This window comes from Vibrio sp. 10N.247.311.14, from assembly GCF_041467715.1.
Lineage (GTDB): Bacteria > Pseudomonadota > Gammaproteobacteria > Enterobacterales > Vibrionaceae > Vibrio > Vibrio crassostreae_C.
Map to the genome: position 1 here is coordinate 1 of NZ_JBFSVE010000040.1, position 50,399 is coordinate 50,399.

Annotated in this window: 38 protein-coding genes; 21 read left to right on the forward strand and 17 right to left on the reverse strand. The window is 44.5% G+C overall.

The genetic code is table 11. The annotated features are described in order from the left end of the window. Window positions 1-131 precede the first annotated feature (131 nt). The 3 genes from AB6F11_RS14895 to AB6F11_RS14905 all read right to left on the reverse strand — a co-directional run bounded on the left by AB6F11_RS14895 (window position 132) and on the right by AB6F11_RS14905 (window position 3,394). Complete coding sequence (locus AB6F11_RS14895; RefSeq protein ID WP_017065409.1) at window positions 132-674, reverse strand: hypothetical protein; 543 nt, start codon at window positions 672-674, stop codon at window positions 132-134. Between the two features lie 286 nt (window positions 675-960). Then, window positions 961-1,458: a response regulator gene (locus tag AB6F11_RS14900; RefSeq protein ID WP_017065410.1), complete on the reverse strand. Its 498-nt coding sequence runs from the start codon at window positions 1,456-1,458 to the stop codon at window positions 961-963. Beyond that, window positions 1,451-3,394, reverse strand: a complete 1,944-nt coding sequence (locus AB6F11_RS14905) for an ATP-binding protein (RefSeq protein ID WP_102320461.1) — start codon at window positions 3,392-3,394, stop codon at window positions 1,451-1,453. Before AB6F11_RS14905 ends, AB6F11_RS14900 begins: the two co-directional genes overlap by 8 nt. A 183-nt stretch (window positions 3,395-3,577) precedes the next feature. Between AB6F11_RS14905 and AB6F11_RS14910 the strand changes: the two genes are divergently transcribed. The 4 genes from AB6F11_RS14910 to AB6F11_RS14925 all read left to right on the forward strand — a co-directional run bounded on the left by AB6F11_RS14910 (window position 3,578) and on the right by AB6F11_RS14925 (window position 9,508). Beyond that, a complete protein-coding gene (locus AB6F11_RS14910) occupies window positions 3,578-4,840 on the forward strand; it encodes a DUF945 family protein (RefSeq protein WP_017068763.1) in 1,263 nt (420 codons plus the stop codon). 163 nt (window positions 4,841-5,003) lie between these two features. Next, a complete protein-coding gene (gene serC / locus AB6F11_RS14915; protein ID WP_017065411.1) occupies window positions 5,004-6,098 on the forward strand; it encodes a 3-phosphoserine/phosphohydroxythreonine transaminase in 1,095 nt (364 codons plus the stop codon). Window positions 6,099-6,449: 351 nt separating this feature from the next. Then, a complete protein-coding gene (locus AB6F11_RS14920; RefSeq protein WP_372055821.1) occupies window positions 6,450-7,598 on the forward strand; it encodes an extracellular solute-binding protein in 1,149 nt (382 codons plus the stop codon). A 20-nt stretch (window positions 7,599-7,618) separates the two neighbouring features. Continuing rightward, window positions 7,619-9,508, forward strand: coding sequence for a GGDEF domain-containing protein (locus tag AB6F11_RS14925; protein ID WP_102320459.1), 1,890 nt, complete (start codon window positions 7,619-7,621; stop codon window positions 9,506-9,508). Window positions 9,509-9,718: 210 nt separating this feature from the next. Here AB6F11_RS14925 and AB6F11_RS14930 read toward each other — a convergent pair whose 3' ends face one another. Both AB6F11_RS14930 and AB6F11_RS14935 read right to left on the reverse strand, forming a co-directional pair. Beyond that, entirely contained in the window at window positions 9,719-10,435 is a 717-nt protein-coding gene (locus AB6F11_RS14930; RefSeq protein ID WP_102320458.1) for a 3'-5' exonuclease, read from the reverse strand. Window positions 10,436-10,440: 5 nt separating this feature from the next. Then, window positions 10,441-12,330 (reverse strand): DUF294 nucleotidyltransferase-like domain-containing protein, encoded by a 1,890-nt coding sequence (locus AB6F11_RS14935; RefSeq protein ID WP_017060410.1) that lies wholly within the window; start codon window positions 12,328-12,330, stop codon window positions 10,441-10,443. Between the two features lie 150 nt (window positions 12,331-12,480). Between AB6F11_RS14935 and AB6F11_RS14940 the strand changes: the two genes are divergently transcribed. Beyond that, the gene (locus AB6F11_RS14940) at window positions 12,481-13,122 is read left to right on the forward strand and encodes an outer membrane beta-barrel protein (protein ID WP_102394297.1); all 642 of its coding nucleotides are present in this window, start codon (window positions 12,481-12,483) and stop codon (window positions 13,120-13,122) included. A gap of 124 nt (window positions 13,123-13,246) precedes the next feature. Here the strand turns inward: AB6F11_RS14940 and AB6F11_RS14945 are convergent, their stop codons facing one another. From AB6F11_RS14945 to AB6F11_RS14955, 3 genes are all read right to left on the reverse strand, one after another. Then, the gene (locus tag AB6F11_RS14945) at window positions 13,247-14,437 is read right to left on the reverse strand and encodes an amino acid aminotransferase (protein WP_019822582.1); all 1,191 of its coding nucleotides are present in this window, start codon (window positions 14,435-14,437) and stop codon (window positions 13,247-13,249) included. A 202-nt stretch (window positions 14,438-14,639) separates the two neighbouring features. Then, the gene (locus AB6F11_RS14950; RefSeq protein WP_102394298.1) at window positions 14,640-16,181 is read right to left on the reverse strand and encodes an HD-GYP domain-containing protein; all 1,542 of its coding nucleotides are present in this window, start codon (window positions 16,179-16,181) and stop codon (window positions 14,640-14,642) included. A gap of 250 nt (window positions 16,182-16,431) precedes the next feature. Continuing rightward, on the reverse strand, window positions 16,432-16,731 hold the full coding sequence (locus tag AB6F11_RS14955; RefSeq protein ID WP_017060414.1) for a hypothetical protein: 300 nt from the start codon (window positions 16,729-16,731) through the stop codon (window positions 16,432-16,434). A 218-nt stretch (window positions 16,732-16,949) separates the two neighbouring features. Between AB6F11_RS14955 and AB6F11_RS14960 the strand changes: the two genes are divergently transcribed. Beyond that, a complete protein-coding gene (locus tag AB6F11_RS14960; RefSeq protein ID WP_017065418.1) occupies window positions 16,950-18,353 on the forward strand; it encodes a PLP-dependent aminotransferase family protein in 1,404 nt (467 codons plus the stop codon). Window positions 18,354-18,480: 127 nt separating this feature from the next. Beyond that, window positions 18,481-18,687 (forward strand): hypothetical protein, encoded by a 207-nt coding sequence (locus tag AB6F11_RS14965; RefSeq protein ID WP_102394299.1) that lies wholly within the window; start codon window positions 18,481-18,483, stop codon window positions 18,685-18,687. A 133-nt stretch (window positions 18,688-18,820) separates the two neighbouring features. Here AB6F11_RS14965 and asnS read toward each other — a convergent pair whose 3' ends face one another. Continuing rightward, window positions 18,821-20,221 carry an asparagine--tRNA ligase gene (gene asnS, locus AB6F11_RS14970; protein WP_017060416.1) on the reverse strand — a complete coding sequence of 467 codons (1,401 nt, stop codon included), beginning with the start codon at window positions 20,219-20,221 and terminating at the stop codon, window positions 18,821-18,823. A 557-nt stretch (window positions 20,222-20,778) separates the two neighbouring features. On the opposite strand from asnS, the gene AB6F11_RS14975 reads away from it, so the two are divergent. Beyond that, window positions 20,779-22,269 (forward strand): SulP family inorganic anion transporter, encoded by a 1,491-nt coding sequence (locus tag AB6F11_RS14975; RefSeq protein ID WP_004734711.1) that lies wholly within the window; start codon window positions 20,779-20,781, stop codon window positions 22,267-22,269. Window positions 22,270-22,423: 154 nt separating this feature from the next. On the opposite strand, the gene AB6F11_RS14980 is transcribed toward AB6F11_RS14975, so the two are convergent. Continuing rightward, on the reverse strand, window positions 22,424-24,058 hold the full coding sequence (locus AB6F11_RS14980) for a methyl-accepting chemotaxis protein (protein WP_102394300.1): 1,635 nt from the start codon (window positions 24,056-24,058) through the stop codon (window positions 22,424-22,426). 780 nt (window positions 24,059-24,838) lie between these two features. Between AB6F11_RS14980 and AB6F11_RS14985 the strand changes: the two genes are divergently transcribed. Further along, entirely contained in the window at window positions 24,839-25,981 is a 1,143-nt protein-coding gene (locus AB6F11_RS14985; protein ID WP_102394301.1) for an amino acid permease, read from the forward strand. A 133-nt stretch (window positions 25,982-26,114) separates the two neighbouring features. On the opposite strand, the gene AB6F11_RS14990 is transcribed toward AB6F11_RS14985, so the two are convergent. The 3 genes from AB6F11_RS14990 to AB6F11_RS15000 form a co-directional block, all read right to left on the reverse strand. Further along, the gene (locus AB6F11_RS14990; protein ID WP_017060420.1) at window positions 26,115-27,476 is read right to left on the reverse strand and encodes an L-serine ammonia-lyase; all 1,362 of its coding nucleotides are present in this window, start codon (window positions 27,474-27,476) and stop codon (window positions 26,115-26,117) included. A gap of 120 nt (window positions 27,477-27,596) precedes the next feature. Continuing rightward, a complete protein-coding gene (locus AB6F11_RS14995) occupies window positions 27,597-28,850 on the reverse strand; it encodes an aromatic amino acid transport family protein (protein WP_102394302.1) in 1,254 nt (417 codons plus the stop codon). A gap of 309 nt (window positions 28,851-29,159) precedes the next feature. Continuing rightward, window positions 29,160-29,759 carry a CoA pyrophosphatase gene (locus AB6F11_RS15000; protein ID WP_102320451.1) on the reverse strand — a complete coding sequence of 200 codons (600 nt, stop codon included), beginning with the start codon at window positions 29,757-29,759 and terminating at the stop codon, window positions 29,160-29,162. Between the two features lie 303 nt (window positions 29,760-30,062). Between AB6F11_RS15000 and AB6F11_RS15005 the strand changes: the two genes are divergently transcribed. After that, complete coding sequence (locus AB6F11_RS15005; RefSeq protein WP_065584176.1) at window positions 30,063-30,605, forward strand: heme NO-binding domain-containing protein; 543 nt, start codon at window positions 30,063-30,065, stop codon at window positions 30,603-30,605. A 1-nt stretch (window position 30,606) separates the two neighbouring features. Then, window positions 30,607-32,325, forward strand: coding sequence for an ATP-binding protein (locus AB6F11_RS15010; RefSeq protein ID WP_102394303.1), 1,719 nt, complete (start codon window positions 30,607-30,609; stop codon window positions 32,323-32,325). Between the two features lie 162 nt (window positions 32,326-32,487). On the opposite strand, the gene pabB is transcribed toward AB6F11_RS15010, so the two are convergent. Next, window positions 32,488-33,867 carry an aminodeoxychorismate synthase component I gene (gene pabB, locus AB6F11_RS15015; RefSeq protein ID WP_017065426.1) on the reverse strand — a complete coding sequence of 460 codons (1,380 nt, stop codon included), beginning with the start codon at window positions 33,865-33,867 and terminating at the stop codon, window positions 32,488-32,490. Window positions 33,868-34,121: 254 nt separating this feature from the next. Between pabB and AB6F11_RS15020 the strand changes: the two genes are divergently transcribed. From AB6F11_RS15020 to AB6F11_RS15055, 8 genes are all read left to right on the forward strand, one after another. Then, window positions 34,122-35,639, forward strand: coding sequence for a fumarate hydratase (locus AB6F11_RS15020; RefSeq protein ID WP_102320448.1), 1,518 nt, complete (start codon window positions 34,122-34,124; stop codon window positions 35,637-35,639). Window positions 35,640-35,803: 164 nt separating this feature from the next. Next, the gene (locus AB6F11_RS15025) at window positions 35,804-35,989 is read left to right on the forward strand and encodes a hypothetical protein (protein ID WP_004734731.1); all 186 of its coding nucleotides are present in this window, start codon (window positions 35,804-35,806) and stop codon (window positions 35,987-35,989) included. A 199-nt stretch (window positions 35,990-36,188) separates the two neighbouring features. Then, window positions 36,189-37,562 (forward strand): YcjX family protein, encoded by a 1,374-nt coding sequence (locus tag AB6F11_RS15030; RefSeq protein WP_017067718.1) that lies wholly within the window; start codon window positions 36,189-36,191, stop codon window positions 37,560-37,562. Window positions 37,563-37,576: 14 nt separating this feature from the next. Next, window positions 37,577-38,629: a YcjF family protein gene (locus AB6F11_RS15035; protein ID WP_102333205.1), complete on the forward strand. Its 1,053-nt coding sequence runs from the start codon at window positions 37,577-37,579 to the stop codon at window positions 38,627-38,629. Window positions 38,630-38,752: 123 nt separating this feature from the next. Next, window positions 38,753-40,297 carry a transcriptional regulator TyrR gene (tyrR, locus tag AB6F11_RS15040; RefSeq protein ID WP_102394304.1) on the forward strand — a complete coding sequence of 515 codons (1,545 nt, stop codon included), beginning with the start codon at window positions 38,753-38,755 and terminating at the stop codon, window positions 40,295-40,297. Window positions 40,298-40,315: 18 nt separating this feature from the next. Next, complete coding sequence (gene rimJ / locus AB6F11_RS15045) at window positions 40,316-40,903, forward strand: ribosomal protein S5-alanine N-acetyltransferase (protein ID WP_102394305.1); 588 nt, start codon at window positions 40,316-40,318, stop codon at window positions 40,901-40,903. A gap of 164 nt (window positions 40,904-41,067) precedes the next feature. Continuing rightward, entirely contained in the window at window positions 41,068-41,541 is a 474-nt protein-coding gene (locus AB6F11_RS15050; protein WP_017060433.1) for a DUF2947 domain-containing protein, read from the forward strand. Window positions 41,542-41,809: 268 nt separating this feature from the next. Further along, the gene (locus AB6F11_RS15055; protein WP_102394306.1) at window positions 41,810-42,025 is read left to right on the forward strand and encodes a hypothetical protein; all 216 of its coding nucleotides are present in this window, start codon (window positions 41,810-41,812) and stop codon (window positions 42,023-42,025) included. A 171-nt stretch (window positions 42,026-42,196) separates the two neighbouring features. On the opposite strand, the gene AB6F11_RS15060 is transcribed toward AB6F11_RS15055, so the two are convergent. The 3 genes from AB6F11_RS15060 to AB6F11_RS15070 all read right to left on the reverse strand — a co-directional run bounded on the left by AB6F11_RS15060 (window position 42,197) and on the right by AB6F11_RS15070 (window position 47,787). Further along, entirely contained in the window at window positions 42,197-45,037 is a 2,841-nt protein-coding gene (locus AB6F11_RS15060; protein WP_102394307.1) for an Hsp70 family protein, read from the reverse strand. Window positions 45,038-45,190: 153 nt separating this feature from the next. Beyond that, on the reverse strand, window positions 45,191-47,155 hold the full coding sequence (locus AB6F11_RS15065; RefSeq protein ID WP_102394308.1) for an Hsp70 family protein: 1,965 nt from the start codon (window positions 47,153-47,155) through the stop codon (window positions 45,191-45,193). Continuing rightward, window positions 47,155-47,787, reverse strand: a complete 633-nt coding sequence (locus AB6F11_RS15070) for a DUF2760 domain-containing protein (protein ID WP_017060436.1) — start codon at window positions 47,785-47,787, stop codon at window positions 47,155-47,157. The genes AB6F11_RS15065 and AB6F11_RS15070 overlap by 1 nt, the downstream gene beginning before the upstream one ends. 348 nt (window positions 47,788-48,135) lie before the next feature. Between AB6F11_RS15070 and AB6F11_RS15075 the strand changes: the two genes are divergently transcribed. Both AB6F11_RS15075 and AB6F11_RS15080 read left to right on the forward strand, forming a co-directional pair. Next, complete coding sequence (locus tag AB6F11_RS15075; RefSeq protein WP_017068783.1) at window positions 48,136-49,674, forward strand: sensor domain-containing diguanylate cyclase; 1,539 nt, start codon at window positions 48,136-48,138, stop codon at window positions 49,672-49,674. Window positions 49,675-49,761: 87 nt separating this feature from the next. Then, window positions 49,762-50,292: a 3'-5' exonuclease gene (locus AB6F11_RS15080; protein WP_102394309.1), complete on the forward strand. Its 531-nt coding sequence runs from the start codon at window positions 49,762-49,764 to the stop codon at window positions 50,290-50,292. The last annotated feature ends 107 nt before the right edge of the window (window positions 50,293-50,399 follow it).

Sequence of the window (50,399 nt, forward strand, 5' to 3'; positions counted from 1 at the left end):
GCTTGTACGGTGGTGTGAGAGGACGGAGGCCGTGAGGCCTCCTCCTACTCGATTCTGTCTTAGCCGGATTTCTTAAAAGACTAAGTATCAAAAGGCTAAGTGCTCGTTAAGAGCTAGCTTGGCTTTAAGTATTAGTACTTGAAGCGAGCAGTGAACATAAGTTGGTCACCGTAGAAGTCGTTAATACGAGCTTCAGCACCTAAAGAGAAAAGCTCTGTAGAGTGGAAACGCGCGTAAACAGAACCTGTCCAATCATCGTTGTCATCGATAGAAACGTAACCACCTTTACCACCAACTTCTAGTTGTGGACCAAGCCATTGGCGAACACCAATGTTGATTTCCATACCGATATCAGTAGAGCTTGAGTTCTCAGGTTGAACGATACGAGCTAGCATTTCACCTGTTAGGTCTGCCCAGTTGTTTAATGGAGCGTGGAAACCAAGACCTACAGCTGAGTCGTAATCGCTTTCAAATTCTGAATCGATACGTGCTATAGCGTGAGCGTTCGGGTGAATGGACTTACTGAACGCACCACCAAATGTTACTGGGCTAGCACCGATACGTGCTTCAAAGTAATCATAGTTAAAGTTGCTCATTACCTGTGGTTGTTCATCAACAGCTAGTGCTTGACCAGAAGCCAATAGCATAGCGGTAGTAAGTAGAATTTTGCGCATAACGACCGTAAACCTATATTAGTGTTAATTCCTTTGGTTTGAGACAAATCGGCAAACCATAAACATTGAGACAGTTTAATCTAACTCACGGAAAAGTAATCCTTTAAAATGTAAAACCTTACTCATTTAGTTAAAAAACAAGCAAATTAAGGATCAGTATGTAACGGAGATCTCATGTTTAGGGCGAATGAGAAAAATAGACGAGCGAATTATCCAAAATTTGTATACATTCGGAAGGTTTTTATATCGGATGACGCTATTCTCAGTATCCATTAACCAATCAGTGCTATTCACCAAAACTGGTGCGTTTATCCGCCATTGAAGTCAGTATGCGCTCGGTATCTAAGATGGAAGTCCAGTTTAGCAATTGCTTGTCGTTGGCAATGACATAGTCAGTCAATTGTTGAGTAATCGTGTCTCTCAGTTGGTCGCCTTGCCAAGGTTTTGAAATATAGAAATCAAGTGCTGCGTTGTTAATGGCTGTGACGGTATCTTCTAGCCCAGCTTGCCCGGTGAGCAACAGCTTACGCGTTGGTTTAGTAGCGTCGTGTTGGTTGAGTTCGATCAGAAAATCAATGCCGGTTTCTTCTGGCATGATGTGGTCGCATAAGATTAACGCGAGCTTAATACCATCTTGTCCCATTTCTTTGATTACTTGCTTGGCTTCATCGACCGACTCTGCACCTTCAACCAGAAAGTTCTCTTCAAATATCGCCAAGTCCTGAAGGACACTATTGAGAACTTCAGGTTCATCATCGACACATAAAATTAGGTACTTATTCATGAGGTGCTCCTTCTTGTTTGAATGGAAGCCACACTTGCATGTTTGTATGGCTGCCTACCTCTGACTCCACCAAAATAAACCCTTGATGAGCCGAAACGATTTGTTGAGAAATGGATAACCCAATCCCTAAACCAAAGTTGCCTTCTTTTTTAGTCGTGAAATTTGGGTTGAAAATGGTGTTGATGTCTTCTTTGGCAATGCCGTGGCCAGTATCGGAGATTTGCACCACAAGAAACGCGTCGTCGCCTTTTGTCTGTTGAGAAGTGGTGATGGTCACTTTTCCTCGTTCAGATAGGGCATCGAGCGCATTGGAGATAAGGTTGGTCCACACTTGTTGCAGCGAGAGCGACTGGCACAATAAAGGCGGTAAGTCGGTATCGTAATGCTTTTCGAGTTGGTGGTGTTTAAGCCTGTTTTCGAAGATCACTAAGGTATCTTCAAGCCCTTCGTGGATATCTGTGTAGTGGCGAACTTCTTCATCTTCTCTAGCATAGCTTTTTAAGCTTTTGACCATATCGGCAATACGCTTGCTGCACACTTGAATTGAGCGGATAGAGTTTCCAACATAATGGTAATGCTCTAAGTCATTGAGCAGCTCTTTGCCTGCGACAGGGGACGCCTTTAATGTGTTTAGAACCGTAGAGTCTTGGCTTAGGTTTAGTCTCACGGCTTTTTTTGCTAAAGCACGGTCATTAATCGTCGACGTAAGATGCTTTACGAGCTGTCTTTCTTGGGCTGTTGATAGTGGCTTAGCTAACTTTGAATGTGCCAGTACGTCAGTCCCTTTATTGGACTCTGGAACGGATAGGTTTGCCAATATTTGGTCGAGATGGTCTGACAGAGTTTCGATGCTTCTTAATATGGCAGCAATCGGGTTATTCAGCTCATGTGCGACTCCCGCGACAAGCTGTCCGAGCATCGCCATTTTCTCTTTTTCGATCAGTTGTTGATGTGCAGACTCTAATGATTCTAGTGTTTGCTGCAGTTTGATCTTATTGGTGATGCTGCGTTGCAAACGTCGATTAAAATGACGGAGCAATAGATTGGTAAATAAAGGCAGCAGGGTATTGTTTGAATGCATCACCTGAGCAAAGCTATCTTTATCCAGCTTGATAACGCGTGTTTGCGTTAGGGTGATCGCGGTAGAAAACGAAGGCTCGCCTGTCACAAATGACATCCCGCCGACAATATTCCCTTTGGAGTGACGTACCACTTCCCTCTGTTGCCCGAGTTCATCTTTCTTATATAGAGCCGCTTCACCCTCAATGATCAGCCATAAAAAGCGATTGTCTTCGCCTTCCACAGTGAGCAGATGCTCAGGGGAGTAGTCACGAATGGCCTTAGTTTTATCATCTTTTGAGAAGACATCCTGCAGAGCACTGACGACACGTTCTGCAAGGGCATTATCAGAAAGCTGGTGGTAGTCGTGAATGAAACCCGATTGGAAAGAGTGAATCTTTTGTTCAATGTGCGCTCTGAGTAAGCGTTGTTGATCCAATGCATCACTGTAAGAGAGCAGGTTTTCTGAGTCGTATTGGATGACAAAAGAGGTCAGCTCTTTTTGCGCTGATTTGAATAGAACCTGATCTTGAACCGGTTTGGTTAGACAGTGGTTGAGCCTGCCTTCATTTACAGCGGTTAGAATGGATTGAATGTCTGACGAAGCGCTGACTAATATCGTTCTTGCGGTACTACTATGGGGCAGCTGCTCAAGTTCAATCAGAAATTGCACGCCATTAAATTCAGAATGATGATGAGTGATCACCAAGGCTACGGTTTGGTTGTGATCATGAATATCTTCTAATGCGTGATGTGCATCTTCTATGTTCTCGGCAGTATAAATATCGAATACAGAAGCCAACGGAGCCAGCTCCGAACGTATTCTTTCAATGCTAACCGGATTATTGTCCAAACAGATAACAGCGTATTGATTCACAGCTCAACCTTAATAGTAGCGACGTCTCTAGCCTAGCAAGAACCGCCGAATAAGGATGAGAGCTAGCCGTTAATTTATTGAGGCAATCGAAGTATCGAGCAATAGACTGATTTAACTCAATGTTTCTTGTTTGCTACTGATGGGGTAGACTAAAAAAAACAGACACGTGTAGAAAGAGAACTCATGGAACAGTTAAGAAAAATTGGTGCAATTGGCGGAGCAATCTCATTGGCACTATGTTGGCCTTTAGCGGTTGGCCAAATTGGACAAAATGCTATTACTGACGGTGTTGCAAAGCTTAACAATTCAAGCATTCAAGCTGAGATCGTGGAATACGATAGAGGTTACTTGTCTTCCAACGTAACCACTCGTTTAACTGTGACGGATGAAAACCTGAAAGAGCAACTTGCGATTGATGGGTTGCCGAGTGAGTTTGTCATAAATAGTGCGGTTAGCCATGGTTTGGTGAGTCTAAATGCACTGTCGACGTTTGAGAATACCGATATTCTGCCTTTAACTCTGACCACTAGTACTGAGCTAAACGGCAACACTGACTTTAACTTTGAGTTAAGCCAGTTCAATCACCAAGGTTCTGATGAGAATGGGACTTCGGTCTCGATCACTAAATCGAATCTTTCTGGCCATGCGACTGTTTTAGGCCAAGTTGATTACGAGCTTTCAATCCCTTCAGTTCAAATTGATTTTGAAACCGGTGAAGAGGTAACGCTGTCTAATCTGAAAGGTGTGGGTTCAGGCCAACAAGCGAAAGGCTACTGGTTAGGTACTCAGAATTTTACTATCGATAGCTTCTTGGTTTCAGATTCTGCAATGCAGCCTTTCATGACCATTGAAAATTCTAAGTACGATTTTGAATCACATCTAGATGAAGCAACTAAGCGTCTGCGCAGCAACCTCAAGCTGGATATCGCAAACATCGAGACCAGTGAAGGCCAGTTGAACAACCTAAACGTCGATTTTGAAATGTCGAAGTTGGATAGCGAGTCGTTTGAGAAAATCTTTGAGATTTACCAATCTAATCCTGTGATGACGCAAGAAGACGTTGCAGAGATCATTCCATTTATCGATATCCTGTTTGCTAAAGGTTTCGACCTTTCAATGAACAACATGTCGTTAGAGTTAGGTAAGGGACAGTTCGAATCTAAGTGGTTGGTGAGCGTGCCGGAAGGGACCGAAAACATCAGCAGCAACCCTTCGATGATCATGCCTGCATTAACGGGCAACGTTCACTCTAGCTTCTCAAATGAACTTGTTGAAGAGTATCCATTCATCCGTGAAGGTATCGATGAATTGCTTGTGATGGAAATGATCAAGGAAACAGACAGTGGTTATGAAATCAGCGCTGACTTAGAAAATGGAAACCTAGTGTTCGAAAATGGACAAGAAATTCCATTAATCGCTCTACTTATGCCGGTTTTGGTTCAATAAACAGAGCAGGCGTGAATACTGATAGGGTGATTTAGCAGGTTAAGCTTAAACATTTTATACGGTACAAAACAAAAGAGGTCTTAAGACCTCTTTTGTTGTTTTTATGTTGGGTAAAACATGGTATTACTTGCATAGTTATTATTTAGCAGGAGCAATCATCCCCATGGAACTTACATTAGATAACGTATTCAACTTCAGTGCTGGCCCAGCTGCACTGCCTAAACCGGTAATGAAACAAGCGCAAGCGGACTTTATTGATTGGAATGGTTTAGGGACTTCCGTGATGGAAATCAGCCATCGCAGCAAGGAATTTATTCAAGTTGCTGACGAGTCCGAACAGGACCTACGTGATCTTCTGAACATCCCAGACAACTACAAAGTTCTTTTCTGTCAGGGGGGCGCTCGTGCTCAATTCGCTGCTGTTCCTCTAAACCTTTTAGGTGATGCGACGAAAGCGACTTACATTGATGCGGGTTACTGGGCAGAAAGTGCAGTGACTGAAGCGAGCAAATATTGCGAAATCGATGTATTCAACGCGAAGACGTCAATTGATGGTAAAGCAGCGGTTGTTCCAGCTAAAGATTGGAAAATTGACCCGGAAGCTGCGTATGTACATTTCTGTCCGAATGAAACCATCGATGGTATTGAAATCAGCGAGCTTCCTCAAACGGATAAGCCAATCGTAGCGGATATGTCATCTAACATTCTGTCTCGTAAGATTGATGTGTCTCAGTACGGTGTTATCTACGCGGGCGCGCAAAAGAATATCGGCCCTGCGGGTATCTGCATTGCAATCGTACGTGATGATCTACTCGAACTCGCAAACGACGTGTTGCCGAGTATTCTGAACTACAAAGTACTTGCTGAAAAAGACTCAATGTTCAACACACCACCAACCTACGCTTGGTACCTATCAGGCCTTGTGTTCAAGTGGCTGAAAGCTCAAGGTGGCGTTGAAGCGATGGAGTTGGTGAACAAAGAGAAAGCAGCGCTGCTTTACGATGCAATCGATAGCTCAGCTTTCTACAAAAACGATGTTCACACTGCAAACCGTTCTAGAATGAACGTGCCGTTCCAACTGGCGAAACCTGAGTTAGATGGCAAGTTCCTAGAATTGGCTGATGCTGCAGGTCTGAAATCACTGAAAGGCCATAGAGCAGTAGGTGGAATGAGAGCTTCACTTTACAACGCAATGTCTCTGGAAGGCGTTCAAGCGCTGGTTAGCTTCATGAAAGATTTCGAAGAGAAATACGCTTAATCGATGATAGGGCTTTGACTGATAAATTGCTTATTTGATTTTTATTGTGTCGAATGCACCGAACGAGATAGATGCCGCTTTTGCGGCATTTTTTTTGTCGTTAATAATAAAGGGTATGGTATGTTGATTTATTGTAAGAACAGTCATCCAGAGATATGACGGATGTATCAGAATGAGCAGACCTTTCTCTTAAAGCGAGAGTATCAACTGTTATTTAGGCACTTTTTACTATATAACGTGTCGCCCAAAGCTAGGTCTCTAATCATGAGCAGTGAGCGATAAGCCGCATCGCCCGGTTTATTGATGGGCGATTAAAATCCAACGTCTAATTTTTACCACAAGGAACCAAGTGTGAGGTTATTGAGTCTATTTGCGATGCTATTTCCGGCCGTTGCTTGTTCGTCCACACTTGAAATATGGGCTGGTATTAATTATGAAACGGCCGATTATGTAAAAGAACATATCGAAGCGATGACTGATCATCGTGTAGAAATTCGTTCGTTTGACGTCAACAGTATTCGTTCTGAACTGCTTGTTGCTGATCCTAGAGACAATACCTTTCCCGACGCCATCTGGGTTCCTTCTGACTTCTTAGGTCTAACTGAATATATCGATTTAGCGACGCTTCCTGATGCTTGGGTCGATACCCAACGCTATGAGAAAAAAGCGCTCGATGCAGTGGTCATCAACGGTGAGCTTAAGGCGTTACCGGTTGGTATTGGAAACCAAGTCGTTCTGTATTCGAGCAAGCCTCAAGCGCAAGTCGTGACATGGGAGAGCCTAATTGAACGCTCTGCTCAGTCCGATCAAGTGAGCGTGCTTTTTCCCAATCCAAACATGTACTTCTATCTAGCTTTCTATCAGCTTTTTTCTGAAGACTTATTATCGTCGAAGAATGTTAATGGTGAAGGGTTAGTTGCTATCTTTGATTTCATCGACATGTTGCAGCAGAAAAAAGTCATCGAATCATCGTGCAGCGATATTTGCGCGAGGCAGAGGTTCATCAATGGGGAAGTCGAGTTTTTGATTGACGGTGATTGGGCGTTCAGCGAACTCGATGCCGCCTTTGGTCGAGATTTGTACATCAATTCGTTGCCGACCTATCGTGGTGAAAGTATGTCTTCATTTAGTGGCGCAAAGGTTTTTGCTGTCACGGAAAAAGGCATGCAAAACCCAGATAAGAAATTGGCTTTGAAAGAAGTCGTTCAATACCTGCAATCAAACAGTTTCACCTCTTTAGCTCACTCGAGTGCCATGGTTTCGCCGTTTTATGAGGTTAATCAACGCCGTGTTGAGGAAGGTAACCAGACACTTTCAAATATGTACGATGAGTTTCAAGCATCGCAAATGATGTCGAGTGACTACAAGATGGCGATCGTTTGGGAGGCATCGGCTCGGGCGTATCAGCGTTACAAGTCAGGGATGCCAAAGAGTGAACTGCATAAATTTTACAATGATTTTGTTCAATATTACTCGGCGAATATGAGGGTAAGAGATTGAAGCTATCATTAAAATACACCATGGGCTTGGTGTTGCTGGCTTGCTCAATGCTTCCTGTTTACCTAGCGGGACAGTTGATTCTCAATAAACAAAACCAAAGTTCTTTAGAGCAAAAAGAAACCAAGCTGGACAACTCTACGACCGGTATTCGTCAAACCGTACAAGAGCAAATTAAGCTGACGGCGAGCCTAACTCAATGGTATTCGCATGACCGATCATTGATTAAAGCGGGTGGTAATATCTTTTTCTCGAGTGTTATTTGGGACAAGATGGATAGCTTCAATGCGCTAGCGGAGAGTGTGTCCGCGACTTATATTCTGGACCAAAACTGGAAGCCCATTTATGACAGCAAAGGCAGCTTGTACCATTTTGAGCAGAGCCAGTTATTAGAAAGCTTGAAGCGTCCTCAATCGGTTTATGGGCAAGGGAAATTGTTCCACACCGAGTTTACCGAAACTGAAGTGGCGGATAATGCCGCTACAGGTATCGTTTTTGTCGCGCCGATTTTACCTTATCGTTTGATAGAAGGTTCTACATACACGCCGCAGGGTTATCTTGTGGTTCTTATGGGGTATGACAGACTTAAGACTAAAGTGACGCCTTTCCTTTATCAAAATGAGTCGGTTGAGTTTAACTATATTGATTCAACGGATGCTCAATCTTCTGAACAAAGTGCGAACATTATCTCTATCGACAGCACATTCTTTACCGACAAATTGGTACTGAACGTCAAACATCATATTTCCGACAGTGAGCGTTTATTAGAGATGCAACAAGCTCAGGTGGTCTTTGTCAGAATATTGGTGGCGACGCTTGCCATCTCGATTGTGTTTGCTCTGTTCCTAAGCCGCTGGTTCTCAGGGCAGTTAAACTTGTTGGCTGAATCTGTTACGTCGTATTCGCATAACCAGTCACCGACTCATAGTGTGGATGAACATCGTTTTACAGAGTTCGTCACGCTGAGTCGTTTATTGGAAACCTTGTGGGGTCGCATACAATACCAAGTCCGTGAGCTTACCGAAAGTAACGATAAACTCGAAAGATTTAATGTTCAGCTAGAGGACTTAGTCGAAGAGAAAACCAGCAAGTTAACTAATTCGCTCGCGCGTGAAGAATCCCAGAAGCATCGTATTTTGAAGATCGTTCAGTTTGCATCATCAAGACACGCGGCTGAATATCGGTTGATTCCTCAAATGGTCGATCAAGAGTTAAAGACATTACTTGTTCAACATTCGATTCAGTTTCATTTTAACCGGACTGGCGAGGCTGACCTGATACTCTGTGACTCACAGGGGACGGCGATCGGGTATTTTTGTTCAAGTTCATTTGATGTCCTCAGTGAAGAAGATCTTCTGATTTTTGACATGTACCAAAAACAGTTAGCTGGTTGGCTAGAGCTCGAAAATATTACACGGATTAACATGCCGACTGGCTGTTTGAATCGTAAAGCTTTTAATGAAGATCTCGAATTCAGTAAACGCAGCATTAACGACAATCAAAATCAGATTTCTTTGATCATTATTGATATCAATGGCTTGAAAACGACCAATGATGTTCATGGGCATGAGATCGGGGATGAGCTGATACAGCGCTGCGTAGACGTAATCAGTCACGAATTGACACCTGCCAGTAATCTATACCGTTTGGGTGGAGATGAATTTGCGGTGCTTACCTTAACGTCTGGTGAGTCGAGTTCGCTCAATGTCGCAAAGATGACTGAGCAGTTGTACATTGCTCAGGAGCAACAGGCAATCGAGACTAAAGCGGGTATCTCTATTCCTGTCAGATTCTCGATTGGTGCAGCCTCTAGTGATTCAACAGACGTTGAGCAATTGTTCTCAGTCGCTGATGAGAATATGTATCAGCAAAAGCGTCTTTATTACCAAACGTTGTCTGTGGTTGGGAAGTAATAATGCCAATCGCGCTGACAAATAGCGATCACGATTTTCGACGCCCATTAGAGCGGAACTGCTGGGGTGTGACGTTATAATATGTTTAAACGCTTATGGGAAATGCGCTTAGTCGGGCCAACCGTTGCTTAAACACAGACGATAAAAATGAAAAAGCCGACCAATGGAAGTTGATGGGCTTTGTGTTTGTATTTAGCTTACGTAACTCAGCTAGATCCAGAAACTCTTCAGAGGCATCTCAGAGTCAAAGTGATGAGCAATTTGCGCTTGGAGTAGCTCAGCGGTCGCAATAGCGTCAGTTAATGCATGATGCGGCGTGTAGTCGGGCAGATGGTATCGACGACGACTCTGACCCAGTCTCACTGAAGCTGGCTTCTTACCTTTCAGCTTGTTCCACAAGCCGCCAGCCAGTTTATTTTGGATCTGAGATTCAATCTCCAGCGTGTCGAGGACTGGGAACTCAATGCCTTCACCGAGTCGCACTTTCAATGCATTGTCCAAAAAGTCACGTTCGATACGACGATAGTGAACCACAGGGATATGTCCCGCCATTGATTCTAAGATCTCGCCCAACACTTCGCTAAGGTCTGGCGCATCAATGATGTCATTGTGAGTGATGCCATGAATCACGACAGACTCTTCTTCAAGTTTCTGTTTTGGTCTTAGAGTCCAGTGTTTGGCTTGTCGCAAGTAGATGCGATTGAGCGTAAATGGCACTAAACCAATGGTAATGATGCCGTCTTTGTTTGGGTTTAACCCCGTTGTCTCAAAGTCGACAGCCAAAAACATCACTTCTGAAAGTGGCGTATCAGGCGCAGGAAGAGGCTGGCTATAAAAGTGCTTTAAGCGCTCGTCTCTCGCTCGTTCAAGCTTCTGAGCAAACTTAAATGGCCAATCGACCGCAGGTGATCTGAATAGTTTGTTCATAGGCCCTACTTAAACTTGTTGCTGGCTTGATAACGGAACTTAAGGAAGTTTTGCGCATTACTTAATATTTGGAATGCATCCTTTAGGTTACGTCGTTCGAAGTCAGACAGGTTCTCTGGCTCGATGTTGTTATCAGGCTCGATGTTGTTGTCGACATCGTGTGCTTGGTGGCGAATACGAACCAGAGAGATAAACTCCATCGCATCTTTCAGATCTTGAGCTCGGCCTTTTGGCAGAATACCGGCGTCAATAATGTCATCTAAGCGTTCGAACGAGTTCTTAGAGCGAGACGCTACCGCGAGCGAGTGAACACGAATCAAATCGGCGAGTGGCGCAGTACCACGACGCTTAAGGTTGATAGAGTTGTTGTGACGGCCATCTTTCTCCATCACGAAATCTTTGAAGAAGCCGAGCGGAGGTGTACGGTTGAGTGCGTTACGTGCAAGACACGCCAAGAAGCGATTGTTCTTACGTGCGCGTCGAACAATAAAGCTGTTCAATTGCTCGGCCCATTTCAGACGACCATAAACGCCATCTAAGTCGAAGAAGATTGAAGCATTTAACAGTGCTTTCGGGTTTGGATCATCAATCCAATCGGCAAAGCACTCTTCCCATTGTCGACGAGTCATACGCCACGTTGGGTTAGTCGCCATGATATCGCCAGTACAATACACATAGCCACACTGATCTAAGCCATCACAAATAAAGGTCGACAGCTCCTCAAAGTATTTACCGTGCTTTTTCTCGTCGTAGGTATCATCAAGAATGATTGCGTTATCTTGGTCGGTAACCAGCAGCTGCTCATCACGCCCCATAGAGCCCAGTGCGAGGAAACAGTAAGGAATAGGCGACTTGCCCAATTTCTCTTCGCCCAGTTCGATAATTCGCTGCTTAAAGCTACGACCAATTACCGACATTGCAGTACCCACCATGTGGGCGTTGGCATCTTCGTTAACTAAGCGCACAAAGCTGTCTTTTACTTGCTCGGAAAGCACCTTCAGATCTTCGATACTTTGTTGCTGGAAGATACTACTTACCAATAACAGCGAGTTTTGAGACTCATAACGAACAATATCGGTCGCTTCGATAATACCAATCGGCTTCTTATCTTTAAGCACTGGTAAATGATGCACGTTATAGCGAAGCATGGTCATCATAGCTTCGTATACGTAAGCATTGTGATCGAGAGAGATAACCTCAGGTGTCATTACGCTAGAGACTTCATCCGATGGGTCAAGCCCTTCAGCTAAAACGCGAGTACATAAATCTCGGTCGGTGATGATGCCAATCACGGGTGTTGAGTCATCTTCATCATCTTCAACGATTTCTGGGTCGATGATCAACAAAGAGGAAACATTATCCTGTGCCATCATGGTCGCAGCTTGCTGAATCGTGCGCGTTTTTTCGATCATTGGTGCTTCGCTGGTCAGCAGCGTTTTAACCTTGGATGTCGTTAAGTCGTTAGCGTCGTTGCTGTCTGAGTTGGCTTGGCGCAGTCGCGCGTTATCTTCTACTTCTACGAAATCGGCAAAGGAGTCGTAGTTGTCGTAGAGCTCTTGGAAGATAGGCTCAGGAATACAGTAAAGCAGGGTATCTTCGGTGGCTTTAACTGGGAAACGCACCTTGTTGTTGGTCAGTAGGCCCATTTGACCGAACAAGTGGCCTTCATCCAGGCGGTTATAGAGTTCGCCTTTACGGCGGTAGACTTCGACTTCGCCACTTCGAACGATGTATAAGTCATGAATTTGATCACCAAAGTGAATGATAGGGGTATCTTGGCGGTAATAAGAAATTTCCACGCTACTGGTCACTTTCGCCAACATCTCCTCAGGGAGTTCTGTGAAAGGGGGGTATTGTGCCAGAAAGTTTTGAATCTCTAATAACTCAGCATCCATAATGATCATCCATTGGTTTGTATGATTTCATGGTACAACATTTGATAATATTTTGCCGTCACAAATCAATCTGTGAGCTAAAACCTTTTTAAAGTCTTATGGATAGACTAACCTTTCAATTAATGGAGTGACAGTTTAAGGATGATAGGAATGTCGAAGTGGAAGCTTAGTTTTGTATCTGCGGTTTCTATGTTTTCTCCAAGTTTGTGGGCGGACACTAACGCGGTGGATATTTTAGATTACGACCATATTTATGCCACGGCGCATTCGGGCAGTTTAAATGAAGATGCAGGCAGTAATAATAACGCCTCGTCGTATGGATTAGGCGTCAGTTACGCGATGACGGATGATTGGTCGTTGCTGGGAGACTACAGCGCACGCTTTATTCACCCTGATGACACCACAACTCGAATTGATACGCTGATGCCAGGTGTTGGTTACCGTTACAGCATTAAGAAAGATTTAGATATAGTGGCTTACTACCTGCTTGGTATCACAAAAGGTAAGGTTGAAGATAATGACACCAACCGAACTGAATCTTCAGACACTGAGTTCATCCAAGGGGTAAAAGCTGAGCTTAACTATGGCTTTGCGAAACGTTGGATAGCTAACGGGAGTGTGCAAGTGAATCGAAGTGACCTGTTTGATGAAGAGGTCTATCACTTAGGTTTACGTTATCTAGTGACCAATAAGTTTGCGATTGGTGGGTCATATCAACATCGAGATGGTGAAGGTAAAATTCGTAGCGAGCGTACTCACGAGCTAGGAGTGGAATTTTTCCTAGAGTATTAGCCAGTAACGAAAAGGCTAAGTGCACTAATAGCTCTTATATACAAAGAGACAGACACAAAAAAGCCAGCTTAATTGCTGGCTTTTACACATCTATTGGTCTGCAAATACAGGTTTCGCTTTTCGATTAAAGAACCGCAGCGATACCTTTACATAGAGGACCCATGTTTGACTTAGTCATACCAGCAACACTGATACGGCCAGAACCAACAATGTAGATTGCGAATTCGTCTTTTAGGCGAGTTACTTGCTCTTTGCTTAGACCTGAGAACGAGAACATGCCGTTTTGACGTTCGATGAATGTGAAGTCTGCATCAACACCTTCTGATTTCAGTGTCGTTACGAATAGTTCACGCATCTCTTGGATACGGTCACGCATTTCTGCCACTTCTGCTTCCCATTCAGCACGTAGATCAGCATCACCAAGGATGTGAGTAACGACAGCACTGCCGTGGGCTGGTGGGTTAGAGTAGATAGAGCGGATAATGCTCTTAACTTGAGAGAATGCTGTCGTTGCTACGTCTGCTGATTCAGCAACCAGAGTGAATGCACCAACACGCTCGTTGTACAAGCCGAAGTTCTTAGAGAACGAGCTAGCAACAAGGATCTCTTTGTTGTATTGAGCAAAAATACGTAGGCCAGCAGCATCTTCTTCAACGCCTTTTGCAAAACCTTGGTAAGCAAAATCGAATAGAGGAAGCAGTTTCTTCTCAGCAACCAGTTTAGCAAGAACTTCCCACTCTTCAGTTGTTGGGTCGATACCTGTTGGGTTGTGACAGCAGCCGTGAAGAAGAACGATATCGCCTTCAGAAGCTTTCTCTAGGTCAGCAACCATGCCAGCGAAGTCTTTGTCTTTAGTTTCAGCGTTGTAGTAGCTGTATTGAGCAGTTTCGATACCCGCAGCAGCGAAAACGCCGTTGTGGTTAGCCCAAGTTGGGTTACTGATCCAGATTTTTACGTCGCCCAGTTGGCGCTTGATGAATTCACCCGCTACGCGAAGTGCACCTGTACCACCTGGAGCTTGTGCTGTTTTAGCGCGCTGAGATGCAACGATCTCTGCGTCTGAACCGAAAAGAAGTTTCTGTACCGCTAGACCGTATTCAGCCGTACCTTCAATCGTTAGGTAAGATTTGGTTTTTTCGTTTTCAAGAAGTGCAGCTTCTGCTTTCTTTACTGTTTTAAGTACAGGCGTTTGACCATCTTCATTTTTGTAGATGCCAACACCAAGGTTGATTTTCTCTGCACGAGAGTCTTTTTTAAACTCTTCAGTAAGGCCGAGGATAGGATCGGCGGGAGCAGCTAACACTTTTTCAAACATAATCTTCATCCATGTCAATTGAGAGGGGATAGTATCTATGGGTAGTTATACCTGTATGGAATTTTTAAGACAATACGAAGTGAACAGAAAGGCTAAAAAAAATCCATTTCAATCAGATTTATTGACTAAAGAGGGTATTTGATAACAAAACACCCTACGGATTAACCTATAGGGTGCAAGAAGTTAGTGGATTTTGAATAGATTACGCTGGTTGAGCAATAAAGCTTTCGCGCTCGAGTTCACTCGCTACATTTTTGCCATCTTTGTAGGTCGCGGCAATTGAAACAAATGCTTGTTCAACCGCTAGAAAAGCTTGGACAACTTGCGGATCAAAATGCGTCCCATTGCCCTCTAAAATAATCTGTTTAGCTTGTTCATGAGTAAAGGCTGGCTTGTAGACTCGCTTCGAGATGAGCGCATCATAAACATCGGCCAATGCCATTAAACGGCCAGATAACGGGATATCTTCACCAGACAACTGATTAGGGTAACCGCTGCCATTCCATTTCTCGTGGTGAGTCAGAGATATCTCCTTTGCGACTCTTAAGAAAGAGCTACTTCCCAACTGCTTTTCTGCAATAGATAACGCTTCAGCACCAATCGAGGGGTGACCTTTCATTATCTCAAACTCTTCGTCAGTCAACTTACCTGGCTTCAATAACACGCTATCAGGCACACCGACTTTGCCTACATCGTGCAAAGGCGCAGATTTGTAAAGCAACTCGATGTAGTTTGGTGTTAACAAGCTTGAATGGGTCTCTGACTTGCTGAGCTCTTGTGCTAGTACCTTGACGTACTCTTGAGTTCTTAGGATATGTGCGCCCGTTTCATTGTCTCGAGATTCAGCCAATGCCGATAAGCTCACAATGGCGACGTCACGTGTGGTTTTGACTTCGTTTTGCGCGGTTTCAAGGCTATCAAGCATGGTATTGGTCATAGATGCCATTGAGCCAAGCTCGTTGTAGCCGAAAATAGGTAAGCGAACGCCTTGCTCGCCATTGGTGACTTTACTCAATGCGTGCTCTTGGCTTAGGAGAATGCGCTTAATTAGCTTGCTCCAAAGCGTCATGATGGTTATCGCGTAGCCACCCAGTACCATAGCCAAATAAATAAACTCTTTGATCACGCTGATCTTGCCGGTGCCATCCAATAAGCGGTCAGGGTTATGTTCTAGCCAAAAGATGTCTTTGACAGCAATCATCGTCAACATAGTCGTCAGTGTTACCAGAAGCACGATAACCAAGCCTATCATCTGCTTGACCAGTGAACTTCTTTCACCAACCAGTTGGAAGTCGAATTGTCCAGTCGTCTCCATTTTATCCATTTGGCTGAGCTTGGCATTCAATTGAAGAATGGTTCCGGTAAAGAAGCCGAATAGACTCATGCCAAACAGCACCTTCAAATTACTATCTATGGTGAATTCATAGCTTAAGTTGTAGTAGAGCGCGAAAGGCACACTTGCAGCAAAAAATAGCAGGGTATCGAGATGCGCGAATCGGCCTTGCTTGACCAAGGTATGTTGCGCCAATGGGTAACGACGTGCGAGCCATAATAAGATAAACACAATACTGACTTGTGTGAAAATCTCTAACGTCGTTAAGCTATCGAGCATAGGGCACACCCGACTGCCATAGGTGCCAAACAGCACGCCAGCAATGACGTATAACTTAGTCGTTAGCGATTGATTGTAATTTGAAGTATCCATCGGTAAGCCTTTGTTCTCATTCTTATTAGATTTACGCATTCATTGATTCACGACTTTAGAATTGCGAATGATTAGCATAACTGACGCGAATAAGACCGGGAATTCTATCGATAGCTTTCGTGGATTGATACAAGAAACTGGTTTGTGTTAGAGATTTGTTAGCTAGGTGGGGGTTATTGCAGCATTTTTATGAAGATACTTGAATAGCCCCGGTCGAGGGTCGAGGCTATTCAGTCTGTGTTTTGGGTTAGAATCGCGCGTGATTGAGTTCGCTATCTACTTTAACCCGTTACTTTTTGAGATTGATTTCAGCTTCGATTGAGCCGGTTTCAATCTCAGGGTGAGACGCTAGTTTGTCTGCAGCCCATTGGTTGATGTGTTTCAGAATAGCAGACACCGCGTGTTTTTCCGTTGGTGCTTGGTCTTGTTCGACATCGATCTTTTGCTTTGGATGTGAGCCTGTCGCATCTTCAGCAATATGGAGCCAATCTGGGTGCCAGTAATATGGCTGACCGCTCGGTGTTGTCCAACTGTGAACACCGTTTGACTCTCCTTTATAACTTAATTGGTCTGCTTCTATTTTTTTCATTGTTATCTCGCATGTTTTTGGGTTACATCAAATTATTGAGGTAGAAAGCCAACTTAGCTCCTACCTTGGGTACAAACTTAGCAAAGCTTACAAAGTTATCTGTGAACCAATTCACACTATTGTGGAAATTAGGTGCGATCATATGGATAGCAGCAATAGTTGTTGGCGTAAGTGATAAAATCACCGGCTCACAGAATTTCTCTAGGTAGTACAATTAGATGGCGCGTTATGAAGAGCTTGCAAAGGATATTCGAACTCAGATAGCCAACAATACGTGGCGATCCGGAGAGAAGATCCCTTCGGTACGCATGAGTTGTCGAAATTACAACGTCAGCAATAGTACTGTCTTACAAGCCTACCAGTTGCTAGAAAGCGAAGGGTGGATCATAGCTAAACCTCAGTCGGGCTACTTTGTAGCGCCAAGGCTGGACGGCGTTGACTACGCACAGCCACTCGTTAGTGAAAAGAAAGCCATTAATGACCGTTTATTTGATTTCTTGAAGTCGAGTTCAGCCGAAGGTGTGATTCCTTTCGGCTCTGCATTCCCAGATCCCGACCTTTTCCCGTTACCTACCTTGACTCGAAACCTTGCCAGCGCGGGTAGGAAGATGACTGGCGCGAGTGTGATAAATAATTTACCACCGGGCAGTGAGTCCTTGAGAAGGCAAATCGCACAGCGTTATCTGCAGCAAGGGATCACGGTTAATCATCAAGACATCGTGATTACGTCGGGTGCTATGGAGGCGCTCAACTTGAGCCTGCAAACGGTCACCAAGTCGGGTGATAACGTCGTGATTGAGTCTCCCGCATTCTATGGTGCTCTGCAGGCTGTCGAGAGGCTCGGGCTTAACCCGATCGAAGTGGACGTTTGCCCAATCAATGGGTTGAATATAGAGCAGTTTGAAAACGCGCTACAAAACCAAGATGTTAAAGCGTGTTGGCTGATGACGACTTTTCAAAACCCAACGGGAACCAGTTTGTCGGAACAGGCAAAGCGCCGTGTGGTAGAGATTGCAGAACAGCATGGAACCTACATTATTGAAGATGACGTGTATGGCGATCTTTATTACGAAGGGCATAAGCCGAAGCCACTAAAGGCCTTCGATAAGACCGATTCCGTCTTGCTTTGTGGGTCGTATTCAAAAAGTTTGTGTCCTGGTTATCGAGTAGGGTGGGTTGTGAACACGCGTTTTAACGACGCGATTCAAAAGTTACAGCTTCTTTCTACGTTATCGAGTAGCGCTCCTGTTCAACTTGGTGTCGCTCATTTCTTAACGCATGAAAGCTACGACAATCACCTTCGTAAACTGCGTAAAAACCTTGTCGTCAGGAAAGAGCGATTTATCGATGTCATTAAGCAGTACTTTCCGCATTCAATCGAGATTGAAGAGCCGGCTGGTGGTTACTTGATATGGATTCGCTTTTCTGAAAAATTCGACAGCCAACAGTTTCATCAACTGGCTATCGAACAAGGTATTAGCGTTGCATCTGGCGATCTGTTTAGTGAGCATGGCAGAGTGGATAACGCGATACGATTGAACTTCTCTTATGAACTGACAGAAGAGAAAGAACAGGCGCTCATCTGGCTTGGCAAACTGGCACATCAACTTACGCACTCGTAAAACCTTAAGTCCCTCATAAAAAAGACAATCATTCCAACTGTACGGGTTGTTTGTGGGGTAACTGTACGCCTAATTGACCAAAGAGTTGTGATTCAATAACGGTAGACCAAATATTGGAGATACCGTTATGTTGAAAATGACTATGGGAAATGAAGTTAAGCTGATTATTGTCGCTATTGTGTGTGCGCTTCTGCTTATTCTCGGCCACGTACTGCTGGCAAAAGCATTCGCTGATATGGCGTGGGCGGAATACACCACTGCCGCGATCCCATTCGTTATGATGGCAATTTGCGGTTTTGCAATAAAATACGCTATCGACCAAGATGTGGATTAGCTTTTGAAATAATGAGTCTCAGATAGTGGCACGCAGAAGCATCTGGACTCGTTTTATTCCGAACAAACAAAAACCTCCGCAAGTGCGGAGGTTTTTGTTTGTTCTTAACTTTTAATATCGAATAGGTTTCGAATTAGAAGTTTGCAGAGCGTGGTGTACGTGGGAATGGAATCACGTCACGAACGTTACCCATACCTGTTACGTAAGATACTAGACGCTCGAAACCAAGACCGAAACCAGCGTGTGGCACTGTACCGTATTTACGTAGGTCGCGGTACCAGCTCATGTGCTCAGGGTCGATACCCATAGCAATCATACGCTCGTCTAGAATGTCTAGACGCTCTTCACGTTGTGCACCACCGATGATTTCACCGATGCCTGGTGCAAGTACGTCCATTGCTGCAACTGTTTTGCCGTCGTCGTTTAAGCGCATGTAGAAAGCTTTGATGTCTTTCGGGTAGTTCTTAACGATAACAGGTGCTTTGAAGTGCTCTTCAGCTAGGTAACGCTCATGCTCAGAAGACATGTCGATGCCCCACTCAACGTCAAACTCAAATTTCTTACCAGAGTCTAGTAGGATTTGGATTGCGTCAGTGTAGTCAACTTGTGCGAAGTCAGCGTCAACGAATTGCTCTAGACGAGTAATTGCTTGCTTGTCGATGCGAGAAGCGAAGAATTCAAGGTCGTCGCGGCGCTCTTCAAGAACAGCAGCGAAAACGTACTTAAGCATGTCTTCAGCCAGTTTCGCTACATCGTTAAGGTCTGCAAACGCAACTTCAGGCTCAACCATCCAGAACTCAGCTAGGTGGCGGCTTGTGTTTGAGTTTTCAGCACGGAACGTAGGACCGAACGTGTAAACCTTGCTTAGTGCACAAGCATAAGCTTCAGCATTAAGTTGGCCAGATACTGTTAGGAACGTCTCTTTACCGAAAAAATCTTCGTTGAAGTCTACGTCGCCTTTTTCAGTGCGTGGTAGGTTTTCCATGTCTAGCGTAGAAACACGGAACATTTCACCAGCGCCTTCTGCATCAGATGCAGTAATAAGCGGAGCAGAAGTCCAGAAGAAACCTTGCTCGTGGTAGAAACGGTGAATCGCTTGAGATAGACAGTTACGTACACGTGCTACTGCGCCAATCACGTTTGTACGTGGACGTAGGTGAGCAACTTCACGAAGGTACTCGATAGAGTGACGCGTCTTAGCCATTGGGTAAGTGTCAGCGTCTTCAACCCAGCCTACAACTTTAACGTCAGTTGCTGCTAGTTCGAAGTCTTGACCTTTCGCAGGAGACTCAACAATCTTACCCGTTACTTCAACAGAGCAGCCAGTTGTTAGCTTTAATACTTCGTTTTCGTAATTATTAAGATTATTAGGAACCACGGCCTGAATCGGGTCGAAACAAGAGCCGTCATAAATGGCAAGGAAAGAGATTCCAGCTTTGGAATCACGACGTGAACGGATCCAGCCGCGAACAGTTACTTCACTGTCTACCGCTAGCTTGCCGCCAAGTACGTCTGTTACAGGCGCGTAAGTCATGTTGATTTCATTCTCCATTGAGGGACAAATTCAACTCAAAGTCTCTGGCATTGCTGCAAATAAATATACATTTGCACAATAATTAGCCGAAACATTAAGTTGTATAAACTTTTTAAATCGATTGAACATATTACCTGTCATACCGACAGCTTCAACCTTTATTCTTGCTTGGTGAAAGAAATATTGTGTCTACTGACGATAAATAGGTTTGAGGGTGTGTTTTTTGTTCGATCTTAGCGTCAGCCTTACCTTTCACCCTATGTGAGCTGCTGAACGAGCATGGCGTAATCGAAACCTTTGTTTTCAATAATGGGAGTGTGATTGTGTTGAGACTCACTCTATATTGGCGCGGATTCAGTCATTTTGGACTTGATCACCTTCTTAATTTCCCACTAAAGTACAAGAGGAGTTTAATATTCACGTGTTAATTACGCCGCCTTAACCCCTGCATTCTCTCTACACCCGCACTTTTCGAGCGCTCGCTCATTCAAGAAAAACAGTCGATCAAATTATGTCTGAACAAGGCAGGACTGGCTGTACAAGTAAAAGAGAATTACATGCTTAATTATTTAAAAAAACACTGGTTATCAAACGTTAAAGGAGATTCATTATCTGGGATTGTGGTTGCACTCGCATTAATCCCTGAAGCCATCGCATTTTCAATTATCGCAGGCGTCGACCCTAAAGTAGGGCTTTATGCTTCTTTCTGTATCTGTGTTGTAACCGCTTTGGTTGGCAGTCGTCCGGGGATGATCTCTGGGGCAACGGGCGCAATGGCGCTGTTGATGGTTACCTTAGTGAGAGAACACGGGCTAGAGTATCTACTCGCAGCTTCATTTCTTGCTGGCGTCATTCAAATCGCGGCTGGATACCTCAAGCTTGGTAATCTGATGAATTTCGTTTCCAAATCGGTGATTACTGGGTTTGTTAACGCGCTCGCTATTCTTATATTTATGGCTCAGCTCCCTGAGTTGATCAACGTCCCTTCGAGCGTTTACGTGTTAGTCGCTTTGGGTTTGGCGATCATTTATCTGCTTCCTTATTTTCCCAAGTTTGGTCGTGCGATACCTTCTCCATTAGTCGCGATTGTTGCCCTGACTATTATCAGTTTGTTATTTGGTTTAGATGTCAGAACGATTGGAGATATGGGCAAGCTTCCGGATTCACTGCCTGTATTCTTGATCCCTAATATTCCATTCACGTTTGATACGCTCACAACCATCCTTCCATATTCTATTGCACTATCTCTTGTAGGCTTATTGGAATCATTGATGACGGCGACGATCGTGGATGACCTGACCGATACTGAAAGTAATAAGAACAATGAATGCAAAGGGCAAGGCGTAGCGAACATCGTGGCTTCACTATTTGGTGGTATGGCGGGGTGTGCGATGATTGGCCAGTCGATCATTAACATCAAATCAGGCGGCTTAACCCGATTATCCAGCTTGATCGCCGGGGTTGTTTTACTGCTAATGGTGGTGTTTGTTTCTGATTGGTTGAAGCTGATACCGATGGCCGCTTTAGTGTCTGTGATGATCATGGTTTCAATCGGCACGTTTTCATGGCGTTCTGTTGTTGAGCTTAAAGACCACACACTCCCAACCAATGTAACCATGCTAGCAACCGTGGCGGTAGTGGTGTTTACTCATAATCTTGCGATAGGTGTTGCGGTTGGCGTGGTGTTATCGGCTCTGTTTTATGCGCATGCCAGTAAATCCATGGTGTTTATATCCGATGAAGTCGTGACTAACGAAATGCACACTACCCACCGAGTAAAAGGCCATGTCTTCTTTGCTTCTTCAGATGCGTTTGTCGATCTATTTGATTATGACAATGCGACCTCTTTAGTGACCATCGATATTTCGGATGCGTCTTTCCTAGATAACACGTCGGTTGAGGCGCTTGATAAGGTTGTATTTAAGTTTCGTAAAAAGGGTGCTTATGTAGAGGTCGCAGGAATGGATACCGTGAGTGCGAATCTAATATTCAAGCACGCGATGTACCACAAGCATAAAGATTTAACTGCGGTTTCCATTACGCACTAATCGTGGTTTAAGGTACTTTAAAAGCCTAAAAGCCTAAAAGCCTAAAAGCCTAAAAGCCTAAAAGCTTAAAAGCCTGAGCTAGACATTGTTATGAAGATAAAGCGCTCATCTTTGAGCGCTTTTTTGTTGATGTCGGTAGGGGAGTTCTAGCGAACTATGACTGACCTTTATCGTTGGTCTTTGAGTTAGATAAGGTGAATTGGTTGATAAGAGATTCAAGGTGATCAGACAGCTCTTCTAAATCATTACTGATTCCACGAGTCTCAGCTGCAGACTGCGATGTGTTGTCGGCGTGAGAAGTGATGGTTTCAACCTTTTGTTGAACATCTTCGGTCGCGTGTGTAGTGGATTGCGTCTGTTGTTGAATATTTTTCGCATGAGCCAGCACTTGTTTCATTTCTTCAACGACACCATTCATTTCAACGGACAGTGCGTCGATATCTGTTGAGCTTTGATGTGCTTGTTCGCAAACGCGATCGGCAGAAGTCAGCGACTCTTCACTGCCTTGCTGGAACTGATGAATGATAGACTCAATACTGCCAGTTGCCTCTGCCGTTCGTGATGCAAGATTTCGAACTTCATCTGCAACTACCGCAAAGCCCCGACCTTGTTCTCCCGCACGAGCCGCTTCAATCGCCGCATTTAAGGCTAGAAGATTGGTTTGGTCGGCAATGCCACGAATCACACTCAATATTGAAGAGACCTCTCCGGTTTGCTCATTGAGTGTCAGTATTTTGTGTTTCACTTCTTCTATGCTGCTAACGAGGTTTTTTATCTCACTGCTTGCGTCGTGTGCTTGGTTGGCACTCTTACACGCCACATCAGCGGTGTGATTGATAAGCTCTGAAGCTGTTAAAGTCGCTTGTTCTACATTGACTTGCTGTGCCTGTATTCCTTCGACATTGTGTTGCACTTCTGCGGTTTCGCTTTGCTGGTCGCTGGCGGCTTGCTCGGTAATTTGCGCGACACTAGTCAGTTGGTTGGCAGACGCATTTAACTTGTGCGAGGTGCTTTGTACCTTTTCTAAGCTGTCAGATACGGTTCCCATGAACGAGTTGATGGAGTTAGCCAGCGTGCCAATCTCATCCTTGCTTTGTTCCGGCAGGCGAGTGGATAGGTTTTTATCGTTGCTGACTTGGGTCATAAAGCGAGAAGTCTGTTGCAGCGGGCGCACGATAATCTTACGAATTAATCCCATCGTAAGGACAAATCCGGCAAACGAGGTCACTGCCATAATGCCAATAGCAGCCATGGTTTGAGTGTTAATCAGCGAGTTAACATGGTTAAGGTTATATTCGAGACGAATCGCACCCAACACTTCACCTTCTGGTGCCATATGACAGGCGACACAATTGGTTCCTCGGTAATCTTCACTCGACTTCATTGGCAGAGCAATAACCAAGCCTTTGCCCCAATCAGCAGAAAAAGGTTCGATAACGGTTTCGCCCGCTAGCGCTCGTTTATCAATATCGTCAACCGGTGTTTGGTTGTCATTACCTGGGCCATATAACTTGCTGACAGCGTCGGCGCGTAAAACACGAACGTCTTCAATGCCTTCTTGAGCCAGTGCTTTCTGACGAAGGGTCTCTTTTTGTGCCATGGTGCCGGTGAGCATCATCATATTGAGGCTATCGAAGTAGTTACTTGCTTTGTCGTGAAGCTGCTCACTTAACACTGAGTTTACAAGTTGCTTTTGTTGCGAATATTGGAAATAGGTCGATATTGCCAGCAAAAAGGTGAACACGATGGCGAGGGCCACTAGGATTTTAAAGGTGATTGTTGAGCGCATAAGGTGTTTGTTTTTATTAATTATAATGACGAAAATACTGTACTAGTAAGAATTCCTACCACCTATGGGGTATAACGAATTGTGTGACCACACTCCGGTTGTGGTTATGTTTCTGTGATGTAGCGAGTTTGTGTCGTGTCTGATGTTGAAATGGAACGCGCTTCAAGCTCCTCGCTGTTCTTAAAACAGACTGTTGTTTTGGGAAAATTGAAGTGCAGCATCGAGTTTTGATTGTGCTGATAATTAGAAAAGCCTAGGTTGTTAATTAGCTCGATGTATTTGTCCGCTTGTCTTTTATCAATAAAGACTATTGTTTTAGACGACTTAGTGGTCAATTTATATCCAAATGGTTGTTTTGTTCAATTTAATAGCAAAAATTGTGGTTATAGCGTTGTGTTTCGAGGCTCATTCGATAAGATGAAAAGACCTCTATGATAGAGGTAGGGCAGCAACGGATACGCTGCTTCAAATACTATGGAATGTGACTTATTGGACACATACATGAAATTCAAGATTACATCACCGATTATTGAACCTACGGAAGGTTCACCACATCAGTTAATGCTTACTCACGCTTCTCGTTTTACCTCTTTTAAGACAAGCTCCCCTTTGAACGCCCTGTTCGACAACGTCTCTGCACGCTTCTTTACCGCTTATCGCTCCTATTGTTATTCGTTTTATAACTTTATTTCTATCTGAACTCCTTTGTCATCCGCTCGATGAACGAAGACTCACATCTATAAAAACTAAACAAATAAGTTAAAAACAATGAATATTAAAATGATGGGTAGCTCCCTAATTATCGCTGGTACCGCTCTCGGTGCTGGTATGCTTGCGATCCCAATGGTATTAGCTCAATTCGGATTGCTTTACGGCACACTGCTTATGGTACTGATCTGCTTCGGTACGACTTACGCAGCATTACTACTTCTAGAAGCGACCATCAAAGCGGGTGGCGGTCTAGGATTAAACTCTATTGCCCGAAAAACCTTGGGTAAACAAGGTCAGTTGCTTACCAACGGCTTGCTATACGCGTTGTTGATTTGCCTATTAATGGCTTACATTCTGGGCGCAGGTGACTTGCTGAGTAAGTTACTGTCTAACTTTGGCGTCGAAATTACCGCGACTACCAGCCAAACCGTGTTTACCTTGCTTGCTGGCGCAGTAGTCGCAAGTGGTACTGGTGTGATTGATAAGCTCAATCGAGCATTGTTCTTCGTGATGCTTGCTAGTTTGTTTGCAACCATGGCCTTCTTAGCGCCGAGCATGACTCAAGAAAACTTGATGCAGGTAACCAGCCATGACCACGTTGACCTAATCAAAACCAGTGCCATCCTGTTTACGAGCTTTGGCTTTATGGTGGTGATTCCAACCTTGGTTTCTTACAACCACGAAGCGACAGACAAACAGCTGCGTAACATGGTGATCATCGGTTCTCTGATCCCATTAGTGTGTTACTTGTGCTGGTTGTTTGCGGTAGTGGGCAACTTGAGTGAAGAGCAATTCAGAAGCTTTGAGAACGTATCAGATTTGATGGCGGCGTTTGAGGCTCAGTCTCCTTGGGTGGGTAACGTTCTGTCTACCTTCACGGGCTTGGCGTTGTTGACCTCTTTCTTTGGTGTGGCGATGGCGTTGTTCAACCAGAACAAAGACATGTTCAACCAAAATACAGCGGTAACGTACTGCATTAGCTTTATCTTGCCGTTGGCTGGTTCATTGCTTGCGGCAGACAAGTTCCTACAAGTACTGAATTACGCAGGTATCATCTTGGTGTTCCTAGCGGTGTTTGTTCCTCTGGTTATGGTCCACAAACAGCGTTTCATGAAAGTTGCTGATGACCAATACCGAGCAGAAGGTGGCAGCGCAATGATGTTGTTCTCACTGCTGTTTGGTTGCTTCCTGCTTATCTCACAAGTGATCTAGTTCTTTGGTCCATTATCTAAGATGCGAATCGAGCATCTTAGATATAAGTGGCCGGAATTCAGATACAAAAAAGGAACGCATCGGCGTTCCTTTTTATTATCTGCTGATTAAAAACAGATTGATTCAAAGGCTATCAACAAACAACCTTAACAGCCAAACCACCTTGAGATGTCTCACGGTATTTAGCGTTCATGTCTTTACCTGTTTCTAGCATTGTTTCGATAACTTTATCTAGAGAAACAGTAGGAGCAGAAGAGCGACGAAGCGCCATACGAGTCGAGTTGATTGCTTTAACTGCAGCAATACCGTTACGCTCGATACATGGTACTTGTACTTGGCCAGCAACTGGGTCACATGTTAGACCTAGGTTGTGCTCCATGCCGATTTCTGCAGCCATACATACTTGCTCAGGGCTACCACCCATAAGCTCAGCAAGACCAGCAGCAGCCATAGAGCATGCCACACCAACTTCACCCTGACAGCCAACTTCAGCACCAGAGATTGAAGCGTTACGCTTGTAAAGACCACCGATCGCGCCAGAAGCTGCGAAGTAACGGATGTAATCTTTCTCTGTCACTGTTTGGATGAACTTATCGTAGTAAGCCAATACAGCAGGGATGATGCCACATGCGCCGTTTGTTGGTGCCGTTACTACACGGCCGCCAGCTGCATTTTCTTCGTTTACTGCGAAAGCAAACATGTTTACCCAGTCAACAACCGACATTGGATCATTGGTTGTTTTTTCTGAAGTCATTAGCTGTTGGCGAAGTGCTGCTGCACGGCGAGGAACACGTAGTGGACCAGGCAGGATACCTTCAGTATTCATACCGCGATCCATACACTCACGCATAGTTTTCCAGATGTTAGCGAAGTAAGTGCGAGACTCTTCGTCTGAGTGGAACGCTGCTTGGTTTTTCATAACCAGTGTACTGATAGAAAGACCGCTTTCTTTGCACTGATTAACCAGCTCTTCAGCTGTTGTGAATTCGTAAGGTGCTTTGATTGGGTTTTCTTCTTCTTTGCCGAAGTTCTCTTCGTCAACGATGAAACCGCCGCCAATTGAGTAGTACGTTTTTGAGTATGCAACTTCGTCACCAACCCATGCATGAATGCTCATGCCGTTCTCGTGTAGAGAAAGGTTGCTAGTGTGGAAGTTCATACCGCCATCGCGTGGGAACGATACTGTATGACAGTGCATGCCAACAGGAAGGCGCTCAGTTTCTTCTACGCGAGCAATGAAGCCAGCAATAGAATCGATATCAACACGCTCAGGAGTATTGCCAGCAAGACCCATGATGATTGCGATATCTGTGTGGTGACCTTTCCCTGTCAGTGATAGTGATCCATATACGTCCACGGTGATTTTAGTGATGTCGCGCAATTTTCCCATTGAACGTAGGTCATCAATAAATTCTTTACCCGCTTTCATTGGCCCAACTGTGTGTGAGCTCGATGGACCAACACCGATTTTATAGATATCAAATACACTAATCATAGCGATTACCTCAAAAAGAGAGCCTCTCAAGGGGAGTAGGGAGGCTCATTTATTATCATTATATTTTTTGTCTAATCTCGTGATATAAGATGGATGCCATCTTATAAAAAGGGCTTGAGATTAAAGAGCGCCGTAGATTACAGAACTAATAGCCGCTAGACCACATAAAGCTGTAAAGATTTGCACAGGTGCTGAAGTTTTGTACTTAGCCATAGCTGGTACTTTCTGCATCGCGAACACAGGCATTAGGAACAGGATAGCTGCAATCATTGGAGCACCCATTGTTTCAATCATACCTAGGATACTTGGGTTAACTACCGCAACAATCCAAGTTGTAACAACGATGAACGCTAGAGATACTTTTTCAATCTTAGAGATTGAAGAACCAGAGCGAGACTTGATTAGACCAACAAGACCTTCGTGAGCACCTAGGAAGTGACCGAAGTAGCTAGAAGTAATCGCTGCGAACGCTACTAGAGGACCCATGTAAGAGATAAGTGGAGACTCATGTACGTTTGCTAGGTAAGAAAGAACAGAGATGTTCTGTGCTTGTGCTGTTGCTAGTTGCTCTGGAGATAGAGAAAGAACTACAGAGAATACGAAGAACATTACAAAACCCATCAGCATCATTGCTGCGCCGCCAGTGATCGCGTCAGTTTTCTTAACTGCGTTTTCACCGTATACACGACGTTGCTCTTTAGAGAACTGTGAAATGATTGGGCTGTGGTTGAAAGAGAACACGATGATTGGAATTGCAAGCCAGATAATAGAAGGCATTGTTGACCATTCTGGGCTTACGTCCATCATTGAAGTGTTCCAATCAGGAACTAGGTAAAAAGATAGCGCTAGTAGGATGAATACTAGTGGGTAAACCATTGCTGAAGTTGCTTTAAGCATCAGCTCTTTACCGAATACAACACCTGCTGTCATAGCAAGGATAAGTGCACCAGAAAGAAGAGGACGAGGAATAGATTCCATACCCATTTGGTTTACTAGGAAAGAATCAACAGTGTTTGTGATACCAACACCGTAAATCAGAACGATTGGGTAGATAGCGAAAAAGTAAGCGAAAGTAATAAGGTTTGCGCCAGTCTTACCGAAGTGTTCTTCTACTGTATCTGTAATGTCAGCTTCAGGGTTTTTAGCAGACAGTACGAAACGAGCTAGAGATTTGTGTGCGAACCAAGTCATTGGTGCCGCAATTAGAGCTAGGATAACTAATGGCCAAAAACCACCCGCACCAGCTTTGATTGGAAGGAATAGTACGCCAGCACCAACTGCTGTACCGAATAGTGATAAACACCAGGTAAAATCTTTATAGTTAAACTTGCTTGAATCTTTAACGGCATTTGCCGAAGAAGTTGTTGTGTTCATGTTAAATTACTCATTTTTTGGGAACAGGAAATAAGTCGGGGCTAATTCTGCAGAATTTTCTTCTGCAAAAAATAGATCTAAATCATGTAATGAAACGGCGTGTCACATGATATGCGAAAAACGAATTTTTGATCACGAAAATAGCGTGCTACATGTGATTTATGTTTATGCCTAGTATTAGTTTTATTTATGCGAAAGGCGGGGTTGTATAGATTTATACCAGGGAAACGTTTGCGTAAAATTGCATTAATAAATCTGTTCCATAGAAAGTCTGGATTTTGTTAACAGAGATTAAATAAAACGTAGTTGCTATGTGATTCGTTGCAGTACGTGTTGCTGCAGCGATTGGATAATTTGCGCCGTAACGCCCCAAATTAGGTGCTCTTGGAAAGGCATCGCAAAAACCCGATGCTTGATTTGTTTAAAGTTAACAGTGTGGCTGTGTAACTTGGCTTGGTCTAAAACATAGGTAGCGGGTACCTCAAAAATTGAGGCAACTTCGTTCTCATCAATGATGGCTTCATAGTCAGGATCGACCATGGCAATAATCGGCGTCACAGAAAATTTACTAATAGTACTCAATGCTGGTAATTGCCCAATAATTTTAACTTGATCCGATCGAATTCCCACCTCCTCATGGAGCTCTCTGAGTGCAGTGAATTGCATAGAAGGGTCAGAAAGTTCGTGTTTACCACCAGGAAAGCTGACTTGGCCGGGGTGATGCTTTAAATGAGCCGCTCTTTTAGTAAAAATGACATGTAAACCATCTTCTCTTTCAACTAAACCTACCACCACTGCCGCTTTACGTAATTGCTCGCCACTGATGTGCGAAACACGCTCTACTGACTCAGGATGATAGCCAACGGTAGGGTTAAGTTGGAATTGCTGAAGGAAGTTTTCTTTATTCATATCAAGCCAATATATTGATTATTATGATTTTAAGTATAGACATAACCGTGGGTTGATTACCAATATCGAGTTTTTCTTCATTCACTTTCCCTCTTTTAGTTATCAATTGGGCGTCATGAGAGGCTGTTTACCGATGAATCTCCTCAAAATGACGATTTTTGCTATATTCAATATGTGCATACAGGCGAGTAAGCGTTATCGATGTCATAAAATTGGGTGACGAAACGTAGATTTTTTGTTTAAGAATTTGATAACAATAACTTAGTGGACCATTCTAAAAAGAAATAGAAGAAAAGGTATGAGATGAAAGGAATCATATTCACCGAATTTTTAGAGCTTGTTGAAGACAAGTTTGGGCTAGAGCTTTTGGAAGAAGTTCTAGAAATGTCAGAAGATGAAGGAATCTATACGTCGGTCGGCAGTTACGACCACAAAGACCTTGTCAGGTTGATTATCAACTTGAGTAAGAAAACCGATATTGATGCGGCAAGCTTGCAACGCGTGTTTGGGCAGTCTGTATTTAAGAACTTACTGGCCTCATTACCGAATAAAGCGAGCCTTGCTCACAGCAATACCACCTTTCAATTTATTCAGCACGTAGAGCGTTACATTCATGTTGAAGTGAAGAAGCTCTATCCAGATGCTGAGCCACCTGAATTCAGTTTTATCACCACGAACGAAGCACAACTTGTTTTTGACTACAAAAGCGCAAGGTGTATGTCTCATGTTTGCTTAGGGCTTATTGAAGGATGTGCTGAATACCACGGTGAATCTATCGCGGTGGAGATGACGCCACAAAATGATGACCAAAGCGTGGTTAGGTTTAATCTCAAAGTAGAAAAGTAATATGGATCTGGCATCTGCCCTAGAGAAGAAGCTTAAGCGTCAAATCGCGGCAAGGAAAGCGGCTGAAGGATTGTTGGAACAGAAGAGCCTCGAACTGTTCGAGGCTAACCAACAGCTTGAGCTTGCTTTGCGTCAGTTAGAAAAGCGCTCCAACGCGAATATACGCCGCATTGAATTCCAAGAACAAATCGACAACCTGTTGATTGATTTTGGGCGCGCGTTTCTAAGAAATGATCTCGATGATGTCATGCTATCTGAACTAACGACCAACGTGACTAACAGTTACTTAATCGAAGCCAGTCGTTTGATTCTACCTCCCAAGCTCATCCCTCAGTTACAGACCTATGATTATGGCGATGAGACTGTCGAGGTGTTAGAGCAAGACATTCAAGAACCTCATTGGCAAGACAACCTACTGACCGTGCCCTTAGAGGTTGAAAAAGTCATAGTTGGTGCGTTAATCGTCAGAGTCAGGTTGTTAGACCAAGACTACGAGTTTATCCAAAGCCAACTGTTGTTGGTCACGGACCTTATCTGCAGTGCCTTAACCCATCAACTAGCAATCAACCGAAATATTGAATCACGTAAACGAGCGGAAGAGTCCGAAAGGGCAACGCGTGACTTTGTGGCCATGATTAATCATGAGTTAAGAACTCCACTTAATGGCTTACTAGGCAGTGCCGAGTTGATCAGTGATACCGAACTGAATAGCTCTCAGCGTGAGATAGTGAACAACCTGAGCCAATCTGGAGAGTTTCTCCGAACCATCATTAATGATCTATTGGATTACAGCAAAATTAACGCAGGGATGTTAGAGCTTATTCCAAAGAAATTTGCCCTACGTGATTTGAGAAACACGATTGAAAGCATCTTCGTCAATCGAGCAATTGAGAAGCAGCTCGAATTCAATATCAGTGTTGCGTCAAACGTTCCCTCCCATTTCCAAGGCGATTTAGAGCGCATCACACAACTGTTTGTGAACTTAATAGGTAATGCGATTAAATTTACAGAAGAAGGGCATGTGAATGTTGATATTGAGTGGGACAAAAACCAATTTGTTTTCTCTGTAGAAGATACCGGAGTCGGAATCGCTGAATCGGCGCATAAGACGCTGTTTGAACCTTTTACGCAGGCAGATAACTCAAGTAGTCGGAACTATGAGGGTACAGGACTTGGGTTAGCGATTTGTCGCAAACTGGTGGCTCTGATGAATGGTGATATTGGGGTGACCAGTGTCGTTGGTTCAGGCACGACGTTTACCATCTCGATTCCTCTTCAAGTTGTCGATGTTCCGGCAGAGAGTGATAGTGTCGCCAAGGGCTTTGAGTATGAGGCGGAATTGTCACTACTTAAAGTGCTGGTGGTTGATGATATTAAGATGAACCAGATCATCATCCAACAGATGCTTCGTAAACATGAGATTGAACCAGCTATCGCAAGCAATGGTGTCGAAGGGTTTGAGCTCGCGTCAGACAACGAATACGACATTGTATTCATGGATTGCAGAATGCCTGTTATGGACGGGTTTGAAGCAACAGAGAAGCTAAGAGAGAAGGGTTACGTTAAATCTATTGTGGCACTGACCGCCGGAACGACATTGGAAGAACGCGAACGTTGTATTCAGTGTGGAATGGATGACATTTTGAGTAAGCCTTACACCGCCAACGATCTGAAAGAGATGCTCAAGAAGTGGGGTGTCTCAGCGGTGAAGGTCGCTTAAACACGCGAATAAAGCGTTGTGAGTTATGTACTCTAACTTACAGACTAAAAAACCGAAGTGATCTTACGATCCTTCGGTTTCTTTTTATATCGAACTTTTGCTAGCCGTTAAGCTACGGAACTCGTCATTAAGTCGCGGAACTCGCAGTTAATGAAACTAGGTTTAGCAATCTTCAAGTACCGGTAGAATTCGACTCAGCTTATCCAGTGTTTCTTGGTATTCAGAAGCACAATCACTATCAAATACCACACCACCGCCAGCCCAAGCATAAAGCGTGTTGTTCTCGGCGACTAATGTACGAATGGTAATACTGGTATCCATTCTGCCATTTCGGCTGATGTAGCCAATACTGCCGCAGTACGCTGAACGTCGATGCGGTTCTAACTCTTCAATGATCTGCATCGCGCGAACTTTTGGTGCGCCAGTAATCGAGCCTCCAGGGAAACAGGCTCTCAGAAGGTCAGTTGCAGAGTATTGGTCATCAAGGTCCGCTCGTATCGTGCTCACTAAGTGGTGCACGGCAGGGAAGCTTTCAATATCGAAGAGCTTTGGTACATGCACTGTGCCCGGTTTTGCTACTCGGCCAATGTCATTACGAAGTAGGTCGACGATCATCAAGTTTTCCGCCTGATCTTTATCGGCGCTTGCTAGGTCTTGCGCGTTGGCATTATCAATCATCGGGTCCTCAGAACGAGGTCGTGTGCCTTTGATTGGCTTGGTTTCAATGACGTTGTCTTTGAGTTCTAAGAAACGCTCTGGCGAAACACTGATGATTGCGCAGTCGGCCAAACGGATAAAACCCGAAAAGGGCGCTGAGTTGTACTGTTCTAACTTGTCATAAGCCAGCCATTCACTACCTTGGTATTGGGCATTGAAGCGCTGAGCTAAGTTAATCTGATAGCAGTCCCCGGATAACAGGTACTCTTGAACACTATCGAACTTAGTGGCGTAGCTCTCTTCGCTCATATTGGATTGCCACGGTGTGGTTAACCCAAAGGGCGCATGTGATAGGTGTGATTGAGCCATCTGCTGCATTAGCCAATCATGATGTTCATCGATATTGCTACCGACAATACACGCCGTTTTCAATTGGTGGTCAACGATAACAGCCCATTCATACAAGCCAACTGCCATGTCAGGTGCTTCAATATCACGCTTTGCGAGTGATGGAAGTGTCTCGACTCTGCGCCCTAAATCATAGCTAAAATAGCCTAAAGCGCCGCCAACGAATGGCAACTGAGTGTGCTCTTTAGTCGCAGGCAATAATTGTTGCTGATATTGGTCGAGTAGTTCGAAAGGATCAGAGTCTGAAACCTCGCACGTCTCATTAACATTAACGGTCGTTTCTGCACCGATTGTCTCGAAGGTGGCGATGGGTTGAGCAACTAAAATATCGTATCGACTATCAACGTGGCTTTCTGAAGCGGAGCGTAATAGCATTGCCCACGGCAGGTTTTCAATATGGGAAAACAGCTGTTTAGCTAAAGTTGATTGATATTCAAGCGGCTTGATTTGGATAGAGCGAAATTCGTTGTTATTCATTTGTTTAATTTGTGACAAAGAGTTCGATCACTGCATGGCGTGTGAGAGGAAGCAAGAGTATCATAAATTGAAAATAAAATGGGTTCTTGATTAGAACGGAGTAATCCAAGTGGTTTAGTTTAAAGCTATGCAAGCGATTGCTAAAGCAACTAAATACAGCTCAACACAATAAAAAGCTAAACCACCTAATTCGATTTGGCACATATAGTCAAACTGTGAACCCACATGGAACCAGAACAATAAAGAGGCATGCAATGACGGTTATTCGTAAGCAAGATGTGATCAGCAGTGTCGCTGACGCACTTCAGTACATTTCTTATTATCACCCTTTAGACTTCGTCCAAGCCCTAGAAAAAGCGTACGAGAAAGAAGAGAGCCAAGCAGCTAAAGATGCGATCGCTCAGATTCTTATCAACTCGCGCATGTCTGCGGAAGGCCATCGTCCAATTTGTCAGGATACGGGTATTGTTACTTGTTTCGTGAACATCGGTATGGATGTTAGGTGGGAAACGGATCAAACAGTACAACAGATGGTTGATGAAGGCGTTCGTCAAGCTTACAACAACCCAGATAACCCATTGCGTGCATCTGTCCTAATGGACCCTGCAGGTAAGCGTATTAATACCAAAGACAACACACCAGCGGTTGTCCACATTAATATGATTCCAGGCAACAAAGTTGAAATTCAAATCGCGGCTAAGGGCGGCGGTTCTGAGAACAAAACCAAGATGGTTATGCTGAACCCTTCTGATGATATTGCAGAATGGGTAGAGAAGACGCTGCCAACAATGGGGGCAGGCTGGTGTCCACCGGGTATGCTAGGTATAGGCATTGGCGGTACGGCTGAGAAAGCAGCGGTACTAGCGAAAGAATCTTTGATGGAACACATCGATATTCAAGAGCTTATCGAAAAAGGCCCTGAGAACGCAGAAGAAGAGCTTCGCCTAGACATCTTCAACCGTGTAAACAAGCTAGGTATTGGTGCACAAGGTCTTGGCGGTCTAACGACTGTGGTTGACGTAAAAATCAAAACAGCACCAACACACGCAGCATCTAAGCCAGTTTGCTTAATCCCGAACTGTGCAGCAACGCGTCACGTTCACTTCACACTAGATGGCAGCGGCCCAGCAGAGCTAACGCCACCTAAGTTAGAAGAGTGGCCAGACATCACTTGGGAAGCGGGCGCAAATACACGTCGTGTTAACCTTGATGAAGTGACTAAAGAAGACGTACAAGAGTGGAAGACCGGCGAAACGGTTCTTCTGTCAGGTAAGATCTTAACCGGTCGTGATGCTGCTCATAAACGTATTCAAGGCATGCTAGAAAGCGGCGAAGGCTTACCAGCCGGCGTTGATTTCAAAGGCAAGTTCATTTACTACGTGGGTCCTGTTGATGCTGTAGGTGATGAAGCGGTAGGTCCTGCGGGCCCAACAACTTCAACACGTATGGATAAGTTCACTGACATGATGCTGAACGAAACTGGCATTATGGGCATGATCGGTAAAGCGGAACGTGGCCCTGCAACGGTTGAATCAATCAAAGAGCACAAAGCGGTTTACCTAATGGCGGTTGGTGGTGCAGCTTATTTAGTCGCAAAAGCAATTAAAAAAGCACGCGTTGTTGCGTTTGAAGATCTCGGTATGGAAGCGATTTACGAGTTTGAAGTTGAAGATATGCCTGTAACGGTAGCGGTTGACTCTAACGGCGTGAACGCACACCAGATCGGCCCTGACACGTGGAAAGTGAAGATTGCTGAAGCTGAGAAAGCGTAATTAATCGACGCCAAAAAATCGTAATTGTCGCTAACTTCAGCGTTTGAATTGCAATTTTTGACAGAAAGTTAAAGACAAAAGTGCAGCATTATCTGCACTTTTGTCTTATTATCAATGATATAGTGATAAACACATAGTTTGATATAAGAACATAGGAGAGAGGAATGCCTCGTTTTATTCAGATCCTACAGATTATCTTGGCAGTGGTGATTGGTGCTTTTGTTGGCTACGACCTGATCTTGAAAGGGATCAGTATCTTTGATAATAAATACGTGACGATTACATGTGCGCTTTGGCTAATTGCAGAGATTGCACTGTTTGTTATCTACAAGTTGATTGAAGACGATTAGACGTCGGATATCGTGCAAAAATTCTAAAGCCCCTGATTATGAATGTAGTCAGGGGCTTTTATTCATCTAGCATTAAGAATGTGTATTGCATACTCATCAACATAAGCAAAAGCATACAAACTATCCCAACGGGGAAAGAACATAGGCTTGCCTTTCTATTATCATAACCAGCTAGCCTAACTATCACGGAGTCGTTCAAATGAAACACCTAACTCAAGAAATGAGTGACTTTATAAGCAGAGGAACGGATTCTCATATTCGAGTAGCGGTCACGGGGCTCTCTCGTGCGGGTAAGACAGCATTCATTACTTCGCTGGTTAATCAGCTTCTTCATACGTCTACCCACAAAAACTTGCCACTGCTTGCATCGGCGAGAGATGGAAGAATTATTGGCGCAAAGCGTATCCCGCAACACAACATGATGATTCCACGCTTCTCTTATGATGAAGCGATGGAGTCGTTGAATGCACAGCCACCAGAATGGCCAGTGCCAACGCGTGATGTCAGTGAGATTCGTCTAGCAATCAAATATAAGCCTGCGAAGGGCGCGAAAAAGCTACTGAGTAAAAACAGCACCCTTTATCTCGATATTGTCGATTATCCAGGTGAATGGCTGCTTGATTTGCCGTTACTGGATATGGACTTCGATACCTGGAGCCAATCTCAGTTTGCCGCATTGAAAGGCGACAGAGAAACTTACTCGCAACAGTGGAACGCCATGCGTGGTGATATCGATTTGCTAGCAGAAGCGGACGAAAAGAAACTGGTCGCGATTGCCGATAGCTACACTCAGTACCTTCATACTTGTAAAAGTAACGGGCTGCATTGGGTACAACCGGGTCGATTCGTATTACCCGGTGAGCTTGAAGGCGCGCCTGTGTTGCAATTCTTCCCGTGCATCGCACCTGAGGGTAAGTTCTCAAAAACAAGTAACTATGCGGTACTTAAAGCGCGTTATGAAGAGTATCAACAGAAGGTCGTCAAAGCGTTCTACAAGAATCACTTCGCGACGTTCGACAGACAAATCGTGCTAGTGGATTGCTTACAGCCACTTAATGCGGGCTATGACTCTTTCATGGACATGCGTGGCGCGTTAGAACAGTTACTTAAGAGCTTTAAGTACGGTCGAAGCAATATCTTAAGACGTTTATTCGCGCCGAAGATCGACAAGATCTTGTTTGCAGCCACAAAAGCTGACCACGTGACACCGGATCAACATCCGAACTTGGTGTCACTGTTACAACAGATGGTGCATCCAGCTTGGCAGCAGGCGGCGTTTGAACACATCGACATGAGTTGTATGAGTATCGCGTCTATTCAAGCGACCAGCGCGGGTTATATCTCGTCGGGTTCAGACAATGTTCCGGCGTTGCAAGGTGTGACTTTGGATAATGTCCCTCAAACCATGTATCCGGGAGAGGTGCCGCGTAAGTTGCCTAATAAACAGTATTGGGAAACCAACCAGTTTGATTTCACGAGCTTTAGACCGATGGAGCAACATTCCGATGAGCCTTGCCAACATCTAAGAGTCGACAAGGTTTTAGAGTATCTCATTGGCGACAAGTTGAAGTAATTGAGGCAATCAAAATGAGTGAATTAAAAACAAAGCAGGTCTTTAATGAACCGTTGAAGACCTCTTTTGATGAGCAAGACAAGAGTGACGTTGGCCCGGATTTAGGCGCTCAACAACTGTTCACAGAGCAAGAGAAATTTGTCCCTGTCGCACCGCAAGTGAAAGCTGATCTTGATGGTGAAGCTGAGCAGCAATTGGAACAAGTGATTCGACCGAGCAAAAAGAAGAAGTGGTTTGGAACGGGTTTATTGGTCGCTTTCTCTGGCCTAGTTGGATGGCAGGCAATTGATTCGGTCATTACCGCGATTCAATCGGCTGACTGGCTGGCGTTAGGTTGGGCAGGCTTCATTGCTGCCATTGCTTCATTGGGTTTAGGCGCAATAGGCAAAGAGCTGTGGAAACTGCGTTCACTTAAAGATCACTTTAGTGTGCAAGAGCAGAGTGAAGAGCTACTCCAAAGTCAAAGTGTCGGCAAGGGCAAAGCGTTCTGTGAAAACATCGCCAAGCAAGGCGGCATTATCGCTGAGTCTCCTTCGTACGATAAGTGGCGAAACAGCATTAACCCTGCACACAGTGATGCAGAAGTGTTGGATATGTACGATGCGTTAGTCGTGAGTCAACAAGACAAAGTAGCGACTCAAATCGTCACTAAGTTTTCGACCGAATCGGCGGCTTTGGTCGCGGTGAGTCCATTGGCGGCGGCTGATATGTTGTTGGTGGCTTGGCGAAATTTCACCATGATAGACAAGCTTGCTGATGTGTATGGCATTGAGCTTGGCTACTGGTCTCGCATTAAGCTATTTAAACTGGTGTTAATCAACATGGCCGCTGCAGGAGCAAGTGAGCTCGCGATTGATGCAAGTATGGATCTCGTCTCGATGGATCTTGCAGGCAAAGTCTCAGCTCGAGCAGGGCAGGGGCTAGGTGTCGGTATCCTTACTGCAAGACTGGGCTTAAAAGCCATGACATTGCTGCGTCCTATGCCTTGGCATAACGAACGAAAAGTAAAACTGGCAGACCTCCGCAAAGCCGTCCTTTCTGAAATAAAGCGTATCACTCTTAAATAAAGCATTTGAAGCTCAATAGTTTGAGAAGAAGAGTAAACATATGTTTACTCTTCTTCTTGACTGAACTCAGAGCTTAATCCACACTACTGTCAACTTATCCTGACACCTATAATAGGACTATTTGTGCGTCTTGAAGTATTGTGTGAAGACAGACTCGGCTTAACGCGTGAGTTGCTCGATATCTTGGCCTCAAAAAGCATTGATTTAAGAGGAATCGAAATTGATGTTAAAGGTATTATTTATCTAAACTGCCCTGATATTGATTTTGATGCTTTTAGTGAACTTATGGCTGAAATTCGCCGAATTTCAGGTGTGAAGGATGTACGTAAAATCCAATTTATGCCAAGCGAAAGGCATAACACAGAGCTGATTGCTCTGCTGGCAAACCTACCTGATCCTGTTATTGCGATTGACCTTAAAGGCTCAGTCGATATGGCTAACCACGCCGCATTGAGCCTCTTCAACAAACAAGAAGATGAAGTCATCGGTGAACCGCTCGCGACGTTTGTTCCTAGTTTTAACTTTGCTCGTTGGATCGAAGGCGATGTAACGCGCCATCGTGAAGTTGTCGTGTTGGATGGCTTAGATTTCTCTATTGAGATCCTGCCGATTTACCTTGGTGGTGATGTCAACGAAGCGGTACTGGCAAGCGCAGTAATGACGATTCGTTCTTGTAATCAAGAGATGAACTCGCCAGATTCAATCCCAGAACAGAACAACCTAGGTTTCGAACACTTTGTTGGTGTCTCTAATCGCCATAAAGCCTTGATCAGCCAAGCTAAGAAATTGGCTATGCTGGATCAGCCTCTATTAATTGAAGGCGATACAGGGACAGGCAAAGAGATGTTGGCAAAAGCGTGTCATAACCGTTCAAATCGATCGTCTTTCCCATTCTTGATTCTAAGCTGTGCATCGATGCCTGATGACGTAGCGGAAACGGAATTGTTTGGTCATGCGCCGGGTTCATTCAACCATGAGCAAGGTCATAAAGGTATTTTCGAACAAGCGAATGGCGGTACCGTATTTTTAGATGAAATTGGCGAGATGAGCCCGCATCTTCAAATCAAGCTGCTGCGTTTCCTACAAGATGGTTCATTCCGTCGTGTTGGTGAAGAAGAAGAGATGCACGCGGATGTTCGTATTATTGCATCAACGCGCCACCGTCTTTCTGAATTAGCCGACTCGGGTTCGTTCCGTGAAGATTTGTTCTACCGCTTGAATGTACTGACTCTGTCTATTCCAGCATTGCGTGAACGCTCAAACGACGTAGCGCCACTGTTGGAACTGTTCGTTGCAAAGTACGCGCAGCAGTTAGGTATGTTAAAACCAAAATTGACTCAAGAGTTAGTCGACCAGCTTGGTAATTACCAATGGCCGGGCAACATTCGTCAGTTAGACAACATGGTTCTACGCGCACTAACAGAGTTGGATTCAGACACGCTAACGGTTGAGCAATTCCACTTGCCACAGCTTGAAACATTGACGGCAGGAATGGCGAACCTGAGCTTAGATGGTTCGCTCGATGAAATCATGAAAGACTATGAATCTCAGATTCTAGAGAAGCTTTATCAGTCTTTCCCATCAAGCCGTAAGCTAGCAAAACGTTTGAATGTATCTCATACCTCAATTGCGAATAAGCTTCGTGATTACGGTATCAGAAAGAACTGATCGAATAAGAACAAGATTATGGAAGATTTGAGTACACCAGAGCGCATTTATAAGCATGATGGTAATCTGATTTTACGCACGGCTGAAATCGATGACGCTGGCATGATCAGCAAGTACTTTCAGTTTAACAGAGAGTACCTGAAACCTTGGGAGCCGATACGCGAAGATGCGTTCTTTGATAGAGCGAGTTGGGCGCAGCGACTGATTAAGTTAAACGAGCTTCATAAAATGGGGCTAGGCTATTACTGTTTACTGATTAACGCTGACTCTAATGAAATGTTAGGCACCATATCGTTCAGTAATTTGTCTCGTTTCCCGTTCTACGCTTGTAATGTCGGTTACTCATTGGCGCAAAGTGCACAGGGCCACGGTTACATGCGCAGAGGTTTGAACATGGCCAAAGACTACATGTTTGATGTGCAGAACATGCACCGCTTAATGGCGGGCTACATGCCTCACAACGAACGCAGTGCTGGCGTATTAGAACATCTTGGTTTTGTCCGAGAAGGTTTTGCTAAAGACTACCTACAGATTAACGGTAAATGGGAAGACCATATACTGACAGCATTAGTTAACCCAAATTGGGAAGATAGACGCGTTATTTAGCGGCAATATTGCTAAGACGTAGTACTAGTTAAAGGCAAATAGCTTTTAAACGTAAACAAAATTTAGACGCAGCGTATATCAAGCTTTGCTAATCGCCGCTGCATCAAAAAGAACAGATAGGCATGGTAAATCCATCAGCCTGAGCAGATATTTGAGGAATTTTGATGTCATACACAACTTTGGACGAATACCAAAGAAAATGGATTTTCACACACCAGTCAATGCCGCTTCCGGCAGAGGACTTGGAAAAGATTAAGCCAATGACACAGGCGAGAGCATCTCAGTTCTGGAAAGAGAACGTGAGCCCTCAAAGCCCAGACGCAGAACGACTGAGCTCGCAAGACTGGCCAAGCAAAGCATCGAACTGGAATGAAGAGATCAGTTGGATGGCGCATTGGGAAGCGGATGAGCCTGAAATGCCAGAAGAGATTCTTAACTTTATTGATTGGCAAGATGACGTAACTGTTTATTTTTGTTACGAAAAGTACAATGTTCTTGAAACCAAATGGGCGATTTTCAAGAAGCATTGGAAGAACTTCTTGTTCTACGATGATGGCCCGATTCTAATCGGTCGTCGTCGTTCAGAAGCCCTTTGGTTTGCTACCAATGGCAAGGTGAAAATTGGTAACCGTGCTTAACCTCGGTGTGATTTAATCGAGCTAGTGCTGGTAATCCGAGCAACAGATAGATAAACAAAAAGCGAGCATCGAGCTCGCTTTTTTTGTGCCTAATGATCTTCGAAGATCATGGGGAAAGACCCACTATTTGAGTCCAACTAAAGGTGACCATATCCACTCATTTAAAGCGAGTGAATTACGAAATTGAGATCGCTATCTCATTGGGTTAGTTGAAGTTTCATGGGGTTGAGCTATCTTTATATTACTGCCTTAGTGGAGGTGAAGTATTATGATTTGGGATACTCTCGAACGTGTAAATAAACTTCGCAAGGAAGCAATGGAAGATCCAGAGTTTTTGGATTCAGCAAAAATGCATGAGGAATGGCTTTTAAGCGAAACTCATAATCAATTGAACAAAGGAGCGAAAGAGAAGAAACCGAAAAAACTATCTGACATTTATGAAAATACAGATTTTCCTATCAACCCAACTGGAACCAAACATTAACAATGATGAACTGCAACACGGCTAAGGCTCTTAACCAAAAAGCTATAAGTCGATTACACATACCAGCCTTAAGCCACCAATAAAAAAGCCACTTTCAACGAATCGAAAGTGGCTTTTTCTTTTCTTGCTAGCTTCTTTACCATTAGTAACGAAAGCTAATCGTTTTTAAACCTAATTATTAATCAGGCTTAATCCGCTTGGTAATGCGTCACCAAACACACGCTTAGATTCGCTCTCAGAAAGCTCAGTCACTTCACTCACTAGTGTTAACCATGAATCAGGTACCTTGCTTTGCTTAAGCTTCTCAATCACTTGATTGCGATAGTCATCAGAGATATCAAACTGACGGTCACCAGTTTTACGACAAATCATCACCGCTGCAAAGGCTATCATCTGCTCTTTATGCCAGTTCTGCTCAAGCAGTTTCGGTAACCATTGTTCAGCTTGTTCTCTAGGAATCACGCTGTGTTGGCTACCATACAAAGGTGTTCTTGAAGCCAATCGACCCAGAGCCCACCAGTGCGCTTGTTCAAATTGGTTATGGTTGATCGCTTTGCTTAAGAACCAACTTGCCAGCAGCACTTTGTCTTCAACCTCAAGTTGCTCAAGTGACGCCGCTAAACGGACCATGGCTTCATAACCATTATCTTGCGCATCTTTGGCTGTCTTAGGGTTCTTCATTGCACCTGGGTGAAGGTATTTAGCGATGTCCGCCAAGATACTCTCTTGCTGCTCTTGGTTTAGCCCACCAGCGACACGACGCCAGAATACCCACCAGTCTGTCCAGCCTTGGTGGTTCTTGAACTGAATGTTCTGTTGGTAAAGGCCCCAAATCTGTTCGATACGCCATGAGTCAGTCGGATCGCCAAAGCCAGGACGTAGCGAGTATCCCGCCAAACGTAGCCAGTTCTTCTCGTGTGCTTCTGAGCGGCGACGACGTTTACGACCTAATGAGAAGGTATCAAATAGATGACGAAGGGTCGTGAAGTCCCATTCATCGCGTTTACCTAGTCGCTTCTCAAGATCTTTCGATAGTGTTTTGATCTCTTTCGATTCAGCACTCTTCTTGTTGCCGCTGTACAGGCGAGAAATCAACTCCTTACACTCTTCCAATCTTGGGTGAAGCGCGGAGGTATCAGATTCATCGCCTTGCTTGTTTCTTACTTCAAACTCAAGCAACCAACGCTTAGAGTCATCTTCTATACTCACACACTCCATTTTCAATGTGCCGACTTCGGTTAACTGACAAGCGAGCAGTACTTCAACACGCTCTTTTTGGTTGGCTTGAAGTTCTGCAGTACCTGAGCCTTCCAGCGTAGAAATATACGGTGGGAGAGGGGAGAACAAGTCGGCATCCACATTGACCATCACACCGTTTTGAATGGCGGTGTTATGAGCAATTTGATCGTGTGTTGAAGTCAGAAGATTAAATCGTACTGGCTCACCTAAAGTCAGCGAGAAACGACGGCTGTTCAAGCGTATCTCTTGGCCTTCTTCGGTTCCTTTGGCAAGCAGACAAAGCGCTTTACCCATCTTGTTTTTCTCTTGCAGATGCAAGAAGTAAGAACGGGCAGCACCGCCACCGATTTTCAGCTGTGCACCGCGGCGTGCTTTACCAAAGGCAACCGCGCCAAGGGCAACAGACCAATCTGGATGAGGGTTATCAAGCACTGTGATAGGAGAACCGTTCCAGTTGCCCAGTAGCTGAGTAATTCGCTCTGTTACCAGTTCACTGTTAAACACACCACCATTGAGCAGCACGCCAACTGGAATTGCAGGTTTGGTGTCATCGAACTCAATAGAGTCTGAGTTTTCCAATGCGGCTTTAGACACTTGTTGGTGCGTTGCTAGGAATTCTGCAACGTGCTTACTCACCGCAGGGTCAGCCACGTAAGGCAGACCAAACTCAACCACAGCACTGCGGCGTTTGTCGGGTGTTTCAGTAAACTCAGAAAGCGGGAAGAAACCTTCCAATGCGATTTGATGAACTTCTTGTTTGGTTAAGCCAATACTCTTAGTACCGCCAAGTAGCTTTGAACCGCTGCCCAGCATGGTGATCTTCACATCATCGGGTGCATTGGCAGAAAGTAGGCTCTCTTTTGCGGCGCGAGTTTGTTGAATTAGTTTGGTTAGGCTAGAAGCATTCAGCTTTTTGTTTTGATTGAAGCGTTGCTCTGCAAGGTGAGCAAGCGCTAAATCGAGGTTGTCACCACCGAGCATCAAGTGTTCACCAACACCAATACGGTCGAGTGCGAGCTCGTTATTACCGTCGCTGTTCGCATCGAATTTGGCTTCAATTAAGCTTAAATCGGTGGTACCACCGCCAACATCACATACTAGAATCAGCGGGATTTGTTGAAGTTCATCGGCTGCGGTTTGTTGGTGACGGGCATACCAGTCATAACAAACGGCTTGCGGCTCTTCGAGTAATAGAATCTTACCTAAGCCCGCCAATTCTGCGGCTTCGAGTGTTAGCTTGCGCGCTGTCTCATCGAAGGAAGCAGGAACGGTAACCACAACGTCTTGATCTTCCAGCTTGTTGCTCGGGTTACGGTAGTTCCATGCTTGGCGAATGTGGTTGAGGTAGCTTGCACTCGCCACAACTGGTGAGACTTTATCGACATCAGCTGCGCCAGCCCAAGGCAGAATGTCGGAGTTACGATCAACCGCTTGGTGTGATAGCCAACTCTTAGCACTCGATACTTGGCGACCTTCAACCTTAGCACCTAATTCACGCGCCCATTCACCGACGATAACGTTCTTAATATCGCCTTCAACTGGGCTTGGTTCCCACGGCATTGTCAGGTCAGAAGGGGAGATTTGACCTTGTGCTGGGTGGTAACGAAAGGATGGAAGTAGGGGCTTGCGAACCACTTCACCGGGGCCGATGAGTTGGTCAATATCGAAAAGAGAAACGGGAGCATGTTGTAGGTCGTCGTTGATTTCACAGTAAGCGACAACCGTATTGGTTGTGCCTAAGTCAATGCCGACTAAAAAACGAGGAGTTGCCATACAAAACCTTATTCTTCCAGAGTGATGACCAGTTTTTTGATAGCTTTGGTCTTATTGTTGTTATTCGTAAACGCCATTCCTGAGAAACAGGCAGGACTAGATTGAGAACCGTATTGATAAAGAAACGGCACCCGCTAAGGTGCCGTTGATTCATTATGCTTGTTCGTTTGAGTCGTTATTCGAGTCTTCACGCACGTCGAACTCAACGTGCCACTTCTGACCGTTGTCAGTAGCAATCGCTTCTAGGTATAAGGTACCTAGCTCAGTAACGCGAGAAGCCAAAGTCACTGGAACGACTTCACCTTCGCGACGACCTTCAGAAACCGCCAGTGTCACTTGGATTTCAGGAAGCTCATCAAGCTCTTCTGGTGCCCAGTGATCAAGGTGCGTACCCGCTTCATCTTCACGACGAATGGTTGAACCGAAGAACTGGAAATGCACTGGCTGGCCAATTACTAGACCGAACTCTTGGCTAGGTACTTGTACGCTTGAGCCTTCTTCCATACCAAATGGGGCAACACACAGTGCTTCCATTGGAGGAGCCATACCCGGGATTGCTGGCATCGCGCTTTCAATTCCTACGTAGTAAGAAGAAGCGATACCGCCACGGATACGAACGCCTTGGCCACGACGAACTGCGCCGTAGTAAGAAGCGCCGCTTGCAACTGCTAAATCTAAATCTAGACCTGAAAGCTGTTTAGCGAACTCTTCGTCAGCATTGATCAGCCATTCGTTGATCGTATCTGAAAGACGATCAGCAAGTAGGTTCGATTTTAGAACACCACCATTGAACAGGATTGCTGTTGGTTTGATGAAGTCTGCTGCTGGCGCTTCTGCACCGGGCATACCCGGCATGTTTGCAAACGGGTTGAAATCTTGCTGAGCCGTTTCGCTATTTCCAGAAAGCGCATTCGCTTGCTTAGAAAGGAATGCGGCAATGTGACGAGTAATACCTGCGTCTTGAGCGTAAGGCAGACCCATTTGAGTCAATGCGCCACGCGTCTTTTGAACTGGATGCTCAGTCACGGCTACTTTCGGGAAGAAGCCATCAACCAATGTTTGTTGTACTTCTTGCTGAGTCAGTTCTGTTTTCAGTGTTGCGCCAAGTAGTTTAGAACCACGGCTTGGAACAACGATAGGCACAGATTGCAGTTCAGCATCGTTTAGTAGTGCTTCTTTCGCATCACGACATGCGTGAGTCATCGCTTGAACCTGCCAAGGAGCCAGCTCTTTGCCTTCTTGCGCCAGTTTCATCTTCAAGCGGTAAGCAAGAGCTAAGTCCATGTTGTCGCCGCCAAGTAGGATGTGTTCACCTACTGCGATACGGTTCAGGCTTAGGTTACCGTCATCTTGTGTTACTTCAACTAACGAAAGGTCGGTTGTACCACCACCGATATCGACAACAAGAACGATGTCACCAACGTTTACTTCATCACGCCATGTGTCGTTGCTGTTATCAATCCAGCTGTAAAGAGCCGCTTGTGGCTCTTCAAGAAGCGTTAGGTGAGTGAAACCAACATTACGTGCAGCTTCTGCTGTTAGGTCACGAGCCGCAGGATCAAACGAAGCAGGAACCGTGATCGTTACATCTTGGTCTGCCAGCTTGTGTTCTGGGTTAGCGTGGTTCCAAGCGTCTTTAAGGTGCTCAAGGTACAGTTCAGTTGTCTTAAGCGGAGATACTTTTTCCACTTCTTCAGGGCTGCCTGCAGGAAGGAAAGCATCGCGACGGTTAACACCACCGTGGCACAACCAAGATTTTGCACTTGCTACCAAACGGATAGGGGTTTTAGAACCAAGGTTACGAGCAATTGCACCCACTAGCGCTTTTGGCTCTGAAGACCAAGGAAGAACGCGAGAGCCCGCATTCATTTCATGTTCGTGTGGTTGGTATAGGAACGAGCCAAGTTGGCTGCGAGTTTCTACTGTACCTGGCGCCGTCAGTTGAGGGATTTGCATCACCTCTACGCGAGCGTCTTCATTGCTTGTGTCGATGTAAGACAAAACACAATGTGTAGTACCTAAATCGATACCAACACTGAATTTAGGTGCTTGTTGCTCTTGTGAATGCTCTCGGTCTTGAGAAGATAGCTCTTGAGCTGAATGACTTTGGTGTTCCATTATAGCTCCACCTCTGCCGGTGCAATTACAGATGCATCGTAGTTTTCAGCAAGCTTAGGCAGGTTCATGTCAGTTGCTTTCCAACCTTTGTGAACCAGTGTGCCGTTGAATGGTGCATTGCCCGTTACGTTGCCTGTTAGGCGAATTTCTTGAGGGTTGAAACCTTCAGCGATAGTGATACGTGTTTCTTCATCTTCAGTACGGATGTGAGAAAGCGTTACGTAATCGGCTAATACTTTTTGACCGCCAGTGTGAATAACACGAGCTGCTGCGCCAACTTCTTCATCAGAGAATGACGTTAGGTCTTCTTTTAGGAAGTCGATAAGACGCGCTTCTTGCTGCATGATAGACAGTAGCTGCATTGCTGAGTCTGTTGGTGCTGTTGCCAGCTTAGATTCAACTTCGACTACTTTTTCGATCACACGTTCAACTTCTACTACTTTCTCTACTTCGACAATTTTCTCAACTGGCTTTTCAACTTCAACGACCTTTTCTACTGGTTTTTCTACGACTTTCTCAACCACTTTGGTTTTACGAGAAACGGCAATTAACAGTAGTAAAACGCTTGATGCAGTTAGGCCTGCGTGAAGCATATCAAACGTTTGTGGGATTAGGTTCAAATCAACGATCATAGTGATTTCTCTTTAAAATTGATTTAACGGTATATTCGTCGGTTCAAAGGAATATACAGGTTGGAAAGAAACTCATTGGCACTAAGCCGAAACGGTCACTTTCAAGCTATAAATATGGATGGATACTAGCATATTCAAGGCTTAAGAGTGGTATTTAATGTTTTTAATCAAGTGGGTTTTTGGTGTGTTAGCTTGAAATTTAGTCGAGATTCGGTCGAATATTGGTCGTCGATGTGAGGGCAAGGTAAACAATGCCCGTTTTATGTCAGTTTTAAGACTAAACAGAAATAGAGCATGATTCCCTTCCGTTATATACTTTTAACTCATTAGAGACTATTTGGAAGCCACATGCCGCACACTACCGACCCACTTACAGGGTTGAAGAGACGAACTCTCCCATTGGTCGTATTTTTGGTCAGTTTTTTGATTACTGTGTTGTGTTTTATATTAGTCGCGTTAAACCAAAACCGCGCGTTAAATATGAATTTGGATAGCTTTACTACTCACCAGACACTGAGTTTGGAAGCGTTTATCGCTAATGACGTGGCTTACATTGGTTCTGGTGCTAATTTTTTCTACGCAAATGATCCTGAAAACTGGGATAAGTTTGATCGTTTTGCACAACAAACGATTAATGTTTCAAAAAGTCTAATTGGCTTGCAGTGGATGCAAAAAGTGGCAGCAGACGAGATTGCCGAGCATACCGCTAAGATGAAAGAAAAATACCCGTCTTACGAGCTGTTCACTATTCCAAAACACGAAGCCAAAGTCTTTGGTTACATCTTAGATGGTGAGCCGGCGTTCATTGCTAGTGACCTGTATCCCAACACACAAGCAAACGACAATGTACTTGGCTTTTATTTTTCTCGTGAGCGCTTCAAGCTGGTTTTAGATAATATTAAACAGACACGTAAAGCGAATATTTCAGACAAAGTTCGCTTGCTTCAAGACGGCTTAGATCAAAATACACCAAAGACCGGCATGTTGGTTTATCACCCTGTGTTTGAAGGCGAAAGCGATAATCTACTTGGCGTTGTGATTGGTGTGGTTCGAACGACTTACTACTTTGAAAATCTACTGGCTTCGGCAGTGGGAGACATGGATGTCTATATTCGTGTTACCGATACGGGTTTCGAAGCAGAAAACTCCCCAATATTGTTTGAAACCGAGGGTTATGAAGCGGTATCTGGGCACCACATTACCAAAACAATCTCACTGACCAATCGAGATTGGAAGGTCGATTACAAAATAGATTCATGCATCTCTTTCTATGGTTATCTGGTGTTAACCGGAATCGCGTTAGTCGGAACAACTATCTCATTGCTGTTGGCGTATATCGTTAATATGCAAATCCGAGAGAAAGAGCGCTTGTATCAAATGCTTGATAAAAGAACAGAAGAGCTTCGTTTTCTAGCCAACCACGACAGCCTGACCGAGGTTTATAACCGACGTGCTTTCAATAAGATGTTAGATAAAGCGATACAGCGAAATGAACCCTTTAGTCTCATCGGATTTGATGTCGACAAGTTCAAAGGCATTAACGACCAATTCGGTCACCCTGCAGGGGATGCTTTACTCATTCATGTAATTAAATTGATTTCAGTGAGCTTGAAAGAGGGGGATAACCTGTTTCGTATAGGTGGAGATGAGTTCTGTATCATTTCTAGTATTACAAACCATGAAGCCCTAGAACGATACTTACAATGTATTCTAAGAACAGTGAGCCAGTCTCATTGTGAGCACAAAGGTCGACAGCTCAGTTGTACTTTGAGTATTGGTGCTGCTATTTACGCTAATGAAAACACGGAAGAGATTCTGCAAAAAACAGACAGTATGCTCTATCAAAGTAAGTCGAATGGCCGAAATCGAGTGACAATTGCAGGCTAAATGAGCACTTGATACAACTAGGGTCGAGTTCTGTATTGGGCTCATGTACAATTTCACAAAATTTTTGACGAGAGAATTAGGCGACGTATGAATCACAATCGAGTTGTGTGTTTCGATTTGGAAATGTGCTGTTGGAGCGAAGACGGTGTGGGAACAACAGGAGAGATCATTGAAGTTGGTCTTGCTGAGATTGATCTAGCATCCGGTACTATCGTGAAACGAGCACAATACTACGTTAAGCCAGAGAAAGACGAAGTCTCTCTATTCTGTGCCGAGTTAACGGGCATTACACCTCGTAAAATCGAAAAACAGGGGCGCCCATTAGAGTCTGTTATCAAGTCGATGATTAAGAACTTCGGTGGCCCAAAGAAAATCTATGCAGCGTGGGGACGAGATGATCTGATCTTACATAAAGAGTGTAAAGATAAAGGCATAGAACCTCCGTTTAGCGAGTTTATAAATATCGCAACACTTTATCGAATTCAGAATCGTTTGAAAGAAAAACGCATTGGTCACCGCGCGGCTCAAGAAGCGAAAAATATTGAGTGGGAAGGCCGTCAGCACTCTGGGTATGTCGATGCGTATAACCTCGCGAAGTTGGCGTTAACGATGCTCTAGATAGCAGCAGTGAACACCCGAACATAGAAAAGCCATCTACTTGTAGATGGCTTTTTGGTTGTGCGCCGAGCATGGCGTTGATCTAGGAGGTGAAAGTCCTCTACGGG

Coding starts and splice junctions, on each gene's coding strand:
- AB6F11_RS14895 (WP_017065409.1), bottom strand. CDS start 674: ATGCGCAAAATTCTACTTACTACCGCTATGCTATTGGCTTCTGGTCAA.
- AB6F11_RS14900 (WP_017065410.1), bottom strand. CDS start 1,458: ATGAATAAGTACCTAATTTTATGTGTCGATGATGAACCTGAAGTTCTC.
- AB6F11_RS14910 (WP_017068763.1), top strand. CDS start 3,578: ATGGAACAGTTAAGAAAAATTGGTGCAATTGGCGGAGCAATCTCATTG.
- serC (WP_017065411.1), top strand. CDS start 5,004: ATGGAACTTACATTAGATAACGTATTCAACTTCAGTGCTGGCCCAGCT.
- AB6F11_RS14925 (WP_102320459.1), top strand. CDS start 7,619: ATGGGCTTGGTGTTGCTGGCTTGCTCAATGCTTCCTGTTTACCTAGCG.
- AB6F11_RS14930 (WP_102320458.1), bottom strand. CDS start 10,435: ATGAACAAACTATTCAGATCACCTGCGGTCGATTGGCCATTTAAGTTT.
- AB6F11_RS14935 (WP_017060410.1), bottom strand. CDS start 12,330: ATGGATGCTGAGTTATTAGAGATTCAAAACTTTCTGGCACAATACCCC.
- AB6F11_RS14940 (WP_102394297.1), top strand. CDS start 12,481: ATGTCGAAGTGGAAGCTTAGTTTTGTATCTGCGGTTTCTATGTTTTCT.
- AB6F11_RS14945 (WP_019822582.1), bottom strand. CDS start 14,437: ATGTTTGAAAAAGTGTTAGCTGCTCCCGCCGATCCTATCCTCGGCCTT.
- AB6F11_RS14950 (WP_102394298.1), bottom strand. CDS start 16,181: ATGCGTAAATCTAATAAGAATGAGAACAAAGGCTTACCGATGGATACT.
- AB6F11_RS14955 (WP_017060414.1), bottom strand. CDS start 16,731: ATGAAAAAAATAGAAGCAGACCAATTAAGTTATAAAGGAGAGTCAAAC.
- AB6F11_RS14960 (WP_017065418.1), top strand. CDS start 16,950: ATGGCGCGTTATGAAGAGCTTGCAAAGGATATTCGAACTCAGATAGCC.
- AB6F11_RS14965 (WP_102394299.1), top strand. CDS start 18,481: ATGTTGAAAATGACTATGGGAAATGAAGTTAAGCTGATTATTGTCGCT.
- asnS (WP_017060416.1), bottom strand. CDS start 20,221: ATGACTTACGCGCCTGTAACAGACGTACTTGGCGGCAAGCTAGCGGTA.
- AB6F11_RS14975 (WP_004734711.1), top strand. CDS start 20,779: ATGCTTAATTATTTAAAAAAACACTGGTTATCAAACGTTAAAGGAGAT.
- AB6F11_RS14980 (WP_102394300.1), bottom strand. CDS start 24,058: ATGCGCTCAACAATCACCTTTAAAATCCTAGTGGCCCTCGCCATCGTG.
- AB6F11_RS14985 (WP_102394301.1), top strand. CDS start 24,839: ATGATGGGTAGCTCCCTAATTATCGCTGGTACCGCTCTCGGTGCTGGT.
- AB6F11_RS14990 (WP_017060420.1), bottom strand. CDS start 27,476: ATGATTAGTGTATTTGATATCTATAAAATCGGTGTTGGTCCATCGAGC.
- AB6F11_RS14995 (WP_102394302.1), bottom strand. CDS start 28,850: ATGAACACAACAACTTCTTCGGCAAATGCCGTTAAAGATTCAAGCAAG.
- AB6F11_RS15000 (WP_102320451.1), bottom strand. CDS start 29,759: ATGAATAAAGAAAACTTCCTTCAGCAATTCCAACTTAACCCTACCGTT.
- AB6F11_RS15005 (WP_065584176.1), top strand. CDS start 30,063: ATGAAAGGAATCATATTCACCGAATTTTTAGAGCTTGTTGAAGACAAG.
- AB6F11_RS15010 (WP_102394303.1), top strand. CDS start 30,607: ATGGATCTGGCATCTGCCCTAGAGAAGAAGCTTAAGCGTCAAATCGCG.
- pabB (WP_017065426.1), bottom strand. CDS start 33,867: ATGAATAACAACGAATTTCGCTCTATCCAAATCAAGCCGCTTGAATAT.
- AB6F11_RS15020 (WP_102320448.1), top strand. CDS start 34,122: ATGACGGTTATTCGTAAGCAAGATGTGATCAGCAGTGTCGCTGACGCA.
- AB6F11_RS15025 (WP_004734731.1), top strand. CDS start 35,804: ATGCCTCGTTTTATTCAGATCCTACAGATTATCTTGGCAGTGGTGATT.
- AB6F11_RS15030 (WP_017067718.1), top strand. CDS start 36,189: ATGAAACACCTAACTCAAGAAATGAGTGACTTTATAAGCAGAGGAACG.
- AB6F11_RS15035 (WP_102333205.1), top strand. CDS start 37,577: ATGAGTGAATTAAAAACAAAGCAGGTCTTTAATGAACCGTTGAAGACC.
- rimJ (WP_102394305.1), top strand. CDS start 40,316: ATGGAAGATTTGAGTACACCAGAGCGCATTTATAAGCATGATGGTAAT.
- AB6F11_RS15050 (WP_017060433.1), top strand. CDS start 41,068: ATGTCATACACAACTTTGGACGAATACCAAAGAAAATGGATTTTCACA.
- AB6F11_RS15055 (WP_102394306.1), top strand. CDS start 41,810: ATGATTTGGGATACTCTCGAACGTGTAAATAAACTTCGCAAGGAAGCA.
- AB6F11_RS15060 (WP_102394307.1), bottom strand. CDS start 45,037: ATGGCAACTCCTCGTTTTTTAGTCGGCATTGACTTAGGCACAACCAAT.
- AB6F11_RS15065 (WP_102394308.1), bottom strand. CDS start 47,155: ATGGAACACCAAAGTCATTCAGCTCAAGAGCTATCTTCTCAAGACCGA.
- AB6F11_RS15070 (WP_017060436.1), bottom strand. CDS start 47,787: ATGATCGTTGATTTGAACCTAATCCCACAAACGTTTGATATGCTTCAC.
- AB6F11_RS15075 (WP_017068783.1), top strand. CDS start 48,136: ATGCCGCACACTACCGACCCACTTACAGGGTTGAAGAGACGAACTCTC.
- AB6F11_RS15080 (WP_102394309.1), top strand. CDS start 49,762: ATGAATCACAATCGAGTTGTGTGTTTCGATTTGGAAATGTGCTGTTGG.